Source organism: Geodermatophilus sp. SYSU D01180 (assembly GCF_054050415.1).
Genome location: NZ_JBJGZH010000037.1, coordinates 1 through 40,955 on the forward strand (window position 1 = coordinate 1; position 40,955 = coordinate 40,955).

At 75.3% G+C, this 40,955-nt stretch carries 32 protein-coding genes and 1 tRNA gene; 13 read left to right on the forward strand and 20 right to left on the reverse strand.

Annotation, left to right across the window (positions count from 1 at the left end; all coding sequences use genetic code 11):
* Positions 1-362: 362 nt before the first annotated feature.
* Positions 363-2,228 carry a putative bifunctional diguanylate cyclase/phosphodiesterase gene (locus tag ACI8AA_RS22000; protein ID WP_457046497.1) on the reverse strand — a complete coding sequence of 622 codons (1,866 nt, stop codon included), beginning with the start codon at positions 2,226-2,228 and terminating at the stop codon, positions 363-365.
* A gap of 143 nt (positions 2,229-2,371) precedes the next feature.
* On the opposite strand from ACI8AA_RS22000, the gene ACI8AA_RS22005 reads away from it, so the two are divergent.
* On the forward strand, positions 2,372-3,385 hold the full coding sequence (locus tag ACI8AA_RS22005) for an NADPH:quinone reductase (protein ID WP_457046498.1): 1,014 nt from the start codon (positions 2,372-2,374) through the stop codon (positions 3,383-3,385).
* A gap of 12 nt (positions 3,386-3,397) precedes the next feature.
* Here the strand turns inward: ACI8AA_RS22005 and ACI8AA_RS22010 are convergent, their stop codons facing one another.
* The gene (locus tag ACI8AA_RS22010) at positions 3,398-4,552 is read right to left on the reverse strand and encodes an acyl-CoA dehydrogenase family protein (protein WP_457046499.1); all 1,155 of its coding nucleotides are present in this window, start codon (positions 4,550-4,552) and stop codon (positions 3,398-3,400) included.
* A 139-nt stretch (positions 4,553-4,691) separates the two neighbouring features.
* On the opposite strand from ACI8AA_RS22010, the gene ACI8AA_RS22015 reads away from it, so the two are divergent.
* Positions 4,692-5,291 (forward strand): SACE_7040 family transcriptional regulator, encoded by a 600-nt coding sequence (locus ACI8AA_RS22015; protein WP_457046500.1) that lies wholly within the window; start codon positions 4,692-4,694, stop codon positions 5,289-5,291.
* A 37-nt stretch (positions 5,292-5,328) separates the two neighbouring features.
* Here ACI8AA_RS22015 and ACI8AA_RS22020 read toward each other — a convergent pair whose 3' ends face one another.
* Complete coding sequence (locus tag ACI8AA_RS22020; RefSeq protein WP_457046501.1) at positions 5,329-7,149, reverse strand: hypothetical protein; 1,821 nt, start codon at positions 7,147-7,149, stop codon at positions 5,329-5,331.
* 130 nt (positions 7,150-7,279) lie between these two features.
* A complete protein-coding gene (locus tag ACI8AA_RS22025; RefSeq protein WP_457046502.1) occupies positions 7,280-8,482 on the reverse strand; it encodes a hypothetical protein in 1,203 nt (400 codons plus the stop codon).
* A 151-nt stretch (positions 8,483-8,633) separates the two neighbouring features.
* Between ACI8AA_RS22025 and orn the strand changes: the two genes are divergently transcribed.
* Together orn and ACI8AA_RS22035 are read left to right on the forward strand one after the other, a co-directional pair.
* Complete coding sequence (gene orn, locus ACI8AA_RS22030; protein ID WP_457046503.1) at positions 8,634-9,326, forward strand: oligoribonuclease; 693 nt, start codon at positions 8,634-8,636, stop codon at positions 9,324-9,326.
* A gap of 57 nt (positions 9,327-9,383) precedes the next feature.
* Positions 9,384-9,459 (forward strand) — tRNA-His (locus ACI8AA_RS22035).
* 523 nt (positions 9,460-9,982) lie between these two features.
* On the opposite strand, the gene ACI8AA_RS22040 is transcribed toward ACI8AA_RS22035, so the two are convergent.
* The 3 genes from ACI8AA_RS22040 to ACI8AA_RS22050 all read right to left on the reverse strand — a co-directional run bounded on the left by ACI8AA_RS22040 (position 9,983) and on the right by ACI8AA_RS22050 (position 13,667).
* A complete protein-coding gene (locus tag ACI8AA_RS22040) occupies positions 9,983-10,243 on the reverse strand; it encodes a hypothetical protein (RefSeq protein WP_457046504.1) in 261 nt (86 codons plus the stop codon).
* Between the two features lie 101 nt (positions 10,244-10,344).
* Complete coding sequence (locus ACI8AA_RS22045; protein ID WP_457046505.1) at positions 10,345-12,897, reverse strand: ABC transporter permease; 2,553 nt, start codon at positions 12,895-12,897, stop codon at positions 10,345-10,347.
* Entirely contained in the window at positions 12,897-13,667 is a 771-nt protein-coding gene (locus ACI8AA_RS22050) for an ABC transporter ATP-binding protein (protein ID WP_457046506.1), read from the reverse strand. The genes ACI8AA_RS22045 and ACI8AA_RS22050 overlap by 1 nt, the downstream gene beginning before the upstream one ends.
* A gap of 186 nt (positions 13,668-13,853) precedes the next feature.
* Between ACI8AA_RS22050 and ACI8AA_RS22055 the strand changes: the two genes are divergently transcribed.
* Positions 13,854-14,495, forward strand: coding sequence for a TetR/AcrR family transcriptional regulator (locus tag ACI8AA_RS22055; RefSeq protein ID WP_457046507.1), 642 nt, complete (start codon positions 13,854-13,856; stop codon positions 14,493-14,495).
* A 319-nt stretch (positions 14,496-14,814) separates the two neighbouring features.
* Here the strand turns inward: ACI8AA_RS22055 and ACI8AA_RS22060 are convergent, their stop codons facing one another.
* The 10 genes from ACI8AA_RS22060 to ACI8AA_RS22105 form a co-directional block, all read right to left on the reverse strand.
* Entirely contained in the window at positions 14,815-15,468 is a 654-nt protein-coding gene (locus ACI8AA_RS22060; RefSeq protein ID WP_457046508.1) for a GNAT family N-acetyltransferase, read from the reverse strand.
* A 143-nt stretch (positions 15,469-15,611) separates the two neighbouring features.
* Positions 15,612-16,172, reverse strand: a complete 561-nt coding sequence (locus ACI8AA_RS22065; protein ID WP_457046509.1) for a GNAT family N-acetyltransferase — start codon at positions 16,170-16,172, stop codon at positions 15,612-15,614.
* 8 nt (positions 16,173-16,180) lie between these two features.
* A complete protein-coding gene (locus ACI8AA_RS22070) occupies positions 16,181-16,948 on the reverse strand; it encodes an aspartate/glutamate racemase family protein (protein WP_457046510.1) in 768 nt (255 codons plus the stop codon).
* A gap of 15 nt (positions 16,949-16,963) precedes the next feature.
* A complete protein-coding gene (locus tag ACI8AA_RS22075; protein WP_457046511.1) occupies positions 16,964-20,230 on the reverse strand; it encodes a heavy metal translocating P-type ATPase in 3,267 nt (1,088 codons plus the stop codon).
* Positions 20,231-20,349: 119 nt separating this feature from the next.
* Positions 20,350-20,853, reverse strand: a complete 504-nt coding sequence (locus tag ACI8AA_RS22080) for an N-acetyltransferase family protein (RefSeq protein ID WP_457046512.1) — start codon at positions 20,851-20,853, stop codon at positions 20,350-20,352.
* A gap of 82 nt (positions 20,854-20,935) precedes the next feature.
* A complete protein-coding gene (locus ACI8AA_RS22085) occupies positions 20,936-23,461 on the reverse strand; it encodes an FtsX-like permease family protein (RefSeq protein WP_457046513.1) in 2,526 nt (841 codons plus the stop codon).
* A 6-nt stretch (positions 23,462-23,467) separates the two neighbouring features.
* Positions 23,468-24,265 carry an ABC transporter ATP-binding protein gene (locus tag ACI8AA_RS22090; protein ID WP_457046514.1) on the reverse strand — a complete coding sequence of 266 codons (798 nt, stop codon included), beginning with the start codon at positions 24,263-24,265 and terminating at the stop codon, positions 23,468-23,470.
* A gap of 58 nt (positions 24,266-24,323) precedes the next feature.
* The gene (locus tag ACI8AA_RS22095) at positions 24,324-24,446 is read right to left on the reverse strand and encodes a hypothetical protein (RefSeq protein ID WP_457046515.1); all 123 of its coding nucleotides are present in this window, start codon (positions 24,444-24,446) and stop codon (positions 24,324-24,326) included.
* A 105-nt stretch (positions 24,447-24,551) separates the two neighbouring features.
* Positions 24,552-24,785, reverse strand: coding sequence for a heavy-metal-associated domain-containing protein (locus ACI8AA_RS22100; protein ID WP_457046516.1), 234 nt, complete (start codon positions 24,783-24,785; stop codon positions 24,552-24,554).
* Positions 24,786-24,892: 107 nt separating this feature from the next.
* On the reverse strand, positions 24,893-26,374 hold the full coding sequence (locus tag ACI8AA_RS22105) for an MFS transporter (RefSeq protein WP_457046517.1): 1,482 nt from the start codon (positions 26,372-26,374) through the stop codon (positions 24,893-24,895).
* A gap of 140 nt (positions 26,375-26,514) precedes the next feature.
* Here ACI8AA_RS22105 and ACI8AA_RS22110 point away from each other — a divergent pair, with 140 nt between their 5' ends.
* The 6 genes from ACI8AA_RS22110 (at position 26,515) to ACI8AA_RS22135 (ending at position 34,912) form a co-directional block, all read left to right on the forward strand.
* On the forward strand, positions 26,515-29,235 hold the full coding sequence (locus tag ACI8AA_RS22110; protein ID WP_457046518.1) for an AAA family ATPase: 2,721 nt from the start codon (positions 26,515-26,517) through the stop codon (positions 29,233-29,235).
* A 76-nt stretch (positions 29,236-29,311) separates the two neighbouring features.
* Positions 29,312-29,743 (forward strand): hypothetical protein, encoded by a 432-nt coding sequence (locus ACI8AA_RS22115; protein WP_457046519.1) that lies wholly within the window; start codon positions 29,312-29,314, stop codon positions 29,741-29,743.
* Positions 29,744-29,772: 29 nt separating this feature from the next.
* Entirely contained in the window at positions 29,773-32,481 is a 2,709-nt protein-coding gene (locus tag ACI8AA_RS22120; RefSeq protein ID WP_457046520.1) for an AAA family ATPase, read from the forward strand.
* A gap of 114 nt (positions 32,482-32,595) precedes the next feature.
* Positions 32,596-33,066, forward strand: a complete 471-nt coding sequence (locus ACI8AA_RS22125) for a hypothetical protein (RefSeq protein WP_457046521.1) — start codon at positions 32,596-32,598, stop codon at positions 33,064-33,066.
* A gap of 41 nt (positions 33,067-33,107) precedes the next feature.
* Positions 33,108-34,241 carry a flavin-containing monooxygenase gene (locus ACI8AA_RS22130; protein WP_457046522.1) on the forward strand — a complete coding sequence of 378 codons (1,134 nt, stop codon included), beginning with the start codon at positions 33,108-33,110 and terminating at the stop codon, positions 34,239-34,241.
* A 299-nt stretch (positions 34,242-34,540) separates the two neighbouring features.
* Positions 34,541-34,912, forward strand: coding sequence for an STAS domain-containing protein (locus ACI8AA_RS22135; RefSeq protein ID WP_457046523.1), 372 nt, complete (start codon positions 34,541-34,543; stop codon positions 34,910-34,912).
* A gap of 524 nt (positions 34,913-35,436) precedes the next feature.
* On the opposite strand, the gene ACI8AA_RS22140 is transcribed toward ACI8AA_RS22135, so the two are convergent.
* The 3 genes from ACI8AA_RS22140 to dctA all read right to left on the reverse strand — a co-directional run bounded on the left by ACI8AA_RS22140 (position 35,437) and on the right by dctA (position 38,548).
* Positions 35,437-35,766 carry a hypothetical protein gene (locus ACI8AA_RS22140; RefSeq protein ID WP_457046524.1) on the reverse strand — a complete coding sequence of 110 codons (330 nt, stop codon included), beginning with the start codon at positions 35,764-35,766 and terminating at the stop codon, positions 35,437-35,439.
* A 198-nt stretch (positions 35,767-35,964) separates the two neighbouring features.
* Entirely contained in the window at positions 35,965-37,125 is a 1,161-nt protein-coding gene (locus tag ACI8AA_RS22145; RefSeq protein WP_457046525.1) for a glycerate kinase, read from the reverse strand.
* 1 nt (position 37,126) lies between these two features.
* On the reverse strand, positions 37,127-38,548 hold the full coding sequence (gene dctA, locus ACI8AA_RS22150) for a C4-dicarboxylate transporter DctA (RefSeq protein ID WP_457046526.1): 1,422 nt from the start codon (positions 38,546-38,548) through the stop codon (positions 37,127-37,129).
* A gap of 138 nt (positions 38,549-38,686) precedes the next feature.
* On the opposite strand from dctA, the gene ACI8AA_RS22155 reads away from it, so the two are divergent.
* Positions 38,687-39,637, forward strand: a complete 951-nt coding sequence (locus ACI8AA_RS22155) for a LysR family transcriptional regulator (RefSeq protein ID WP_457046527.1) — start codon at positions 38,687-38,689, stop codon at positions 39,635-39,637.
* Between the two features lie 101 nt (positions 39,638-39,738).
* Positions 39,739-40,821, forward strand: a complete 1,083-nt coding sequence (locus ACI8AA_RS22160) for a tartrate dehydrogenase (protein ID WP_457046528.1) — start codon at positions 39,739-39,741, stop codon at positions 40,819-40,821.
* The last annotated feature ends 134 nt before the right edge of the window (positions 40,822-40,955 follow it).

Genomic DNA, 40,955 nt, shown 5'->3' on the forward strand with positions numbered 1-40,955 from the left:
CGTCCGCGGCGACGCGCACGACGGCGGCCAGCTCGGCGTCCCGGCCGAGCTCGCGGACGTCGAGGTCGGCGTCGGCGAGGTCGGCGTCGGCGAGGGCGTGGGGGGGGGGGGGGGGGGGGGGGGGGGGGGGGGGGGGGGGCGGGCCCCCCCCCCCCCCCGCCGTGAGGGGCGAGACGGACAGGGCCGTCGCGACAACGAGCGCGGCGCCGAGACGGCGCCGCCGGACCGCGGGGAGGGATGCTGGCTGCACGGACGTCCTCATCGTCGAGGGGTGTACGCACGGTGTGACTGCTGTCACGGTGCGCGCACAGGTTAGGGGACCGTTCCGTTTCATCCGCAACCACCCCGGACGCCCGCGCAGGTCAGGCGGTCGGTACCGGCTCCCGCGGCGGGGGGACGGGGGCGGCGGCCGTCGGCTGGGCGGGGTCGTGCGCGGGCGCGGGCAGCGGGCGGCCGAACAGGAAGCCCTGCGCGTGCGAGCAGGCCAGCCCGCCGAGGACGGCGTGCTGCTCGCTGGTCTCCACGCCCTCCGCGACGACCTCCAGCCGCAGGGTGCGCGCCAGCTCGATCATGGAGGCCACCAGCGCGGTCGAGCGGACGTCCCCGCCGAGGTCCTGCACGAAGCTGCGGTCGATCTTGAGGACGTCGGCCGGCAGCCGGCGCAGGTAGGACAGGCTCGCGTAGCCGGTGCCGAAGTCGTCGATCGCGATCCGCACGCCGAGCTCCCGGAGCGCGCGCAGCTGGCCCGCCACCCGGTCGACGTCGCGCAGCAGCACGCCCTCGGTCACCTCGAGCGTCAGCTGTGCCGCCGGCAGGCCGCTCGCGGCGAGGACGGCGGTCACCAGCGCGACGACGTCGTCGTCGGCCAGCTGCCGGGGCGAGAGGTTGACCGCGATGCCGATCGGCCGCCCCGCCTCCGCCGACCAGGCCGCCGCCTGCCCGACCGCCCGCTCGAGCACCCACCGGCCGATCTCGAGGATCGCGCCGCTCGCCTCGGCCAGGGGCACGAACTCTGCGGGCGGCACCAGCCCGCGCTGCGGGTGGTGCCAGCGCAGCAGCGCCTCGTAGCCGGTGGTGCGGCCGTCGGCGAGGTCGACGGTGGGCTGGTAGTGGACCTCCAGCTGGCCGGCCCGGACCGCGACACCGAGGTCCTGCAGCAGGGTGACCTCGTCCTCGGCCGCCTCGGCCATGCCCGGTGCGTAGCGGACCAGCCGGTTCTTGCCCTGCGCCTTGGCGCGGTACATGGCCAGGTCGGCGTTGCGCAGCAGCGTGCCGGGCCGCCGGTCGCCGGCGGTCGCGGTGTCGGCGACGCCGATGCTCACGTGCACGGCCAGCGGGCGCCCGCCGACGTCGACCGGCTCGGCCAGGGCCTCGAGCACGCGCTCCCCGACCGCCGCCGCCTCGTCCGCGCCGCCGTCGACCACGACGGCGAACTCGTCGCCGCCCAGCCGGCCCACCTCGTCGCCCTCCCGGACGCAGGCCCGCAGCCGGTCGCTCACCGTGGTGAGCAGGACGTCGCCGGCGGCGTGCCCGCGGGTGTCGTTGACGTCCTTGAAGTCGTCCAGGTCCAGGAACAGCACGCTGACCGGGCCGGTGCGGCGGGCCAGCAGCGCGGCGGTGGTCTGCAGCAGGCGGGTGCGGTTGGCCAGGCCGGTGAGCGGGTCGTGCAGCCCCTGCCGCTCGTTGAGCCGCCACGAGGACAGGTGCGCCAGGCTCGCGGCCAGCACGAACCCGCCGTGCACGAGCGCCCAGAGCCACGGGTCGCGGTAGGCGGCCTCGTGGTCGAACACCGAGTGCGGGAAGAGCGTCCCGACGGCGCCGTGGTGCCCGATGACGACCACGAGGGCCAGCCCGAAGGGCACCCAGTCCTGGTAGAGCGACACCAGGCCGACGACGACGAAGAAGTGGAAGTGCGCCTCGGTCAGCCCCTCGCAGGCGTGCACGAGGAGCACCGAGGCGGCCAGCAGGCTCCCGGTCACCCCCGCGGCCCGCAGCGTGCGGCCGGCGTTCGGCAGCAGGCTGAACGACAGCGGGTAGGCGACGGCGAGGGCGGCACCGACCGCCGCGGCCGGGGCCCAGCCCCGGGCGGCCGCGACGACCCCGATCGCCACGGCCTGCACCGCGGCCAGCCGCAGCAGCAGCGTGTGCCGCCGCTGCCAGACGTCGTCCGGCAGGGGCCGCCCCTCGGGCAGCGCGCGGCGGAGTCGGCCGATGACGGGGAGCTCCATGGTGCCCCCATCGGCCGCCCATCCGTACCGGATCAGTTCCGTTCCGCGGTGCTCACCCCAGGGGGTGAGGAGGGCTCGCCGACCTGCGCGGACCGGAACGGCACCGGGCGCAAGGGGGCCGCCGGACGGGGTAGGGCCGCGGCGTGCGTGCCATCACCTACACCCGGCCCGGCGGCCCCGAGGTCCTGCAGCTGACCGACCGGCCCACGCCCGGCCCCGGCCCCGGCGAGGTCCTCGTCCGGCTCGAGCGGGCCGGCGTCAACCCGACCGACTGGAAGTCCCGCACCAACGCGCAGCCGGGGCCCGACGGCCAGGTGCCCGGCCAGGACGGTGCGGGCACCGTCGAGGCGGTCGGCCGGGGCGTGGACCCCGCGATCCGCGGCGAGCGGGTCTGGGTGTGGGAGGCGGCCTGGCAGCGCCCCTGGGGGACGGCGGCGGAGTACACCGTCGTGCCCGCCCGCCAGGCGGTGCCCATGGGCCCGGAGCCCTCGTCCGAGCTCGGCGCGGCGCTGGGCATCCCGTTCCTCACCGCGCACCGCTGCCTCACCCTCGGCGAGTCCGTGCCCGACCGGATGGGCCCCGGCTCGCTGACCGGGCGCACCGTGCTGGTGCAGGGCGGTGCCGGCGCGGTGGGCAACGCCGCGATCCAGCTGGCGCGCTGGGCCGACGCCACGGTCATCGCCACGGCGAGCAGCCCGCGCAAGGCGCAGCTGGCCGCGGCGGCCGGCGCCTCGCACGTCGTCGACTACCGGCAGCAGGACGTCGTCGCCGAGGTCCGCAAGATCGCGCCGAAGGGCGTCGACACGGTCGTGGAGGTGTCGGCGGCCCGCAACGCCGCCGCCGACGCCCGGGTCGTCGGCATGCACGGCGCGGTCGCGGTGTACGCCGACGACGGCGGCGCCGAGGTCACCATCCCGGTGCGGGCGCAGATGCACCCCAACGCGCGCTGGCAGTTCGTGTACGTCTACACCGTGCCCGAGCGGGCCAAGGTCCTCGGCGTCGAGGACGTCGACGCCGCCCTCCTCGACGGCGCGCTGCGGGTCGGTGAGGGGGCGGGGCTGCCGCTGCACGTGTACCCGCTGGCCGAGACGGCGCAGGCGCACCAGGCGGTGCAGGACCGCGCCGTCGGCAAGGTGCTCATCGACGTGACGGCCTGACCGCCTGTGAGATCAGCCGACGCCGAGGTCCTTCGCGATGAGCATCCGCTGCACCTCGCTGGTGCCCTCGCCGATCTCGAGGATCTTCGCGTCGCGGTAGAAGCGCCCGACCGGCGTCTCGTTCATGAACCCGTAGCCGCCGTGCACCTGGGTGGCGGCGCGGGCGTTGTCCATCGCGACCTCGGAGCTGTGGAGCTTGGCGATCGAGGCCTCGCGGCGGAACGGCTCGCCGCGCAGCATCTTCTCGGCGGCGCGGTAGTAGGCCAGCCGCGCGGTGGAGGCCCGCACCTCCATGTCGGCGATCATGAACTGGACCGCCTGGTTGCGGCCGATCGGCTGGCCGAAGGCCTCGCGGGTGCCGGCGTAGCGCACCGACTCGTCCACGCAGCCCTGCGCCAGCCCGGTGGCCAGCGCGGAGATGGCGACGCGCCCCTCGTCGAGGACGGAGAGGAACTGCGCGTAGCCGCGGCCGCGCTCCCCCACCAGCGAGTCCTCGGGCACCCGGCAGTCGCTGAAGAACAGCTCGCGGGTGTCCGAGGCGTTCCAGCCGACCTTCGAGTACCGGGGGCCCACGGTGAACCCGGGGGTCCCCGACGGGATCGCGATCGCGGAGATCTCCTTGCCGCCGTCGGGCCGGGTGCCGGTGACGGCGGTGACCGTGACCAGTTCGGTGAGGTCGGTGCCGGAGTTGGTGATGAAGGCCTTGGAGCCGTTGACCACCCAGTGCCCGTCCTCCAGGCGCGCGGTGGTGCGGGTGGCGCCGGCGTCGGAGCCGCCGCCGGGCTCGGTCAGGCCGAAGGCGGCCAGCGCCTCGCCCGTGCACAGCCGCGGCAGCCAGCGCTTCTTCTGCTCCTCGCTGCCGAACCGGTAGACCGGCATGGCGCCGAGCGAGACGCCGGCCTCCAGCGTGATGGCCACCGAGCTGTCCACCCGGGCCAGCTCCTCGATCGCCACGCACAGGTCGAAGTAGGTGCCGCCCGAGCCGCCGTACTCCTCGGGGAAGGGCAGGCCGAACAGCCCGAGCTCGCCCATCTGCCGCACGATCGCGGTGGGGAACTCGTCGCGCTCGTAGAAGCCGCCGATCTGCGGGGCCACCACCTCGAGCGCGAACTCGCGGACGGTCTGACGCAGGGCCTCGGTCTCGTCGTCGAGCCGGTAGTCCAGCACGGTGTGCTCCCTGGTGCCGGGGCGCCGGTGGGGTCCTCCCCGGGCCCGCCTGCGGCCGCACCGGTCGGCCGGCCACTCCCCCGCGATGTTAACGACGGTTCACATCATGGTCCAGACGCCGACGGCTAGCATCCGCGGCGTGACCGCCAGCCAGCCCGACTCGGCGCTGACGGCCGATGCCGCGCGGCCCTCGCGGCGGGAGCAGATCCTGCGGGCGGCCGCGCAGCTGTTCGCCGAGCGCGGCGCGCGGGCGGTCGGCGTCGACGACGTCGGCGCCGCGGTCGGGGTGACCGGCCCGGCCATCTACCGGCACTTCGCCAGCAAGGACGCGATGCTGGCCGAGATGCTCGAGGGCATCAGCCAGCGGCTGCTGGCCGGCGCGCGCGAGCAGGTGGCCGGCGCCGGCCCCGACCCCGCCGCGCAGCTGCGGGCGCTCATCGCCTTCCAGGTGGACTTCGCGCTGGACAACCCGGCGCTGATCACCGTGCAGGACCGCGACCTCGGCTCGCTGCCGCCCGACGACGCGGCCGCGGTGCGCCGGCTGCAGCGCCGCTACGTCGAGGTGTGGGTGGACGTGCTGGCCCGGCTGCGGCCCGAGGAGGGCACCGACGCCAGCCGGGCCCGCGCGCACGCCGTCTTCGGGCTGGTCAACTCCACCCCGCACAGCGCCGGCCGGCTGCCGCGCGCACGGACCGCCGCGCTGCTCGCCGCGATGGCCGAGGCGGCCGCGACCGCCTGACGCCGTCCCCGGACCCGCCTCCTGCGCGGGAGGCGGGTCAGCCGGCGGACGGGTCCGGCATCGGCAGGCTCAGGCCGGTGCCGGCGACGAGGTCGAGGTCGGCGGTGCCGCCCGCGCCGGGACCGCTCCAGGCGGTCTCCACGATGGTGACCACCGGGCCCTGGACGGCGCTGGCGTACTCGGCGCCGGACAGCCCCGCGGGCGCGCCCGGGTAGGTCACGCCCTCGCGCAGCAGGTCGCTGACGTTGCCACTGCCGTTGCGGTCGGTCAGGTCGCGCAGGTCGCGGGCGGCGACGGGGTCGCCCGTGTCCACGGTGGCGACCGAGACCACCACGGCCCGGCCGTCGACGTCGGTCGACCACAGCGCCCGCGCCAGGCCCGTGCAGTCGGTCCGCTCGAAGGAGTCCGCGACGTCGCCGTAGGAGTTGCCGACGCAGGTGTCGTCGACCTGCACGCGCTGCAGGACGAACTCCAGGCCGTCGAGGACCGTGCGCTCGCCCGGCTGCGGGCCGGCCTCCTGCGCCTCCGGGGAGGAGGCCGGGGCGCTCGTGCTCGGCGGGGCGGCCGCCGAGGCGTCGCCGCTCCCGCCGGTGAGGCTGACCAGCGCGACCACCGCGACGACGACCACGGCCAGCGCGGCGGCGGCGAGCAGCACCAGCCGGCGCCGCGCGGCCGGCGAGCGGCGGCGCGGCCCCACCAGCGGGATGGGCGGGGACGGCGGGACCGGCACGGGGGCCGCGACCGGCGGCGCGACGGGCGGCGCGGCCGGCGGGGCCTCGTACCCGGCGTCGGTGTCGGCGTGGCCGAACAGCCCGCCGATGCCGCCGGTCTCGTCGGGCGCGTCGGGGGCGGGGGTGTCGGGCACGCCGCCGCCGGACTGGACGGCGGGCGCCTCGAAGCGCGCGGTGGCCGGGTGCGCCGGGGCGGGCACGGGCGCCAGGGGCGCGGGGGCGACGGGGGCGGGGGCGACGGGGGCGGGCTGGACCGGAGCGGCCACCCCGGCGGCCGCCGCGCGCGCCGCGGCCTCCTCGTCCGCCCGGATCGCGGCGGCGGCGACGGCGGCGGCCGCGACCGGGTCGACCAGCGGGCCGGCCGGGGCCGGGGCGGGCGGCGGGACGGCCACGGGGGCCGGCGCCGGGGCGGGCGGTGCCGCGGGGGCGGCCGAGGCGGCCATCGCCGCGGGCGCGAGCAGCTCCCGCCGGCGCAGGACGTAGGGCGAGTACGGGAAGCCCTCGCCGTTGAGCTCCTCGACCGTGGGCCCGCGGCCCTGCAGGCCGAGCGCGGTCAGCGCGGCGCGGACGTCGGCGGTGGTCCACAGCCGCGGGTTGTCCACCCCGGCGTAGCGGGCGGCCCGCGAGATGCCGAGCAGCAGCGAACGGGGCTCCAGCAGCGCGACCTGGTCGCCGTCGCCGAGGTCGCCGTCGGCGGGGACCAGGCCGGTGAGGTCGCCGGCCAGGACGGTGAGCCGGGCGATGCGGCCGGGCTCGAGCCCGGCCCGGCGCAGCCGGACCGCGGCGTCCATGCCGGCGCGCATGAGGCCGTCCAGCGGCGTCGAGCCCCCGCCGGCCAGCTGGAGCACCTCGCCGGGACCGGCGCCCGGGCCGATGGTCCAGGAGCCCTCGGGGGTCGCGGTGACGACGCCGGCCTGCCGGACGACCTCGACCACGCGCACGACGGCCAGGCCCTCGGGGACGAAGACCACGGCGTCGGACAGGCGCCGCTCCATGGGGCCGTCGACGACCGGGACCGAGGCCACGACGGCGCCCCGGACGGCTCCGCCGCGGTCCCAGCGGGTCAGCTCGGCGAAGAGCGCACGCTCCCCCGCCGTCTGCGGCGGCACGGGCGTCAGGGCCAGCACGTCGTCCTCCGGGGGCGGGTGGGGGTCAGGGGCAGGCCGGGCGCGCGAGGGCGCGGGGCACGCGCGGCAGCGCGGTGCGGGCGGGCGGCTCCGTCCGACGTTACGTCAGGTGACGGGCCGGTCCCGCTCCTCAGCGGGACGGCGCGCCGCCGCCGGCCGGGAGACCCGGCTCGACGGGACGGCGCCAGCCGGCGAACCAGCCGCTGCGGCCGACGACGTCGACCGCCGACCACAGGACGGTGAACGCGGCGACGACCAGCGCGGTCGACCACCAGGACCAGTTCCACGGCGGCAGGACCCCGGCGGCGTCCTGCAGCCCGCCGGCGGCGTGGACGACGACGGCGGTGGCCGGCGCGGCGCTCCAGCCGGGCAGCCCGCGGGTGACCGCGAGGTCGACGCAGACGGCGCCGGCCAGCAGCACCAGCGGCAGCACCGACGGCGGGAAGCCCATCGCCACCAGCCCGGCCCACATCACGGCGCGGTAGGCGAGGTAGGTGCCGGCGACGACCGTCGCGGTCCAGCGGAAGCCGACGACCTTGCGCGCCACGACCAGCGAGAGGAGGCCGGCGCAGACCAGCCACGCCGGGTGCACCCAGGAGGGCACCGGCAGCATGAACATCGTCGGCGTCTGGCCCTGCGAGGCGGCGAAGTCCAGCAGCTGCGGCTCGGCCGTCGTCCGCCCGGCCTCGTAGGCGCGCAGCGACAGGACGCCGTACTCCTGGTGCTGGTTGGGGAAGACGACGTTCTCGACGAAGAACAGCCACAGGCCCAGCGACACCAGCGTGCGGACCCGGCCGGGCGCGGCGTACAGCCACCAGCCGCGGATCGCGCCGGCCAGCATGATCGCCGTCCCGATGTAGAGCAGCGCGTGGCTGGGGCTCCAGCTGGTGATGTCCAGCCCGTTGATGCGGTGGTTGACGATGTCGACCGGGATGGCGACGAGGAAGGTGCCGATCCCCCACTGCATGAGCCGCAGCGCCCGGCGGTCGACGCCGTAGCCGCTGTAGCTGTGGAAGACCACCAGCGCGACCACCACCGCGGTGCCGGCCGAGTTGAGCAGGTGCGGGGGCGCGAGGTCGTCGCGCAGCCACTTGAAGTGCCAGGAGACGTCCCAGGACGAGCCGAGCATCTTGAGCAGGAAGGCCCCGAGCCAGGCGGTGTAGATCCAGCGCAGCTCGGTCTCCCCCGTCGGGCGCCCGGGCCGGCCCGGCGTCATGTACGCGAGCCACAGCCAGCGCAGCAGCGCGACGGGGTGCCGCAGCCCGGCGGCCAGCGAGCCCGGTGCCGGGGGGACCGCTCGGGCGGGCGCGGCGGGGGCGGCGGGGTGGGGCACGGGAGGACTCCCTGGTCTCGCTGACGGGATGGCCCCACCGTAACGGCGCGGGTCGCCGAAGCCGACCCCCCGAGTGGCGCCGGTGTGGCGCATGGAGTAGTGGGCCGACACGCGAGGCGTGCGGGACGGACGGGACGTAGGGTCGGCCGTCGTGGCGGACAACGGCGGGCACCTGGTCTGGATCGACTGCGAGATGACCGGGCTGGACCTCACCCGGGACAAGCTCATCGAGGTCGCCGTCGTCGTGACCGACTCGGAGCTGCGGGTCCTCGACCCCGGCCTGGACCTCGTGATCTCCGCCGACGACGCCGACCTGGACGACATGGCCGACGTCGTCACCGAGATGCACGCCAAGTCGGGCCTGACCGACGCGGTGCGCGCCTCCACCCTCACCGTGGCCGAGGCCGAGCAGCAGCTGCTCGCCTACGTGAAGCGGTGGGTGCCCGACCGGCGCACCGCCCCGCTGTGCGGCAACTCGATCGGCACCGACCGCGGCTTCCTCGCCCGCGACATGCCCGAGCTCGACGACCACCTGCACTACCGGATGGTCGACGTCAGCTCGATCAAGGAGCTGGCCCGCCGCTGGTTCCCGCGGGTCTACTTCGCCCAGCCGCCCAAGGGCCTCGCCCACCGGGCGCTGGCCGACATCGTCGAGTCGATCCGTGAGCTGGCCTACTACCGCCGGACGCTGTTCGTCGACACCCCCGGCCCGTCGACGTCGCAGGCGCAGCGAGCCGCCGGGGAGGTCGTCGCCGGCTTCGCCGACGTGCTCTCCGCGGCCGACGCCACGCCGCCCGCCACGGCCGCGGAGGACGGCACCCCCCCGGCTGCGTCGGGGAGCTGACCGGCTCCGGTATCCTCGTCCCTGCCGCCGGCGCGGGTCCGCTGCCGAGGGCACGCGGTGGGTGTAGCTCAGCTGGTAGAGCACCAGGTTGTGATCCTGGGTGTCGCGGGTTCGAGCCCCGTCACTCACCCCACGTGAGAGGCCCTGGTCAGTTCGCTGACCAGGGCCTCTCACGTTCCCGGCCCGGACTGGGGGGCAAGATCACGCCTTCTGCCCCCTCGCTGGGGGGCACTTTGGGGGGCAGTGGCGGGGCGACTGCGCACCGCAGACAGCTCCCGACGGTGCGGCTGGTCCTTCTCGACCGACCGCACGGAGCACACCCCCATGTCCCTCAAGCCCCCCAGCCTGTGGATCGAGCAGCGCGGCGGCCAGCACCGCGTGTACTGGCGCAACACCCCCGGCCTCGGCTGCCCGCCCGCTCCTACCAGCGCTGCTACTCGAGCGCCGACGCCCAGCAGTTCATCGACATGGCCGCCTACTTCGGCCTGGACACCGCCCGACAGGTGATGGCCACCGAGGACAAGGTGGCCCGGCGGGCGCAGCCTCTACGCCCGCTACCGCGCGCTGACCCAGGCCGACCCGACCGACCGCTGAGCCCGCCGCCGCACGACACGATCCCGGGCGGCGCACCACCGGGCACGGTTCTCAGAACGCGCTTACAGCGGCGTAGTGGCCCTCGCGGCCGCGGGGGCGTCATCCGCGACGACGTTGACCCAGCAGCCGACCACCGCGGCGGCTGCGCTCACGTACCGCTTCAGCGTCCCGTAGCCGGGGTCATCGACTGGCGGCGTGACGATGACGACACCGGCGGCATCGACCCGGGGCTGGGTCAGTCCGTGCTCCACCGCCAGCCGGTGCAGCCGCTGTCGGGCGGCGAGCACCTCGTCCCGGGTGGCGGTGCGGTCGTCGACACTCACGCCCGGCACCGTAACGCGACGCGGCCGAGCCCTCGCCGCAGCGAGGTTCCGCGGTGGTGGGAGCCCGTCGGCTCCCGCCACCGCGACCTCCGCCCGGCGGTTCAAGTGGCAGCCACTGCCCGCAGGACGTCGACCTTCGCCGCCCGCCGGGCCGGCAGAACGGCGGCGAGCACCCCGGCGAGCGCGGCCGCGGCAACGTACAGCGCCAGCCGGGCCCCGGGGACGTCGACCACCGACAGCCCCTCCCCCGCCAGGCCCCGGGTGAGCGCGACCCCGAAGGCGAGCCCGAGGACGGCGCCGAGCAGCGCGCCGAGGACGGCGACGATCACCGACTCCCAGCGCACCACCGCACGCACCTGCCGGCGGGTCGTGCCCACCGCGCGCAGCAGCCCGAGCTCGCGGGTCCGCTCGAGGACCGACAGCGCCAGGGTGTTGACGATGCCGAGCAGCGCGATCACCACGGCCAGCAGGAGCAGCATGGTCACGATCGCCAGCAGCTGGTCGATCGTCTCGGCCTGCGCCTCCGTGAACGACGCCGCGTCGTCGAGCTGCGCGCTCGGGTAGGCCGCGGCGGCCGCCTCCAGATCGGGGCGCAGCTCGTCGAGGACCACCCCGTCGGCGGCGACCACGAGAACGGCGACGTCGAGGTCCGCTCCGCCGTTGGCGCCGTGGGTCTCCAGCGTCGTCACGAAGTCGGTGCCGAGAAGGGCGGTGTTGCCGTACGTGCCGGCGACGGTGAACCGTTGGGCGCCGGTGTGCGCGTAGACGACCTCCATCACGTCGCCGATCGCCCAGCCGTGGGCGGCGGCGACGTCGTCGGAGACGAACACCGCGTCGTCGCCGAGGTCGGCGAGCGCTCCCGCGCTGACCTCCAGGTCCGCCGCCTGCTCCACCGTGGCCGGGTCCACCCCGGCGACCATCGCGGTGCCGCCGTCGACCTGGGCGGGGGCCAGCCGCAGCTCGGCGACCGCCGCGACGCCGTCGACGCCGCGCAGGTCCGCCGCGAGCGCCGGCGGCAACCCGGGCGCGGCGGGGTTCGCGGCCTTGAGGATGAAGTCGGCCCGGCTGCTGTCGGCGACGACGTCGGCGACCGACGCCTTCATCGAGGAGGCGACGACGGTGACGGTCGAGACGAGCGCGAGGCCGATCATCAGCGCGGTCGCGGTGCTGGCCGTCCGGCGCGGGTTGCGCAGCGCGTTGCGGCGGGCCAGCGAGGCCGTCGTCCCGCCGACGCGGGCCAGCGGCGCGCCGACCAGCCGGGTGACGGCGGTGGCGATCACCGGCGCCAGGACGAGCACCCCCGCGAGGGCGAGCAGCATGCCCAGCCCGGCCACGGCGAGCCGGCCCTCACCGGCGATCGCCCAACCCAGCCCGGCGGCGCCCACCAGCGTCAGGCCGGCACCGGCGAGGACCCGGACCCGGCCGACCGGCCGGGCCGGCGCGTCCACCGCGCGCAGCGCCGCGATCGGCGCCACCCGGGTCGCCTGCCGGGCGGGCAGCAGCGCCGCCAGCACGGTGACGACGACGCCGACGAGCAGGGCGGCGACGACGGTGCGCGGCTGCACCTGCAGCGTCGTTGTCGGCACCTCGATGCCGGCGATGCCCAGCACCGCCCGCAGCCCGGCGGCGACCCCGAGGCCCAGGCCGAGTCCCAGCGCCGCCGCAACCAGGCCGATGACCAGCGCCTCGGCGACGACCGACAGCCGCACCTGCCGTCGGCTGGCGCCGAGTGCCCGCAACAGCGCGAGCTCGCGGGTCCGCTGGGCGACCAGGATGGAGAAGGTGTTCCAGATGATCAGCGCCCCGACGAGCAGGGAGATCGCGGCGAAGCCCAGCAGCGCCGTGGTGAAAAAGCCGAGCGCGTCGGCGACCGCCGCGCTGGACTCGGCGACGACCTCGTCCGCGGTGACCGCCTCCAGCCCTTCGGGGAGGGCGGCGGCGATCCGGTCGCGGAGCTCCTCGGCGCCGACACCGGACTCGCCCGCCACGTCGATGCCGTCGAACACCCCCACCTTGCCCAGCACCTGCTGGGCGGTGGCCAGGTCGAACGCGGCCATCGTGGCGCCGGCCAGGTTGTCCGCCTCGCCGAAGCCCGCGATGCCGGAGACGGTGAACTCCCGCGGACCGTCGGCGAACAGGATCGTCACCGGGTCGCCGGGGGCGTACCCGGCCTTCGTCGCGGTGGCGGCGTCGAGCGCCACCTCCCCCGCGCTCTGCGGCGCGTTCCCGGAGCGCAGCGTGAACCCTCCGGTCAGGCCGGCGGCGACGTCATCCGGGGACGGGAAGACGGCACCCAGCGTCGGCGCGCCGCCGGGCTGCACCGGCACGCCGTCCGGGTCCAGGACCAGCGCGTAGCCGGTGACCGAACCGGCCGCGGCCACCACGCCGTCGACCGCCTCCACCTGCTCGAGCACCGCGGCGTCGAACGGCTCCGTGGTGCCCAGGGTGGTCGTGTCGATGAAGGCCGACTCGGCACGGACGGTGACGTCGGTGCCCTCGGTCAGCCCCTCGTAGAGCTGGTCGAAGGTGGCGGTCATCGTGTCCCCGAGCACCAGCGTGCCGGTCACGAAGGCGACGCCGAGGCTGATCGACACCGCGGTGAGGACGAGCCGCAGCTTGCGGGCGAGCAGCCCCTTCAGGACGACGCGGCGCATCAGTTGCCCAGCCGCTTCATCGCGTCGAGGACGGTGTCGGCGGTGGGAGCGGTGAGCTCGTCGCGGATCCGCCCGTCGGCGAGGAAGACCACCCGGTCGGCGTGCGACGCGGCGACCGGGTCGTGCGTGACCATGACGATCGTCTGGCCGAACTCGTCGACCGCCCGGCGCAGGAAGGCCAGGAGATCGGTTCCGGAGCGGGAGTCCAGCGCGCCGGTCGGCTCATCGGCGAAGACGATCTCCGGGCGGGTGACCAGGGCCCGGGCCGCGGCGACCCGCTGCTGCTGGCCGCCGGAGAGCTGTGCGGGCGTGTGGTCCAGCCGGTCGGCCAGGCCCACCGCGCGGACCACGGTGTCGAACCACTCCGGGTCGAGTTCGCGGCCGGCCAGGTCGAGCGGCAGGCGGATGTTCTCCGCCGCGGTGAGCGTCGGCAGCAGGTTGAACGCCTGGAACACGAAGCCCATCCGGTCCCGCCGCAGCAGCGTGAGCTTCTTCTCCGAGAGGCCGGTCAGGGACTGCTCACCGAGCCGGACGTCACCGGAGGTCAGCGTGTCCAGCCCGGCCAGGCAGTGCAGCAGGGTGGACTTGCCCGAACCCGACGGGCCCATGATCGCGGTGAACCGGCCGCGCTGGAAGGTGACGGTGACCCCGTCGAGCGCGCGGACGGCGGCCTCCCCGCTGCCGTAGGACTTCACCGCGTCGACCGCGGCCGCCGCAGGGAGCGGTGCGCCGGCCTGCGGTGGGGCGGGCGTGGTGCTGGGTGCCGACATGGCGGTCTTCTACTCCTGGGTGTCGGGGCATCGGTCGCTCCCGGGCGGGAACAACGGCGCATGGACGGTGGTGTGGGGCTGGCGTTCGCCGTGCGAGGTTCTCCCGTACATCGTACGGTTCAGGTCGTACACCGTACAGAAGCTCGGGGCGGACCCGGGCCGACATGCGGGATGGGAGATGGACGCGTGCCGAACCGTGGGGTCACCGAGCGACGCATCGCCGAGGCTGCGCTCGCGCTCGTGGACCAGGACGGCGTCGACGGCCTGTCGATGCGCAAGCTGGCGCAGCGGGTCGGCGTCGCGCCGATGTCCCTCTACACCTACTTCCCCGACAGGGACGCCGTGCTCGAGGCGGTCGCCCAGCTGCTGCTGGCCCAGGTCGAGGTGCCCGACCCGGACCTGGACTGGCGGGACACGGTCCGCTCGATCATGCGGTCCGTGCGGGCCGTCGGGCTGCGACACCGGAACGCCGCGCCGCTGGTGAACCGCTTCCCGCCGCGGACCCCGGACGCGCTGGCCTTCGTGGAGGCCGCGTTGCGCGCGTTCCGCCGGGCCGGCATCGACGACGCCACCACCGCGCGCTGCTACCGCGCGCTCGCCGCCTACTCGATGGGCACCCTGGACGTGGAGCTCGGCGGCTACTTCACCATCCACCCGGCGGCCCAGTCGGACGAGCCGTCGCTCGACGTCCCCACTCCGAACCGGCACCTCCCGCACGTTGCGCGGATCGGCCCCCGGCTGGCCGAGCAGGACGACGCATCCGAGTTCGAGTACGGCCTCGAACTGCTGCTCGCCGGTCTTGCCGCGGCAGTGGGCAGCGGTCGCTGATCACGCGCCGGCTCCGCCTGACGGGTCGGCGCGCCCGCGGTCGGTAGAAGCCCATGTGCGCTCGCCGAGCAGCCGGCAGCGCGGCCCACGACCGCCATACAGCCTGCTGCGCCTCGGCGATCGCCGCAGTCATCTCGTCCACCCGGCGGCCTCACGTGGGCACTGCTCCGGCCGCGTCGGCCATCGCCCGCACCGCCACGGACGATCCACTCCGCGGCTCGAAACCGGGTCGAGCTGAAGCCCGGTCACGGTGACCACCTCACCGAGCAGCACTCATCGGGTCCCCTACGGGTTCACACGATCGGCACGAGAAGGCCGTTCACCGGTCCGGTCCGTCCGAGCAGCCCTCTGCGCTGGTACCCCGACCAGCGGCGGACGCGTGGGGTGGACGGCGCATCAGCCAGGTGCGCGGGCCTCCGTCGGGCAGGTCGACCACGTCGATCACCGTGAAGCCGAGGCGGTGGTAGAAGCGCACGTTGGGCTCCGCGCTGGTCTCCAGGTGCACCGGCAGCCCCTCGTGGTCGGCCCAGGCGAGTCCCGGGGTGAGTGTCGCGCAACCGAGGCCCCGCCCCTGCCGACGCCGCAGGACGCCGAGGCTGGCGAGGGCCACGTGCGGCTCGTCGACGCGGCATCCGGCGAGCACCGCCTCGGCCTCGGCCGCGGCCGCGGCCCGATTCCCCGCCAGCTCGGCGGTCGCCGGACCGATCCGGGCCCACACGTCCTCCGGTACCGCGGTGCTGGGAATCCAGACCGCGACGCTCACGAGCCCGTGCGCCGTCTCGCCGAGATCCACCCGGCCGAAGGGCACCGCGACGGCGGACAGATCGAGCTGGAACACCGTCCTCAGCCGCCCGCCGTGGTCGTCGGTGTCGACCGTCCACCGGGTCCAGGCGTAGTCGGTGAACGCGTCGGCGAGCACCGCGGCGGCCGCCGGGATGTCCTCGGGCGTCGCCGGGCGGAGGTGCACCGTCATTCGTTCCTCGCTCGATGATCGAGGGCCTGTCCGGTCCCCAGGTCCTGCGCGGTCATGCGACACACGGCTGACACGACGACACCGGGGAGCAGCGCGTGCCGCCCGATCGGACCGTCGACCGGATCCGCGGGTCCACCGAACGCTCACCAGGTCGGCAGCTCACCGAGGGCCTGGTCGACGTCGTCGGCAGCTGGTCCATCGGCGAGCCGCTGGAACAGCAGGTGGTCACGCCACCGTCCGGCGATGCGCAGGTAGCCCGGCGCCTGGCCGATCAGGGCGAACCCCACGCGCCGGAGCACCGTCTGAGAGGCGGGGTTGTCCACCAGGGTGGCGGCCTCGACCCGGTGCAGCCCGTGGCGGGTGAAGCACTCGGTGAGGACGTGGTCGACCGCGGCGGTGGCGACGCCCCGGCCGGTGCGGTCGGCGGCGACCCAGTAGCCGAGCGTGCCGCTGCAGAAGGGACCGTGGATGACGTTGGTGACGGTGATCCGCCCCGCCAGCGCGCCGGCGACCTCGATCACGTAGGGATGGGCGCGGCCGTGCTCCTCCTCAGTCAACAGGCTCACGAGCCGCGCCGCCTGACCCGCCTCGGTGAAGAACTCCTCGTCCCTGACCGGTTCGAATGGCGCCAGGTGCTCGCGGTTGTCCCGGTGGAGGGCGGCGAGCGGCCCCGCGTCGTCGGCCCGTGCCGGCCGCACGCTCACCTGCGGGCTCATCGCGCCGCCGCGGGCGGATCGGGTCGGAGCGCCGCGGCGACGGCGGCCTCGACGTGGAGCCGGGTGGTCGGGAACACCGGCACGGGACTGTCCGCGGGGCCGACGAGCAACTCGATCTCGGTGCAGCCGAGGACCACACCCGCGGCGCCGGCGGCGACGAGCCGGGCGATGACCTCCCGGTACGTCCGCCGGGACTCCTCGCGGACGACGCCGCGGCACAGCTCGTCGTAGATGATCCGGTGCACCGCGGCGCGGTCGGCGGCGTCGGGGACGAGCACGCGCAGGCCGTGCCCGGTGAGCCGGTCGCGGTAGAAGTCCTGCTCCATCGTGAAGCCGGTGGCCAGCAGCCCGACCGTGGCCGGTCCGGCGGCGCGCACCGCGGCGGCGGTGGTGTCGGCCAGGTGCAGCAGCGGGATGGAGACCGCCGCCTGCACCTGGTCGGCGACCTTGTGCATGGTGTTGGTGCACAGCACGAGCAGCTCCGCGCCCGCCGTCTCGAGCCGGCCGGCCTCGGTGGCCAGGATCTCCCCGGCCCGGTCCCACTCGCCGGCGACCTGCAGGGCCTCGATCTCGGCGAAGTCGAGCGAGCTGAGCAGGATCCGGGCGGAGTGCAGGCCGCCGAGCCGGTCGCGGACGAGCTCGTTGGCCAGCCGGTAGTACTCGGCGGTGGACTCCCAGCTCATCCCGCCGAGCATGCCGATCACCCGCGACCGGGGGTGCCCCGCCGGAGCCGGGCGGGGCGTCGGGGTGGTGGACGTGCTCATCGGGTGCTCCTCCGGTCAGCGGGCCTGGACGGTGAACGGGACGGTGACGACGTCGCCGTCGGCGAGGCGGAACTGCGCCCACAGCCGGTAGACCCCGGCGGTGGGGAACTCGGCGTGCACGTCGAGCTCGGGACCGAAGGCCTGACCGGGCAGCGCGAACACCGGCCGGCCGTTCTCGTCCTCCACCTCGGCGTGCTCGTGGGCGAAGGTCTGCCCGTCGGCGCGCATGACCACGACGTGGCCGGCGGCGGCCAGATAGGGCTGCAGGTCGTCGACGGGCCGCCCGGTGGTGGCGTCGGTGACGGTGTAGCGCAGGTCGCTGCGCCCGCCGACCTCGGCGTCGCCCTCGAGTTCAACGCGGATGCCGCTGACCACCGCGGTGCGCGACCCCCCGGTGAGGACCACGGGCTTCGGCGCGGTGCCGGCGACGGTGACCACCTGGCGCTGGTGCACGTCGGCCATCTCCCCCTGCCGCCGGAACTCCGTGTTGACGACGTACCGCCCGGCGGTCGGGAACGTGACGTCGACGGCGAGCTGCCCGGGCCGGCCGGTGGGCTGCGGGTGGACGTGGGCGAAGGTACCGAGGTCCTCGCGCGTGGCGATGAGGTGCATCCACGCCTCGTGACTCCGGACGAGGTCCCCGACCGGCTCCCCGCTGGCGCTGTCCACGAGGGTGACGACCAGCCGGGTCGGCTCCCCGGGGCGCACGTCGGCGGGCAGGTCGACGTGGACGTCGACCCCGGCGTCGGCGGCCTCGGTGGGCGGCACCTCGGCGGTCATCATCTCGCTCATCGCCGGCCGCATCGGCATGCCGGTGCCCTGCGCCCAGGCCAGCTGACCGTTCATGCCGCGCTCGGCGAAGTCCATCCGGGACACCGCGGTCAGCCCTGCGCCCAGCGCCAGGGCGACGACCGCAATGCCGGCCAGGTAGGCGTACTGGCCGATCCGGGCGCGCAGCGGCGGGTGCAGGATCTCCCCGGCGGTCGCCGGGCGCCGGAAGCGGCGCAGCCGCAGCGCGTTGGTGACCACGCTGACCGAGCTCATCGCCATCGCGGCGGAGGCCAGCACCGGGTCCAGCAGCAGGCCGTTCCACCAGTACAGGGCGCCGGCGGCGACCGGGATGAGCAGCAGGTTGTAGACCCCGGCCCAGGCGAGCCCGGACTTCATCGTGGTCACGGTGCGCCGGGACAGGGCGATCGCCGAGACGATGCCGCGCAGGTCGCCGCCGACGAGGGTGACGTCAGAGGCGGCGATCGCGACGTCGGCGCCGGTGCCGATCGCGATGCCCACATCGGCCGCGCTGAGGGCGGCGGCGTCGTTGATGCCGTCCCCCGAGAAGGCCACGACATGGCCGTGCTCCTGCAGCCGGCGCACCTGCGCCGCCTTGTCCGCCGGCAGCACCTCGGCCAGCACGTGGTCGATGCCGACCTGGGCGGCGATCGCGGCGGCAGTGGCGGCGTTGTCACCGGTGAGCATCCACACCTGCAGGCCCAGCGCCTCCAGCTGGGCGACCGCTTCGGCCGACTGGGGCTTGACCGTGTCGGCGACGGTGAGCACCGCGGCCGCGGCCCCGTCGACCGAGACGAACATCGGCGTGCGGCCCGCCGCGGCCTCGCAGGCGGCGGTGGCGTCGAGCGCGGTGACGTCGATCCCGCGGGCGGCCATCAGCGCGGCGTTGCCCACCAGGACGTGCCGGTCGTCGACGACGGCGTCGATGCCGTGGCCGGGCACGGCGTCGAAGGAGCGCAGCGCCGGCAGGGTGAGCCCGCGGGCGTCGGCGGCGGCGACGATCGCCTCGCCGACCGGGTGCTCGCTGCCGGTCTCGGCGGCGGCCACCAGCGCCAGGACGTCGTCCTCGGCCCAGCCCCCGGTGGCGGCGATGCTGGTGAGTGCCGGCTTGCCGCGCGTGATCGTGCCGGTCTTGTCGAGGACGACGGCGCTGACCCGGCGGGCGGTCTCCAGCGCGTCGCCGTTGCCGATCAGGATGCCGAGCTCCGCGGCGCGGCCGGTGCCGACCATCACCGCGGTGGGCGTGGCCAGGCCGAGGGCGCACGGGCAGGCGATGATCAGTACGGCGATGGTGGTGGTGATCGCCATCGTGAGCCGGCCGGTGTCCGGGCCGAGGAGCGCCCAGGCGAGGAAGGTGGCCGCGGCCAGCCCGAGCACGATCGGGATGAACCAGGCCGAGACGCGGTCCGCGAGGCGCTGCAGCGGGACCTTCGCGCCCTGTGCGTCCTCCACCAGGCGGACGATCTGCGCGAGCGCGGTGTCGGCACCGACCGCGGTGGCCCGGATGACGACGGTGCCGGTCCGGTTGAGCGTGGCGCCGATCAGCTGATCGCCGACCGTCTTGTCCACCGGCAGGCTCTCGCCGGTCAGCATGCTCTCGTCGACCGCGCTGGCGCCGTCGGTCACGACGCCGTCGACCGGGACCTTCTCGCCGGGCCGGACCCGCACCAGGTCCCCGACGGTGACCTGCTCGACCGGGACGTCGACCTCCGCGCCATCGCGCAGCACGCGGGCCGTCTTCGGCGCGAGACCGACCAGGGCGGTGATCGCCGCGACGGTCTGCTTCTTCGCCCGGGCCTCCATCCACCGGCCGGCCAGGACCAGGGCGAGGATCACCAGCGAGGTCTCGAAGTACACGTGCAGCGGCAGGCCCCACCGCTCGGCGGCGGCCGGCCACAGGGTGACGAACGCGCTGTAGCCGTAGGCGACGCCGGTCCCGAGGGCGACGAGGGTGTTCATGTTCGTCGAGCGGTGGCGGGCGGCGGCCCAGGCGGCGCGGTAGACGTCCCGGCCGGCCCAGAACTGCACGACGGTGGCGACCACCAAGATGGCCGGCATCAGCCAGTCCATCGTGTCGAGGTACAGCGGCACGTACATCAGCACCATCAGGCTGAGACCGGTGGCGAGGGTGATCTGCCACTTGTGCTTGAGCGCGGTGAGGTGGGCCTCGCCGTCCCGGTCCTCATCGGGCGTCCCGGTGCCGGTGTCCTGGTCGGCGGGCCGGGTCTCGCGGCGCGGGGTGGCGGTGTAGCCGGCGCGACCGACCGCGGCGGTCAGCTCCTCGAGCCCGACCTGCGCCGGGTCGAAGCGGACGGTGGCCACCTCGGTGGCCAGGTTCACCTCGGCGGCGGCCACGCCGTCGACCCGGTTCAGCGCCTTCTCCACCCGGCCGACGCAGGAGGCGCAGGTCATGCCGCCGATGTCGAGGGTGCAGCTGGCGGTCGGTGTGGCGGCGGTGGTCGGCGCGGCACTGCTCGGCGCGGTGGTGGTCATCCCGGACTCCTGGGGTCGATCGGGTCGTCGGCTACGGCTGACTGTCGGGGGTGGCGGGCGGGCTCGAACCGGTGGTTTCGCCGGGTTCTCCGACCTGGTGGGGCCCCTAACCAGCGGGCTCAGGAGCCGGGGATGAGCGCGCTGTACGCGGCAGGCGGCCAGGCGGCCAGGACCTTCGGTCGCAAGGTGGCGCCGAGGCGGCGGTAGAACCGCTGGGCGTCGACGTTGTCGACCTCCATGCCCCAGCGGACGAGCAGCCGCTCGGGCCCGGCCAGCCCCGCGAGCGCGGCCATCAGTCGGCGGCCGACGCCGGCGTCGCGGTGGCCGGGGCGCACGTAGAGGTCGTCGAGGTTCAGGACGTCGCCGCCGGTCCACAGGTGGAGCTGCCGGATGGCGGAGACGTAGCCGACGGCCACGCCGCCGCGCTCGGCCAGCAGCACGATCACCTCAGACCGCGTGAGCAGCGTGCGCCACTGGGCGTCCTGCACGTGCACGTGGGCGGCCTGGTCCTCGTGCGCGGCGATCTCGGCCACCATCGCGGCGACCTCGGGGGCGTCGGCCGGGGTGGCCCGGCGGATCGTGACCGCGGCGGCGGGATCGTCAGTGGTCGGGGCGTCGGTCATCGGGGGCTCCTCGTGAGGTGGGTTATGGGCGGATGCGGGGGTGGGGCCGGCGCCGTAGAGCCACGGCACCGGCCCCAACCGGTCACTGGGTGGCGATCGCGGTGAGGACGTCGAGGCGGGCGGCTCGGCGTGCCGGTAGCAGGCCGGCGAGCAGCCCGGCCACCACAGCAGCGCCCACCACGGCCAGCAGCTGGACGACCGGCACCCGGATGACGAGCGGGGTGTCGGAGGACAGCCCGGCGAGGGTGGCCGTGGCCAGCCCGAGGCCGAGGGCAACGCCGACGACCACGGCCACGGCGGCGATGAGCACGGCCTCCGCGCGGACCATCCGGGCCAGCTGCGCCCGGGTCATGCCGACCGCCCGCAGCAGCCCGATCTCGCGAGTCCGCTCGACGACCGACAGCGCCAGGGTGTTGGTGATGCCCAACAGGGCGATGAGCACCGCGAAGCCGAGCAGCACGGTGATCAGGCCGAACACCTCGGAGATCGCGGCCGCGCGGCCCGCGGCGGCCTGCGCCTGGTCGAGGACGTCGGCGTTGGGGAAGTCCGCGACCGCGGCCCGCAGCGCCGCCCGCGCCGCCGCCTGGTCGACGCCGTCGGCGAGGGTCACGTACACGGCGGCGTCGACGTTCTCGCTGTAGTGCTGCGCGTAGCCGTCGAGCGAGACGACGTAGCTGGTGGACAGCGCCCGGGCCGACCGGTCGGCCATCAGCCCGACCACCCGCAGCTGCTGCTCCCCGTCGCGCGGGAACGTCATCGTCAGGGTGTCGCCGACGCGCAGGCCCCGCTCGCGGGCGACGTTCTCGGCGAGCACGAGGCCGCCGCCGTCGAGGGCGGTCAGGCTCCCCGCGCTCATCTCCACCTCGGCGACGCGCGGCAGGGTGTCAGGGTCGACCGCGGTCAGCGCGCTGGTCGTGCCCTCGTCCAGCCAGTGCCCGTAGCGGACCGGGGACACCGTGGCGATCTCCGGGAGCTCCGCGATTCGCCGGGCGACTTCCGGGGAGAGCCCGCCGAGCATCTCCTCCCCGCTGCTCTGGACCAACAAGTCGGCGGTGATCGCCTCGGTGGAGGTGGCACCGATCTCCTTCACCGAGCTGCCCAGGACCGCCACGAAGCCGATCAGCGCCAGACCGAGCGCCAGGGCCGTCGCGGTGGCCGCGGTGCGCCGCGGGTTGCGGATGGCGGACTCCCGCGCCAGCCGCCCGGGCACACCGAGGCCGTCCAGGGGGCGGCCGATGCCCTGCGCCAACCGCGGCGAAAGCACCGGGCCGAGGACCACCAGGCCGGCCAGCAGCAGGACGGCGCCGAGCGCCACGCCGGCGATGTCCCGCAGGAGGGCGGCGGCTGCGAGCTGCACGACGCCGAGGCCGAGCAGCACCCAGCCGGTGATCAGCCGACGGCGCCGCGGTGGCGCCGCGTCGGCCGACGTCCGCATCGCTTCGACCGGTGCGACCCGGGCGGCGCGGCGGGCCGGGCCGAGCGCGGCCAGCAGGGTGACCAGGGTGCCGGCGGCCACGGCGACGAGCAGCGTCCCTCCGGTGACGGTCAGCGGGCCGTCGGGCAGCGCCAGGCCGGCGTCCCGGGCGAGGCCGCGCAGTCCGTATGCGGCGCCGACGCCGGCCGCGGTGCCCCCGGTCGCGCCGGTGACGCCGACGAGCAGCGCCTCGCCGAGCACGGTGGCGAGGACCTGCCTGCTGGTGGCGCCCGCGGCGCGCAGCAGGGCCAGCTCCCGGGCCCGCTGGGTGAGCACGATGCCGAAGGTGTTGGCGATCAGGAAGGCGCCGACGACAAGTCCGGCCGCCGCGAGGGCCAGCAGCACGACGCGCAGGTAGCCGATGCTCTCCTTCGCCGCGTCCGCGCTGGCCGCGGCGGCGTCCTGGCCGTTGGTGACGGCGTACGCCTCGCCCAGGGCGGTGGCCAGGTCGGCGCGCAGGTCGGGCACGGCGACGCCGTCGGCGGCGACCACGTCGACCGAGGTCACGCCCGAGCCGAGGCCGAGCAGCGCCTGCGCGGTGGGCAGGTCGACGAGCACGACTGCGCTGTTGGCCAGGCCGTCGCCGTCACCGACGCCGGTCAGGCCGACGACCCGCAGCTGCCGGCTGGCGGTGGCGGAGACGACGACCGTGTCGCCGAGGCCGATGCCCTGCGAGCGGGCGGTGGCCACGTCGAGGACGACCTCGCCGTCGCCGTGGGGGATGTGCCCGGCGCGCAGGGCGTAGGCGGTGAACGGCGCCTCGGCCCAGGTGGCCAGGATGGTCGGCCCGTCCGGGGCGACCGCGGTGCCGCGGGCCTGCAGCTGCGCCGGGCCGGAGGCGACGGCGCGGGCCGTCTCGACGCCGGGGACGTCGGTGACCCGGTCGGTGAGGTCACCCGGCAGCGGGTCGCGCTGCACCTCCACGCCCATCGCGGAGCCGAAGGCGGCGGCGCCGCGGACGGTCAGGTCCACCCCCGCGGCGGTGGTCCGGAACTGCTCGTCGAGCAGGCGGGTGCTGGTGTCGGTGAGCACGAGGCTGCCGGCGACGAAGGCGACGCCGAGGGCGACGGCGAGCCAGGTCAGCGCTAGCCGGGAGCGGTGGGTGAGCGCGGTGGCGAGGGTGAGCCGGAACATCTCGGCTCACATCCCGACCGGGTCGTCGAGCCGGGCTCCGTCGAGGTGGGCGAGGCGCGCCAGCACCGTCTCGGCGGTCGGGCCGCGGAGCTCGTCGACGATGCGCCCGTCGGCGAGGAACACCACGCGGTCGGCGTAGGAGGCGGCGACCGGGTCGTGGGTGACCATCACGATGGTCTGGCCGAAGGTCCCGGTGGCGTCGCGCAGGAAGCCCAGCAGCGCGGCACCGGCGCGGGAGTCCAGGTTGCCGGTCGGTTCGTCGGCGAAGACCAGCTCGGGCCGGGCGATCAGGGCCCTGCCGACGGCGACCCGCTGCTGCTGGCCGCCGGAGAGCTGGGCGGGCCGGTGACCGAGCCGCTCCCCCAGCCCCAGCACGTGCACCAGCTCGTCCATCCAGGCCGGGTCGGGTCGCTTGCCGGCCAGGGTCAGCGGCAGGGCGATGTTCTCCGCGGCGGTCAGCGCCGGGACGAGGTTGAACGCCTGGAAGACGAAGCCGAGCCGCTCGCGGCGCAGCAGCGTGCGGTCGCGCTCGGACAGTGAGGTGAGGTCGGTGTCGCCGACGAACACCTGGCCGGAGTCGATCGAGTCCAGCCCGGCGAGAGCGTGCACCAGGGTGGACTTGCCCGAGCCGGACGGCCCCATGACGGCGGTGAGCTCTCCGGCGGGGATGGCGACGCTGGCCGCGTCGAGGGCGCGGACGGCGGCCTCGCCCCGGCCGTGGGTCTTCACGACGTCGACCGCGCGGGCCGCGATCGACGGTGCCGTCCGCGGCAGCGGCGCAAGTGGGCGGGTGGTGACGGTCACGGTCTCTCCTGCGATGTCGAGGTGCGGGGGCGTCGGGAGGAGCGGTGGGCAGCGCGCGTCAGGCGCTGTGGCGGCGGCGCGGGTGGCGGCGCTCGGCCGGCCGGGCGAGGCGGTGGGTGCGGGCGTCGCGGAGGAGTTCGGCCTGGCGGGCCCGGAAGAGCTCCTCGTAGAGCAGGTTCATGACGGTGGGTCCCTTCTGTGGGGCGGGCTCGATGGAGGGCGGAGGGCCGGGACCGGCCCGGGCGGCGGCGGGAGGGGTCGGTCGTCTCCCGCCGCCGCGGGGCGGTCACGGGACGAGGGAGTAGCCGGCCTCATCGACCGCGGCGGCGATGTCGGCGCGGTCCAGCGGTCCGGAGGCGGTGACGGTCACCGTGCCGGTGGCCAGGTCGACCGTGACCGACTCGACGCCGGCCACGGCCGAGATCTCCTCGGTGACCGCCCGCTGGCAGTGCGCGCAGGTCATGCCGGTGACGGTGAAGGTGGTCGAGCCGACGAAGGTGCGGGGCGTGTTGGAGAGCATGGGGACTCCTCGAGGTGGTGGTGCGGTCGGGGACGAGAGTCGGCGTGGGGTCGGGTGGCTCTCACCGGGGAAATCGCCGGGATCCACACCGGGATCGCCGGGAGGGCTCAGTGGCCGTGAGCGCCGTGGCCCGCGGCGCCGGCGGCCGGCCGGCCGCCGGGAACGGCGAGTGCGGTGAGGACGAACAGCGCGGCCAGGACGCCGGCGGTGGCGGTGAAGGCGCGGCCGTAGCCGTCGATGAGACCGGCGGAGGTGGCGAGGTCCCCGGCGACGGCGGTGAGCCCGGCGACGCCGAGGGCGGCGCCGATCTCGTGTCCGGTCATCATCAGCCCGCTGGCCACGCCGGAGCTCTCGGCCGGCACGTCGCCCATCGCGGCGACCGCGATCGCCACGAACATCGGCCCGACGCCGGCGCCGACGAGCAGGAAACCGGGCAGCACGTCGGCGGCATAGGAGGTGCCGCCAGCGTTCGCGGCCAGCAGCAGCACGCCGCCGGCCATGACGACCAGCCCGCCGAGGATCAGCGTGCGGGCGCCGACCCGGCCGATGACCTTCGACGCGACGGTGGCGGCCAGGGTGATCGCGGCGGCCAGCGGCAGGAACTGCAGGCCGGCGACCAGCGGCGAGGCGCCGACGACGTCCTGCAGGTACAGCGAGGTCAGGAAGATGGCGCCGACCACCACGCCAGTGACGCCGGCCATGACCGCCGAGGCGGAGACCAGCGACCGGATGCGCCAGGTCGCCGGGGGCACGAGAGGATCCGTGGTGCGGCGCTCGAGCCGGGCGAACGCGGTCAGCAGCACCGCCGCAGCGGCCAGCGCGAGCCAGGTGCGGGGCGCCGTCCAGCCGGCCGAGCGGGTGGCCTCGATGCCGGACACCAGGGCCAGCAGCCCGCCCACCAGGGTCAGCGCGCCCGGCACGTCGAGACGGCGGAGCGCACCCGTCTGCGAGGCGCCCCGGGCGACGGCGCGCAGGGTGCCGAGGACGACGGCGACGCCGATCGGCACGTTGATGAAGAACACGGCCCGCCAGCCCAGCGCGCTGGTCAGCGCCCCGCCGAACAGCACGCCGGCGGCGATGCCGAGGCTGCCCACGGTGCCCCACACGGCCAGTGCCGTCTGCCGCTGCTTCCCGGCGTAGGCGGTCATGATGATCGACAGCGCCGCGGGGGTGAGCAGCGCGGCGCCAGCGCCCTGGGCGGCGCGGGAGACGATCAGCATCCACGGGGCCTGGGCGAGCGCGCTGGTCAGGGAGGCGGCGGTGAACAGGCCGACGCCGGCGAGGAAGGCACCCCGGCGCTCGATCAGATCGGCGATGCGCCCGCCGAGCAGCAGCAGGCCGCCGGAGAGCAGCACGTAGGCGCTGACGGTCCACTGGTAGTCAGCGGCCGAGAGGTGCAGGCCGCGGCTGATCGACGGCAGCGCCACGTTCACCACGGAGACGTCGAGGATCACCATCACCTGCGCGGCGATCATCAGGCCGAAGACGGTCCACGACCGGCGCGGCTCGTCGACGGGAGTCGCGGTCGGGGAGGTCGAGGGGTGCGGGTGAGCGGGCGCCGCCGGTCCGGCAGCGGAGTGGGTCGACACGGTTCTCTCCTCGGGGCAGGTCCGGATGGGCCTGCCCACCGTCTGGCCGGGAGGGGACCGGTCGCGCCGGTGGTTCCGCCGGGATGGTCCGCGCGCGGAAAGCGGCACGATCCCGTCCGGGAGCGCACTAGGGTCTCGGCGTGCTCTCCGGCCGGGACCCCGAGCGCGCTGCCATCGCCGCACTGGTGGACGAGGCGTGGGCCGGCCGGGGCGGGGCGCTGGTGCTGGTCGGATCCCCGGGCGTGGGCAAGTCGGCGCTGCTGGCCGACGCGGTGGCCCGGGCCGACGGCATGACGGTGCTGCGCACGCAGGGCCTGGAGTCGGAGTCTCCGCTGGCGTTCGCCGCGCTGCAGCGGCTGCTGCGCCCGGTCATGGCCGACGGTGCGCGTCACCTGCCGCAGCCGCAGGCCCGGGCGCTGCGAGCGGCCTTCGGCGAGATCGACGACGGCCCCGGCGATCGTTTCCTGGTCTTCCTGGCCGCGTTGAGCGTCCTCGCCGACGCAGGCCAGCAGCGCCCGGTGCTCGCCGTCGTCGACGACGCCCACTGGCTCGACGACGCGTCCGCCGCGGCGCTGCTGTTCGTGGCCCGGCGGCTGCAGGTGGAGCGGGTCGCCCTGTTGTTCACCGCCCGCGACGCCGACGTGCGCACCTTCGACAGCGGCGACCTGCCCCGTCTCGCCGTGGGCGGCATCGACGCCGACGCCGCCGGAGAACTGCTCTCCGCCCGCACCGGGGTCCCCGTCCCCCCGGACGTGCGCGACACACTGCTCGCGAGCACCGGGGGCAACCCGCTGGCGCTCGTCGAGCTCGCCGAGGTCCTGACCTCCGATCAGCTGTCCGGCCGGGCGCGGTTGCCGGCCCGGCTGCCGCTGACCGAGGGAGTGGAACGCGCCTTCCTCGACCGCCACCGGCGGCTGCCCGAGCAGGCCAGGACGATGCTGCTCGTCACGGCCGCCGACGACTCCGGCCGGGCGCGGGTCGTGCAGCAGGCGGCCGCCTCCCTGGGAGCCGGCGAGGACGCGCTGCAGGCGGCCGAGCGCTCGGGCCTGCTGCGGGTCCGCGGCGCCGCCGTCGACCTCCGGCACCCGCTGGTGCGCTCGGCGGTGTACGGCGCCGCCACCAGCACCGAGCGCCGCCGGGCCCACCGGGCCCTGGCGGCCGTGCTGACCGGCCCCGACGAGGCCGACCGGCGCGCCTGGCACCTCGCCGCCGCTGTCGAGGAGCCGGACGAGGCCGTCGTCGCCGAGCTCGACGCCGCCGCTGAGCGGGCCCGGGCGCGCGGGGGTCTGGAGGCGGCCGCCTCGGCCTGGGAACGCGCCGCCGAGCTCTCACCGGCCGGCGACGCCCAGGCCGAGCGGCTCTACGCCGCGGCCCGCTCCGCCTGGCTGGCCGCCCAGCCCGCCCGGGCCCGGGCGCTTGTCGACGCCGCCGCGGCGCAGGCCCGCGACGCGCTGCTCGCCGACGTCCTCCGGCTCCGGGCGCGCATCGAGTGGAACACCGGCTCGCTGCACGCCGGGCAGCGGATGGTGCTCGAGGCCGCCGCCGAGGTCGCCCCGCACGATCCCCAGCGGGCGCGGGAGATGGCCATGTTCGCCGCGGCGCTCGCCGCGTTCGGTGCCCGGTCCGGCAGCGCCGTCGCCCCCACCGCCCTGGTCCCCCGGCCCGGACCCGACGCACCGGTGCGCGCCCGGTGCTTCTCCGACCTGCTGCACGGCCTCGACGCCGCCGTCCACGGCGACTGGCAGGTGGCGATGCCGCCGCTGGAGGAGGCCTTCGCCCTCGCCGAGCACCTGGCCGAGGAGGACCTGGACCTGCTGCCTAACCTGGGCATCGCCGCGATGTACCTGGGCGACGACGCGCTGACCCGGCGCTACCACGAGCAGCTGCTGACCCGGGCCCGCAGCACCGGCGCGGTCGTGATGATCCTCTACTCGCTGGCCCGGCTCGGCTTCGCGGAGGTGACCACCGGGCAGTGGACCGCGGCCCGCGCCGCGGCCGCCGAGGCCCTGCCGCTGGCCGACCAGTCCGGGCACCGGGGGCTGGCCGCGCTGCCGACCGCGTGGCTGGCCCTGCTGGCCGCGCTGCGGGGCGACGACGCCGTGGACCGCCATCTCGCCGACGCGGAGCGGATCTGCGCCGACCACCCGCTCGGCATCCTGGCCGAGGTGGTGCCCGACGTGCTGCGCTGGGCCCGCGGCGTCCGCGACGCGGCCGATCCCACCGCCGCGCTGCACCAGCTGGAGCAGATCCGCCATCCGATGACCCGGCGGCTGGCCGCCACGGACCGGATCGAGGCCGCCGTGCGGGCCGGACGGCCGGAGACGGCCTCCGCCTGGGTGGAGGAGCTGGCCGGCTTCGCCGAGGCCACCGGCTCCGCGTGGGCGCACGCCGTGGCCGGGCACGGCCGGGCCCTGCTCACCGACGGTCCCGAGGCCGAGCGCTACTTCGAGCAGGCCCTCGCCGCGCACGCCAAGAGCGACCGCCCGCCCGACCGGGCCCGCACCCAGGTGGCGTACGGCGCCTTCCTGCGCCGCTCCCGCCGCCGGGTCGACGCCCGGCCCCACCTGCGCGCCGCCCTGGAGACGTTCGAGGACCTCGGTGCGCAGCCGTGGGCCGAGCGCGCCCGGCAGGAGCTGCGGGCGTCCGGCGAGACCGCCCGCCGTCGCGACGCGTCCACCGTCGTCGACCTCACCCCACAGGAGCTGCAGGTGGCCCGGTTGGTACGGCAGGGCCTGGCCAACCGGGACGTCGCCGCGCAGCTGTACGTCAGTCCGCGCACCGTCGACTTCCACCTGCGCAACGTGTTCACCAAGCTCGGCGTCAGCAGTCGCACCGAGCTGGCCGCCCACCCGCTCGACTGACGCCCGCGCTGGCGGCCGGTCCGACCCGGTGGTTTCGCCGGTGCGGCGGGAAGCGAGCGTTCGTAGCGTCCGGAGGGTGCGGAGCAGCTCGTGGACGCCGGTGGCGACGGCGGTCGACCCCTCCGCCGTCCTGACGCTCGTCGCGGTGCAGCTGCGACTGCGGGCCGGCGCGGATCCCGGCGTCTTCGCGCCCTGGATCGACCGGATCCGCGCGGAGCTCGTCCACACCCCCGACCTGGTCGGCTACGGGCTCCGGCTGACCGGCGGTGTCCTGCGAGTGGTGTCGGCCTGGAGCCGCCGGGCGTCCCTCACCGCCTTCGAGCGCGGCCCGCTGCACACCGCCGCCGAGCAGGAGCTCGCCGCGTTGCTCCACCCACCGGCGGTCGCGATCTGGCGAGCCGCGGGAACCGACCTGCCACCGGTCTGGGACGACGTCCGCCTGCGCCTGGCCGCCGCCGACAGACGGACGCGCAAGCGACTCACGGACGGTCAGCACCCCGTCCCGTGAGGCCCGCAGTGCTCGGTACGGTCGGCGCCGTGCTGGCCGGACGGGACGCCGAACGTGCGCGGATCGCCGCCCTGCTCGACGGCGCGCGCGGCGGCGCCGGAGGTGCGCTGGTGGTCCGCGGCGTCGCCGGGGCCGGCAAGTCGACGCTGCTGACCGAGGCGGTGGACGCCGCGGTGGGCATGCGGGTGCTGCGCACCTCGGGCGTGGAGTCGGAGTCGCCGCTGGCCTTCGCCGCGCTGCAGCGGCTGCTGTGGCCCCTGCGGTCGCTGCTCGCCGGGCTGCCCGCGCCGCAGCAGGCCGCGCTCGGTGCCGCCCTCGGCGAGGCCGCCGGTGAGGGGGAGCGCTTCCTGGCCTTCCTCGGCACGCTGAGCCTGCTCGCCGACGCCGCCGAGGACTCCCCCGTGCTGGCCGTCGTCGACGACGCGCACTGGCTCGACGACGCCTCGGCCGCGGCACTGCTGTTCGTCGCGCGCCGGCTGCAGGACGAGCGGGTGGCCCTGCTGTTCGCCGCCCGCGACGGCGACGCCCGCCGCTTCGACGCCCCCGACCTGCCGGCCGTCGTCCTCGGCGGCATGGCCGGGGCGGACGCCGACGCGGTGCTGTCCGCGCGGGCTACCGCCACGGTGGACCCGGCGGTGCGCGACCGGCTCGTGGCCACCACCGGCGGCAACCCGCTGGCACTGGTCGAGCTGGCCGGGGTGCTCACCCCCGAGCAGCTGAGCGGTCGGGCGCCGCTGCCCACCCAACTGCCGCTGACCGGTGGAGTGGAGCGGGGCTTTCTGGACCGCTATCGGCGGCTCGGCGAGCCGGCGCAGCGGTTGCTGCTGCTGGCCGCGGCCGATGACACCGCCCGGCTGACGGTGGTCCGGGCCGCCGCCGAGCACCTCGGGGCCGATGACGACACCCTCGACGAGGTGGAGCGCGCCGGGCTGCTGCGCGTCGACGGCGATGTGCTCACCCTGTACCACCCGCTGGTGCGCTCCGCGGTCTACCGGGCCGCGACCAGCGCGCAGCGCCGCGCGGCACACCGCGCGCTGGCCGCGGCGGTCGGCCCCGACGCCGACCGCCGGGCCTGGCACCTGGCCGCCGCCGCCGACCGGCCGGACGACACCGTCGTCACCGCCCTCGACGGCGTCGCCGAGCGCGCCGCCACCCGCGGTGGTCACGAGGCCGCGGCCGCCGCGTGGGCCCGCGCCGCCGAGCTCACCGCCGGCGGCGCGGCCCGCGGCCGGCGGCTGTACCTGGCCGCGTCGTCGGCCTGGCTGGGGGCACACCCCTCCCAGGCCACGGCGCTGGCAGCCTCGGCCGCAGCCGAGCCGCTCGAGCCGCGGCTGCGGGCGCAACTGCTCACCCTGCAGGGGCAGATCGAGTGGAACACCCGCTCGCTCGACGACGGCTACGACCACGTCCTGCAGGCCGCCCAGGTGGCCGCCGACGGGGATGAGGTGATGGCGCAGCAGCTGGCGATGCTCGCCGCCTCGCTGTCCGCCTTCGGCGCCCGGTCCCCCCGGGACGTCGACCCGGCCGCGCTGGTCCGCCCGCCGGCACCGGACGCGCCGCCCCACGTACGGGCGGCCTCCGCCCTGCTGCGCGGGTTCCGCGCCGTCGCCCGCGAGGACTGGGCCACCGCCTCCGGGTGCTTCGGCGATGCCTTCGCCCTCACCGACGCCGACCCGGCCGACGACCACGTGCTGCAACCCAACCTGGGGGTCGCGGCGATGCTCGTCGACGACGACGAGCGCGGGCTCCGGCTGCACGCCGAGCAGCTGACCGCCGCCCGCCGGGCCGGCGCGCTGAGCATGGTCGAGCACGCCCTCACGCGGGGCGCGCAGTTCCAGATCGCCACCGGCGCCTGGGCGCAGGCCGCCGGCGCCGCGACCGAGGCGCTGACGCTGACCGCCGGCACGGGACACCCCGGCCTGACCGCGCTGCCGACCGCCGAGCTCGGGTTGGTAGCCGCCCTGCGCGGGGACGACGCCGCCGACCGCCACCTGGCCGAGGCGACGGCGATCCGGGAGGCGCACCCGGTCGGGCTCGCGGACTTCGTCGTCGCCGACCTGGTGCGGTGGGCCCGGGGGCTCCGCGCCCGGCAGCCGGCGTCGGCCCTGCACCACCTCGGGCAGATCAGCTCACCGGGGTACCGCCGCATGGCCGCGCTCGACCGGCTGGAGAGCGCGGTCCGCGCCGGCCGCGAGGACCTCGCCCGCACCTGGCTGGCCGAGCTGGAGGACTTCGCCGCGGGCACCGGTGCTCCGGCCGCGCGCGCCGTGGTCGAGCACGGCCGTGCCCTGCTCTCCGGGGACGACGCCGCCGAGGAACACTTCCGGCGCGCCCTGGACGCGCACGCCACGTCGCTGCGGGTGCCCGACCGGGCACGCACCGAGCTGGCCCTCGGCGAGCACCTGCGCCGCGCACGGCGCCGGGTCGACGCCCGGGAGCACCTGCGCACCGCGCTGTCGCTGTTCGAGGAGCTGGGCGCGACCCCGTGGGCCGAGCGGGCGGCGCAGGAGCTGCGGGCGTCCGGGGAGACCGCCCGGCGTCGCGACGTCTCCACGGCCACGGAGCTGACCGCGCAGGAGCGTCAGGTGACCGCCCTGGTCCGGCAGGGCCTGTCCAACCGGGACGTCGCCGCGCAGCTGTTCGTCAGCCCGCGCACCGTCGACTTCCACCTGCGCAACGTGTTCAGCAAGCTCGGGGTGGCCTCCCGCGCTGAGCTCACCGCCCTCTCGCTGGGCTGACGCGCGGCTGCCCGGCTCTCGGGGACGGCGGGAACCCGGCGGTTCTCCCGGCGTGACGCCCCCCGGCCCGCTCCTAGCGTCCGACGCACACCCAGCCCGGACGGAGGAGCCTCCATGACCAGCACCGCCGCGACCGCGTCGCCCACGACTCGCCGCGCCCTCGGCATGCGCGGCCGGCTCGCCCGCCGGTGGCCGACCGCGCTGGGCGCCGTCGCCGCCAGCAACTGCTTCCTGCTCGTCGCGGAGCTGCCCCAGCACGCGCAGGTCTGGATCACCGCCTGGAGCGTGCTGCTCGCCGCGGTCGTCTACCTCACCTGGGGCACGGCCCGCGGTGATCTGGGGAACCGGCGGCTGCTGACCGCGCAGACCGCAGCCGTGCTCGGCTTCGGTGCCCTCGCGATCGCCGCCGTCGCCGTCGACCTCGACGCCGCGCGCTACGTGCTCGCCGCCGGCTGGCTTGCCCACGCCGGCTGGGACGTCGTCCACCACCGCCTCGGCCGGGTCGTGCCCCGCTGGTACGCCGAGACCTGCCTGGTCGCCGACCTCACCATCGCCGCCGTGCTGCTCACCGTCGGCCTCGGCTGACCGCCCCGCCCGTGCCCTCCCCTCCCCTGCCAGGAGTCGTCATGCCCACCCCCACCCCCACCGACCGGTCCCTCGACGTGCTCGTGATCGGTGCCGGCCAAGCCGGTCTCGCCATCGGCCACCACCTCGCCCGCCGCGACGCCGACTTCCTGCTGCTCGACGCCGGACCCGAGGTCGGCCACTCGTGGCGCTCCCGCTGGGACTCGCTGCGGCTGTTCAGCCCTGCCCAGTACGACTCACTGCCCGGCCTCCCGTTCCCCGCTCCCGCGGACACCCACCCGAGCAAGGACGACGTCGCCGACTACCTGGCCGGCTATGCCGCCCACTTCCAGCTGCCGGCGCGGCCGAACTCTCCGGTGCTGCAGCTGCACCGCGACGACGACGGCGACTTCACCGCCACCACGCCGACCGGGACGGTGCGCGCGAAGCAGGTCGTCGTCGCCACCGGCCCGTTCCAGACCCCGCACGTCCCCGCCCTCGCCGCCCGACTGGACCCGACGCTGTCGCAGCTGCACAGCGCCGCGTACCGCAACCCGACCCAGCTGCCGGGCGGCGGCCGGGTGCTCGTCGTCGGCGGCGCCAACTCCGGTCTGCAGATCGCCGCCGAACTCGCCGCTACCCAGCCGGTCACCGTCGCCGTCGGCACCCGGCCGACCGAGCTGCCCCAGCGCCTCGCCGGCCGCGACCTGTTCACCTGGCTGGACACGGTCGGGTTCTTTACTGTGCCCGCACACACCCGCATCGCCCGCCGGCTGCGCGCCCGCGGCGACATCGTCATCGGCACCCGCACCCGCGACCTGCGCGACCGCGGCATCGACCTCCGGCCCCGGCTCACCGCGATCACTGAACGCACCGCCCGCTTCGCCGACGGCACCACCGTCGACGTCGACGCCGTCGTATGGGCGACCGGCTACCGGCCCGACTACTCGTGGCTGCACGTGCCCGACGTGGTCGTCGACGGGCAGGTCCGGCAAGACGCCGGCGTCACCGCCGTGCCCGGGCTGTACTTCCTCGGCCTGCCGTGGCAGACCTGCCGCGGCTCGGCGCTGCTGGGCTTCGTCGGCGCGGACGCCGCCACCCTGTCCGACCGCATGGCCGCCGACGGCCATCGGGCGGGGCCGCAGGCCGGACCGGGCCGTCTCGGGTCCGCAATCCCGGCGGCCTCGTCGGCGTGAGGCCCTCTCCCGCATCCCTAGCGGCGGTCCGCCGAGCTGGCACCCATGCCCACCGCGACCCCTCGCACCCCCAGCCAACCCTGCACCGGCGCCCCGCCGACCCGCCGATCAGTTCCTTGTTGGGGCTCCGGGGGGGTTGCCCTCTGCTGCGCCACCACACTGCTGCTATTCCGGCCTCGGACGACCCAGTTGACCGCAGCCGTGTTGTGTATCACCATCTTGGCGTCGGTTTGCCCAGCTCTGGCACCGGCCACGGACGTTCGCAGGTGCCATCCGGTTCTCTGCGACCAGGGGGATCCATGTCGTCCCAGCACACCAGCGCCCGCTTGCACCGTGCCGGCCTGCCGTCGCTGGCCGTACAGGTCGACCTGGTCACCGGTCGTCTGAGCCTGGCCGGACGGCTCGAGCGCCGCAGCACTCATCTGCTCGCCACGGCCGTTACTGCCCTGCTGGTCGCCGGCCCCCGGCAATGGCACCTCGACCTCGCAGCGGTCACCGCGGTCGACACCGTCGGCCTCCGCGCGCTCGGCACCACCTACCGCCGCGCGGTGCGCCACGACCGGCAGTTGATTGTGCACCGGCCGGTGCCGGACCTGCAGCAGGCACTGCGCCGGTTGCGGCTGGATCGGCACGTGCTGGCGCCCCAGCCGATGATCGCGCCCGCCGCCTGAGTGTCAGTGCCTCTCTCATCCGGAACGTCTCTCATCCGGAACGTCCTCCTGCCTGCCGCGGCCGGATCCTCCGCGGAACCGACACGACAACGCGCCCGCGGGAGCTCACGCCTTGCGCCCGGCCGCTGCTGAGCAGGCCTCCCCGTACTTGCGGTCGTCATCGACGCTCGACCCGTGCGCCTGTCCCAGCCGGGCCACCAGGTCCGAGCCGGACCTCCGCGTGCCGGATCCCTGCCGAGGACGAGACCGGAGGACGGGCGACCGCTGCATCGACGACGCCGACGGGACATCCACGGGAAACGATCGCTGCATCCGGGGTGAAGCCCTATCTGCCTCCCCTGAGCGAGTTGTCCTCGCCCGCCCCCGGTCCCGGCCGCAGCGGCGGGGCAGGCGGCCCCAGGACGCTGGCTCGGTTCGCCGGCAGTGCATGACGCCGGTGGCGCGTCCTTGAGGTGGAAGCGGAAGTCCTCACTCGAGATCTCGCAGCCGAGTACGAAGGTGGCGAAGTCCCGCGGTGCTCCTCGTCAGTGCAGACCGATGCTGGCCCACCCGTCGAGCACGTCGACGGTGGGCGGCTCCGGCGCGTCCGGCGCCGCGGAGTGCGCGTCGGCGGCCGCGGCCCGCTTCGCCTGACGCGGCGTCATGAGCTCCGGCAGCATCTGGCCGATCGCCAGGATGTCCGCCCAGGTGAACCACACCCCGCGCTGCTGGACGCCGTCGGGGTTGCCGCTGCGCTGGTGCGGGATGCGCCGGGCGGTGACCCACCGCTTCAGCCAGGTGTCCTTGATGTTCAGGATCTGCGCCACCTCGGCGCAGTCGTAGCGGCGGAGGGTGGGGAGCTGCTCGCTGATCACCCTGGGACCTGTCCGGCGGCCGGCACCGGGGGCAATCCCCGTCAGGGCTGTCCTCCCCCGGCGGCGTCGGGACGGGCCGGCCCGAGCCCCGCTGCGGTCGCTGCAGGCACCCGAGAGCTGGGGACGGCGGGAAAGGCCCTGGTCGGTTCGCCGACCAGGGCCTTCTTCCGTTCCGGCGCCGCCGACGACGACGGCGTGCTACACGGCCACGCCGGCGCCCTGACGCCCGGCGGCGGCACGGGAACGGACCTGCCGGCCGATGAGTTCACCCGCGACCGCAGCCAGGCGCCTCGAGAGCTCGGCGTCCCGACTCGGGTCCCCGTCGGTCAGCTCGCCGAGCGCCACCACCTGGTCGAGCCCGAGTCGCCGTCGCTCGTCGGGGGTCAGCAGCGACTGCCCGACGACGGCGGAAACGGGGCGCGGCGCCGATCGTGTCGCGACGACGGCGGGCAGCTTCCCGGCCAGGGTCTGCCCGTCCATGCGGCCCTCGCCGGTGACGACGGCGGCGCAGTCGGCGACCGCGGCGTCGAAGCCGAGGAGGTCCAGGAAGAACTCCGCGCCGGCGACGCGCCGGGCGCCGAGCCACCGGCAGGCGAAGCCGAGACCGCCCGCCGCACCGGCACCGGGTTCGTCCGCGAGGTCCCCTCCGCCGTCGGCCGCTCGAAACCGGGAGGCGTCCAGCAGACCGACGAGGTGCCGCAGGCCGACCTCGAGCTTGCGGACCTGGTCCGGGGTGGCACCCTTCTGCGGGCCGAACACGGCCGCGGCACCCTCGGCGCCGAGCAGCGGGTTGGTCACGTCGGTGGCTACGACGAGCTCGACGGCGTCCAGGTCGCAGATTCCCGACGGGTCGATCTCGGCGATCTGCGTCAGCGTTCCCCCCGTCGGCTCGACGTCACGTCCTGCGTCGTCCCGGAACCGGACGCCGAGGGCGGCGAGCAGTCCCGCGCCGCCGTCGGTGCTGGCGCTGCCGCCCAGGCAGAGGACGATGCGTCGTGCTCCCGCCTCGAGCGCCGCGAGCACCGCCTGCCCGAATCCGTAGCTGGACGCGGTCATCGGGGCCGGTTCCCCGGGCGCAAGCGTGGTCAGTCCGCAGGTGTTGGCGACCTCGACGACCGCGGTGCTGCCGTCGAACGCGAACTCGGTGGTGTGCCGGCGTCCGTCGGCGCCGCGCACGGGAACCGGGCGGGGAGCGGAGCCGGCGTACAGGGCGGCGGCCACGCTGCCGTCACCGCCGTCGGCCAGCGGCAGGAGCCTCGAGGCGACACCGGCCGCCTCCAGGCCCTGCCCGATGGCCGTCGCCACCTCGAGGGCGGTGAGGGAACCCTTGAACTTGTCCGGAGCCACGAGGACGCGCATGTCAGGCCCTCGCCACCACGGGAACGGGGACGGCGACGACGCCGGGAACCGGCGGCGGCTCCGCTGATGCGGCGGCGTCGTCGGTGTCCACGGTCTCTGCCGGCACCTCGTCGATCTCGTGCAGCGGCGGGACGTCGTCACCGCGCAGGACCCGGCGGGCGCGGTCGCGGTCCAGCGTCCTGTCCCAGGCGGCGATGAAGAGGGTGGCCACGGCGTTGCCGCAGAAGTTCACCAGCGCCCGGCACTCGGACATGAACTTGTCGATGCCGAAGACGAGCATGATGCCCGCCGCCGGGATGGTGCCGACGGTGGACAGGGTCGCGGTCAGCGCGATGAAGCCGCCGCCGGCGACGCCGGCCGCGCCCTTCGACGTCAGCAGCATGACCGCGAGCAGGCCCAGCTGCTCGGCGATCGACAGGTCGGTGTTGGTGGCCTGGGCGATGTACAGGGCGGCCAGGGACAGGTAGATGGCGGCGCCGTCGAGGTTGAAGGAGTAGCCGGTCGGCACCACGAGGCCGACGGTGGACTTCTCCACGCCGGCGTGCTCCATCTTCTTCATCAGCCCGGGCAGGGCCGGCTCGGCGGTGGAGGTGCCGAGGATGAGCAGGAGCTCCTCCCGCAGGTACCGCAGCAGATGGAAGAGGTTCAGCCGCAGGTAGGCCATCACCCCGCCCAGCACGACGAAGACGAACAGCGCCGAGGTGACGTAGAACAGCGCGATGAGCGAGCCGAGGCTGGTCAGCGTCTCCAGGCCGTACTCGCCGATGGCGTAGGCCATCGCCCCGAACGCGCCGAGCGGGGCCGCCTTCATGATGAACGCGAGCACCTTGAACACCACCGCGGTCAGCCGCTGGACGCCGGACAGCACCGGGGCGCCGACCGCGCCGACCGCGTTGAGCGCCACGCCGAAGACCACGGCCATGAAGATGATCTGCAGGATCTCGCCCTCGACGAAGGGGGCGACGGCGCTCTCCGGCAGCACGCGCAGCAGGAAGTCCCACCAGTGCTGCTCCTGCCCGGCCTCCACGAGCGAGCCGACGTCCTCGGTCGGTTGCAGCGTGCTGACGTCGGCGTTCACGCCGTCACCCAGGCGGAAGAAGTTGATGGCGACCAGTCCGGCGACCATCGCCAGGATGGTGCCGATCTGGAAGTAGGTCAGCGCCTTGATCCCCGTCAGGCCGACCTTCTTCAGGTCCGCGACGCTGGCGATGCCGCCGACGATGGTGAGGAAGACGATGGGGCCGATCAGCATCTTCATCAGCCCCACGAACGCGGTGCCGATGGGCTCCATCGCGACCCCGACGCCGGGCCAGGCGGCGCCGACGACGACGCCGAGCACGATGGCGACGAGGACGTAGAAGTACAGCTGCCGGTACCAGCGCTTCTTCTCGGCCGGTGGCGTGTGCGCGTGGGACAGGTCCATGGGGGACACCTCGGTCCTTCACTGCCGGAGGGGTGGACGGGGTAGCCGCCACAGTGGGTGACTCCGGCCACACCGGTCCAAGACGCGTTCGCTACCGCACCGGTAGGTTCGGCCTATCGGTCCGCGGGAGGTGACGCGGTGGACGTCCGGCAGCTGACCTACTTCCTCGCCGTCGTCGAGACCATGAACTTCGGCCGCGCTGCGGAGCAGCTGTACATCGCGCAGCCCTCGCTGTCCCAGGCGATCGGGACACTCGAGCGCGAGCTCGGTGTGCCGCTGTTCCACCGGGTGGGCCGCGGCATCCGGCTCAGCGACGCCGGAGCCCAGCTGGTCGAACCGGCCCGCCAGGTGGTCCGTGACCTGGAGGCCGCCCGGGCCGCGGCGCTGTCCGTTCGTGGGTTGCAGCGCGGCCGGGTCGAGCTCGTCGCGATGCCCAGTCCCGGCATGGAGCCGTTGTCGACCCTGATCCGCGACTTCACCGCCGCCCATCCGGCGATGACGGTCACGGCCGACGCGGCGTTCACCCCCGAGGAGGTGGTCCAGGCAGTCAGGACCGGCCGGGCCGAGCTCGGGCTGCTCGGCGCGGCCTCGCCTCCGCACCCCGGTGGCCTGCGTGTCCTGCTGATCGAGGACCAGCCCCTGGTCCTGGTCTCCCCGCCCGAGGACGGTGCGCCGCCGGAGCACGGTGACCGCGGGCCGATGGGGGAACCGGCCATGCGCACGGTGGACCGTGCGGCCCTCGCCGGGACGCGACTGATCGTGAGCAGGCAGGGCAGCCTCATGCGGGGGCTGGTGGACGACGTCCTGGCCAGCGGCGTCGATGCGCGCATCGTCGTCGAGGTCGAGCACCGGACCTCGATCATGCCTCTGGTGCTCGCCGGTGTGGGACACGCAGTCCTGCCGTCGTCCTGGGCGCCGCTGGCGCAACGGTCGGGCGCACTGGTCCGGCGGATCGAGCCCGCCGTCCTGCTGCGGATCGCTCTCGTCTCCCGTACGAGCACCCTCACGCCGGCCGCCCAGGCCTTCGTCACGTGCGTCGAGCAGTACGTGTCCGACGCGGAGGCGGGCACAGGCCGCGCGGATCGATAGGCCCGGGCTATCCGAAGGATCGACAACACGTCTTGGACGGGCAGCGACGTGACGCCGTTCACTCGATCACGACCGCAGCAGTCGTCCCCACGGAGACCGTCATGACCGCCCAGCGCACGTTCCGCATCGCCGCCATCCCCGCCGACGGAGTCGGTGTCGAGGTCGTCGCGGCCGGCCGCGCCGTCCTCGACGCCCTCGCCGAGGCCTCGAACGGCCGCTTCACCTTCAACTGGCAGGAGTTCCCCTGGGGCGCGGACTACTACGCCCGGCACGGCCGGATGATGGACGAGGACGGCCTCGACCAGCTCAAGGACTTCGACGCCATCTACTTCGGCGCCGTCGGCTGGCCGACCGTCCCCGACCACGTCAGCCTGTGGGGCCTGCGCCTCAAGATCTGTCAGAACTTCGACCAGTGGGCCAACGTCCGCCCCGTCGAGTTCCTCCCCGGCATCCAGAGCCCGCTCCGCAAGGCCGACACGACCGACCTGAGCTGGGTCGTCGTCCGCGAGAACTCCGAGGGCGAGTACGCCGGCTTCGGCGGGCGCAACTTCGCCGGCCGCGACGACCGCGGTGAGGTCGCCGTCCAGTCCGCGGTGTTCACCGAGGTCGGCTGCGAGCGGATCATCCGGTTCGCCTTCGACCTGGCCCGCACCCGGCCCCGCAAGAAGGTCTCCAGCGTCACCAAGAGCAACGCCCAGCAGTACGGCATGGTGCTCTGGGACGACGTGTTCAAGCGCGTCGCCGCCGAGTACCCGGACGTGGAGACCGAGAGCGTGCTGGTCGACGCGATGGCCGCCAAGTTCGTCCTGCGCCCCGAGGACCTCTCCGTCGTCGTCGCGTCCAACCTCAACGCCGACATCCTCTCCGACCTCGGCAGCGCCCTCGCCGGCAGCCTCGGCCTGGCGGCCAGCGCCAACCTCAACCCGGAGCGGCGCTTCCCCTCGATGTTCGAGCCGGTCCACGGCTCCGCACCCGACATCGCCGGCCAGGGGATCTGCAACCCCGTCGGCGCCATCGGCAGCGCGGCGCTGATGCTCGAGCACTTCGGCCTGCACGACGAGGCCAAAGCCGTGCAGCACGCCATCGAGGTCACCTCGGGCAAGGGCATCCGCACCCGCGACGTCGGCGGGACCGCCAGCACGGAGGACGTCACCGCGGCCATCATCGACCACCTGTCCCTCTGACCGCCCCTACCCGGAGCAGCCCCGGCCCGCGCGCGGGCCCGGACTGCTCCCCATGCTCCGCACCACCCCCCCACCGCACGGACACCCGCCGCTTAGGACCCGAAACCACACCGCGGGGCCCCGCGGGACCGTCC

Excerpts from the sequence above, each read along its gene's own strand:
- ACI8AA_RS22000 (WP_457046497.1), bottom strand. The coding sequence starts at position 2,228 with ATGGAGCTCCCCGTCATCGGCCGACTCCGCCGCGCGCTGCCCGAGGGG.
- ACI8AA_RS22045 (WP_457046505.1), bottom strand. The coding sequence starts at position 12,897 with ATGCGCCGCGTCGTCCTGAAGGGGCTGCTCGCCCGCAAGCTGCGGCTC.
- ACI8AA_RS22050 (WP_457046506.1), bottom strand. The coding sequence starts at position 13,667 with ATGTCGGCACCCAGCACCACGCCCGCCCCACCGCAGGCCGGCGCACCG.
- ACI8AA_RS22060 (WP_457046508.1), bottom strand. The coding sequence starts at position 15,468 with ATGACGGTGCACCTCCGCCCGGCGACGCCCGAGGACATCCCGGCGGCC.
- ACI8AA_RS22070 (WP_457046510.1), bottom strand. The coding sequence starts at position 16,948 with ATGAGCACGTCCACCACCCCGACGCCCCGCCCGGCTCCGGCGGGGCAC.
- ACI8AA_RS22075 (WP_457046511.1), bottom strand. The coding sequence starts at position 20,230 with ATGACCACCACCGCGCCGAGCAGTGCCGCGCCGACCACCGCCGCCACA.
- ACI8AA_RS22080 (WP_457046512.1), bottom strand. The coding sequence starts at position 20,853 with ATGACCGACGCCCCGACCACTGACGATCCCGCCGCCGCGGTCACGATC.
- ACI8AA_RS22085 (WP_457046513.1), bottom strand. The coding sequence starts at position 23,461 with ATGTTCCGGCTCACCCTCGCCACCGCGCTCACCCACCGCTCCCGGCTA.
- ACI8AA_RS22095 (WP_457046515.1), bottom strand. The coding sequence starts at position 24,446 with ATGAACCTGCTCTACGAGGAGCTCTTCCGGGCCCGCCAGGCCGAACTC.
- ACI8AA_RS22100 (WP_457046516.1), bottom strand. The coding sequence starts at position 24,785 with ATGCTCTCCAACACGCCCCGCACCTTCGTCGGCTCGACCACCTTCACC.
- ACI8AA_RS22125 (WP_457046521.1), top strand. The coding sequence starts at position 32,596 with ATGACCAGCACCGCCGCGACCGCGTCGCCCACGACTCGCCGCGCCCTC.
- ACI8AA_RS22130 (WP_457046522.1), top strand. The coding sequence starts at position 33,108 with ATGCCCACCCCCACCCCCACCGACCGGTCCCTCGACGTGCTCGTGATC.
- ACI8AA_RS22135 (WP_457046523.1), top strand. The coding sequence starts at position 34,541 with ATGTCGTCCCAGCACACCAGCGCCCGCTTGCACCGTGCCGGCCTGCCG.
- ACI8AA_RS22145 (WP_457046525.1), bottom strand. The coding sequence starts at position 37,125 with ATGCGCGTCCTCGTGGCTCCGGACAAGTTCAAGGGTTCCCTCACCGCC.
- dctA (WP_457046526.1), bottom strand. The coding sequence starts at position 38,548 with ATGGACCTGTCCCACGCGCACACGCCACCGGCCGAGAAGAAGCGCTGG.
- ACI8AA_RS22160 (WP_457046528.1), top strand. The coding sequence starts at position 39,739 with ATGACCGCCCAGCGCACGTTCCGCATCGCCGCCATCCCCGCCGACGGA.